This window comes from Chryseobacterium caseinilyticum, assembly GCF_014837145.1.
In the GTDB taxonomy this organism is placed as follows: domain Bacteria; phylum Bacteroidota; class Bacteroidia; order Flavobacteriales; family Weeksellaceae; genus Chryseobacterium; species Chryseobacterium caseinilyticum.
Genome location: NZ_JACYFS010000009.1, coordinates 57,672 through 115,342 on the forward strand (window position 1 = coordinate 57,672; position 57,671 = coordinate 115,342).

At 36.4% G+C, this 57,671-nt stretch carries 53 protein-coding genes (2 of these 53 cut by a window edge); 28 read left to right on the top strand and 25 right to left on the bottom strand.

Features of this window, described 5'->3' with window-relative positions; translation table 11 throughout:
- On the bottom strand, positions 1 to 1,725 hold the 5' portion of the coding sequence (locus IC610_RS18625; protein ID WP_191738189.1) for a TonB-dependent receptor plug domain-containing protein. The gene continues 339 nt to the left of window position 1, outside the view; the window shows 1,725 of its 2,064 coding nt (coding positions 1–1,725); it begins with the start codon at positions 1,723 to 1,725; its stop codon lies off the left edge, out of view.
- Between the two features lie 770 nt (positions 1,726 to 2,495).
- On the opposite strand from IC610_RS18625, the gene IC610_RS18630 reads away from it, so the two are divergent.
- The 7 genes from IC610_RS18630 to IC610_RS18660 all read left to right on the top strand — a co-directional run bounded on the left by IC610_RS18630 (position 2,496) and on the right by IC610_RS18660 (position 9,985).
- Complete coding sequence (locus tag IC610_RS18630) at positions 2,496 to 3,683, top strand: homogentisate 1,2-dioxygenase (RefSeq protein ID WP_191738261.1); 1,188 nt, start codon at positions 2,496 to 2,498, stop codon at positions 3,681 to 3,683.
- 208 nt (positions 3,684 to 3,891) lie between these two features.
- Positions 3,892 to 5,166, top strand: coding sequence for an acetyl-CoA hydrolase/transferase family protein (locus tag IC610_RS18635; RefSeq protein WP_191738190.1), 1,275 nt, complete (start codon positions 3,892 to 3,894; stop codon positions 5,164 to 5,166).
- A gap of 309 nt (positions 5,167 to 5,475) precedes the next feature.
- Positions 5,476 to 6,606 (top strand): 4-hydroxyphenylpyruvate dioxygenase, encoded by a 1,131-nt coding sequence (hppD, locus tag IC610_RS18640; protein WP_191738191.1) that lies wholly within the window; start codon positions 5,476 to 5,478, stop codon positions 6,604 to 6,606.
- Between the two features lie 68 nt (positions 6,607 to 6,674).
- Positions 6,675 to 7,157, top strand: a complete 483-nt coding sequence (locus IC610_RS18645) for a hypothetical protein (protein WP_056084727.1) — start codon at positions 6,675 to 6,677, stop codon at positions 7,155 to 7,157.
- Positions 7,158 to 7,288: 131 nt separating this feature from the next.
- A complete protein-coding gene (gene fahA, locus IC610_RS18650; RefSeq protein ID WP_191738192.1) occupies positions 7,289 to 8,536 on the top strand; it encodes a fumarylacetoacetase in 1,248 nt (415 codons plus the stop codon).
- Positions 8,537 to 8,637: 101 nt separating this feature from the next.
- Positions 8,638 to 9,066 carry a GxxExxY protein gene (locus IC610_RS18655; RefSeq protein WP_228462965.1) on the top strand — a complete coding sequence of 143 codons (429 nt, stop codon included), beginning with the start codon at positions 8,638 to 8,640 and terminating at the stop codon, positions 9,064 to 9,066.
- Between the two features lie 97 nt (positions 9,067 to 9,163).
- The gene (locus IC610_RS18660; protein WP_191738193.1) at positions 9,164 to 9,985 is read left to right on the top strand and encodes a flavin reductase family protein; all 822 of its coding nucleotides are present in this window, start codon (positions 9,164 to 9,166) and stop codon (positions 9,983 to 9,985) included.
- Positions 9,986 to 10,249: 264 nt separating this feature from the next.
- Here the strand turns inward: IC610_RS18660 and IC610_RS18665 are convergent, their stop codons facing one another.
- From IC610_RS18665 to IC610_RS18690, 6 genes are all read right to left on the bottom strand, one after another.
- Positions 10,250 to 10,831 (bottom strand): LOG family protein, encoded by a 582-nt coding sequence (locus IC610_RS18665; RefSeq protein WP_191738194.1) that lies wholly within the window; start codon positions 10,829 to 10,831, stop codon positions 10,250 to 10,252.
- A gap of 4 nt (positions 10,832 to 10,835) precedes the next feature.
- Positions 10,836 to 11,345, bottom strand: coding sequence for a hypothetical protein (locus IC610_RS18670; RefSeq protein WP_191738195.1), 510 nt, complete (start codon positions 11,343 to 11,345; stop codon positions 10,836 to 10,838).
- Positions 11,346 to 11,414: 69 nt separating this feature from the next.
- Complete coding sequence (locus IC610_RS18675) at positions 11,415 to 12,860, bottom strand: aminoacyl-histidine dipeptidase (protein ID WP_191738196.1); 1,446 nt, start codon at positions 12,858 to 12,860, stop codon at positions 11,415 to 11,417.
- 112 nt (positions 12,861 to 12,972) lie between these two features.
- Positions 12,973 to 13,713 carry a DUF2625 domain-containing protein gene (locus tag IC610_RS18680; RefSeq protein ID WP_228462966.1) on the bottom strand — a complete coding sequence of 247 codons (741 nt, stop codon included), beginning with the start codon at positions 13,711 to 13,713 and terminating at the stop codon, positions 12,973 to 12,975.
- 21 nt (positions 13,714 to 13,734) lie between these two features.
- Complete coding sequence (locus IC610_RS18685) at positions 13,735 to 14,223, bottom strand: hypothetical protein (RefSeq protein ID WP_191738197.1); 489 nt, start codon at positions 14,221 to 14,223, stop codon at positions 13,735 to 13,737.
- 67 nt (positions 14,224 to 14,290) lie between these two features.
- Positions 14,291 to 14,896, bottom strand: a complete 606-nt coding sequence (locus tag IC610_RS18690) for an LURP-one-related/scramblase family protein (RefSeq protein WP_191738198.1) — start codon at positions 14,894 to 14,896, stop codon at positions 14,291 to 14,293.
- Between the two features lie 231 nt (positions 14,897 to 15,127).
- On the opposite strand from IC610_RS18690, the gene recR reads away from it, so the two are divergent.
- Together recR and IC610_RS18700 are read left to right on the top strand one after the other, a co-directional pair.
- The gene (gene recR / locus IC610_RS18695; protein WP_191738199.1) at positions 15,128 to 15,739 is read left to right on the top strand and encodes a recombination mediator RecR; all 612 of its coding nucleotides are present in this window, start codon (positions 15,128 to 15,130) and stop codon (positions 15,737 to 15,739) included.
- A 1-nt stretch (position 15,740) separates the two neighbouring features.
- Positions 15,741 to 16,580 (top strand): glycosyltransferase family 2 protein, encoded by an 840-nt coding sequence (locus IC610_RS18700; protein WP_191738200.1) that lies wholly within the window; start codon positions 15,741 to 15,743, stop codon positions 16,578 to 16,580.
- Positions 16,581 to 16,897: 317 nt separating this feature from the next.
- Here the strand turns inward: IC610_RS18700 and secG are convergent, their stop codons facing one another.
- From secG to IC610_RS18715, 3 genes are all read right to left on the bottom strand, one after another.
- Positions 16,898 to 17,266 carry a preprotein translocase subunit SecG gene (secG, locus tag IC610_RS18705; protein WP_191738201.1) on the bottom strand — a complete coding sequence of 123 codons (369 nt, stop codon included), beginning with the start codon at positions 17,264 to 17,266 and terminating at the stop codon, positions 16,898 to 16,900.
- Positions 17,267 to 17,389: 123 nt separating this feature from the next.
- A complete protein-coding gene (locus IC610_RS18710) occupies positions 17,390 to 19,435 on the bottom strand; it encodes a M16 family metallopeptidase (RefSeq protein WP_191738202.1) in 2,046 nt (681 codons plus the stop codon).
- A gap of 121 nt (positions 19,436 to 19,556) precedes the next feature.
- Positions 19,557 to 20,870 carry a M16 family metallopeptidase gene (locus tag IC610_RS18715; protein ID WP_191738203.1) on the bottom strand — a complete coding sequence of 438 codons (1,314 nt, stop codon included), beginning with the start codon at positions 20,868 to 20,870 and terminating at the stop codon, positions 19,557 to 19,559.
- Positions 20,871 to 21,076: 206 nt separating this feature from the next.
- On the opposite strand from IC610_RS18715, the gene IC610_RS18720 reads away from it, so the two are divergent.
- The 5 genes from IC610_RS18720 (at position 21,077) to IC610_RS18740 (ending at position 26,039) form a co-directional block, all read left to right on the top strand.
- Entirely contained in the window at positions 21,077 to 21,742 is a 666-nt protein-coding gene (locus IC610_RS18720) for a hypothetical protein (protein ID WP_191738204.1), read from the top strand.
- Between the two features lie 67 nt (positions 21,743 to 21,809).
- The gene (locus IC610_RS18725; RefSeq protein ID WP_056084689.1) at positions 21,810 to 24,146 is read left to right on the top strand and encodes an ATP-dependent helicase; all 2,337 of its coding nucleotides are present in this window, start codon (positions 21,810 to 21,812) and stop codon (positions 24,144 to 24,146) included.
- 12 nt (positions 24,147 to 24,158) lie between these two features.
- On the top strand, positions 24,159 to 24,662 hold the full coding sequence (locus tag IC610_RS18730) for a hypothetical protein (protein ID WP_191738205.1): 504 nt from the start codon (positions 24,159 to 24,161) through the stop codon (positions 24,660 to 24,662).
- A 166-nt stretch (positions 24,663 to 24,828) separates the two neighbouring features.
- Positions 24,829 to 25,656, top strand: coding sequence for an alpha/beta hydrolase (locus IC610_RS18735; protein WP_191738206.1), 828 nt, complete (start codon positions 24,829 to 24,831; stop codon positions 25,654 to 25,656).
- Positions 25,653 to 26,039 (top strand): hypothetical protein, encoded by a 387-nt coding sequence (locus IC610_RS18740; protein WP_191738207.1) that lies wholly within the window; start codon positions 25,653 to 25,655, stop codon positions 26,037 to 26,039. The genes IC610_RS18735 and IC610_RS18740 overlap by 4 nt, the downstream gene beginning before the upstream one ends.
- 67 nt (positions 26,040 to 26,106) lie before the next feature.
- Here the strand turns inward: IC610_RS18740 and IC610_RS18745 are convergent, their stop codons facing one another.
- The 4 genes from IC610_RS18745 to IC610_RS18760 form a co-directional block, all read right to left on the bottom strand.
- Complete coding sequence (locus tag IC610_RS18745; RefSeq protein ID WP_191738208.1) at positions 26,107 to 27,948, bottom strand: carbon starvation CstA family protein; 1,842 nt, start codon at positions 27,946 to 27,948, stop codon at positions 26,107 to 26,109.
- 241 nt (positions 27,949 to 28,189) lie between these two features.
- Positions 28,190 to 29,188: an alpha/beta hydrolase gene (locus tag IC610_RS18750; RefSeq protein WP_191738209.1), complete on the bottom strand. Its 999-nt coding sequence runs from the start codon at positions 29,186 to 29,188 to the stop codon at positions 28,190 to 28,192.
- Positions 29,189 to 29,210: 22 nt separating this feature from the next.
- Positions 29,211 to 29,594, bottom strand: coding sequence for a DUF3037 domain-containing protein (locus IC610_RS18755; RefSeq protein ID WP_191738210.1), 384 nt, complete (start codon positions 29,592 to 29,594; stop codon positions 29,211 to 29,213).
- Positions 29,581 to 30,354 (bottom strand): HipA family kinase, encoded by a 774-nt coding sequence (locus tag IC610_RS18760; RefSeq protein ID WP_191738211.1) that lies wholly within the window; start codon positions 30,352 to 30,354, stop codon positions 29,581 to 29,583. The genes IC610_RS18755 and IC610_RS18760 overlap by 14 nt, the downstream gene beginning before the upstream one ends.
- Positions 30,355 to 30,525: 171 nt before the next feature.
- Here IC610_RS18760 and IC610_RS18765 point away from each other — a divergent pair, with 171 nt between their 5' ends.
- Entirely contained in the window at positions 30,526 to 31,383 is an 858-nt protein-coding gene (locus IC610_RS18765; RefSeq protein ID WP_191738212.1) for an alpha/beta hydrolase family protein, read from the top strand.
- Between the two features lie 183 nt (positions 31,384 to 31,566).
- On the opposite strand, the gene IC610_RS18770 is transcribed toward IC610_RS18765, so the two are convergent.
- Complete coding sequence (locus IC610_RS18770; protein ID WP_191738213.1) at positions 31,567 to 31,896, bottom strand: 2Fe-2S iron-sulfur cluster-binding family protein; 330 nt, start codon at positions 31,894 to 31,896, stop codon at positions 31,567 to 31,569.
- A gap of 12 nt (positions 31,897 to 31,908) precedes the next feature.
- The gene (locus tag IC610_RS18775) at positions 31,909 to 32,964 is read right to left on the bottom strand and encodes an NAD(P)/FAD-dependent oxidoreductase (RefSeq protein ID WP_056084667.1); all 1,056 of its coding nucleotides are present in this window, start codon (positions 32,962 to 32,964) and stop codon (positions 31,909 to 31,911) included.
- Positions 32,965 to 33,115: 151 nt separating this feature from the next.
- On the opposite strand from IC610_RS18775, the gene IC610_RS18780 reads away from it, so the two are divergent.
- A complete protein-coding gene (locus IC610_RS18780; RefSeq protein WP_191738214.1) occupies positions 33,116 to 33,883 on the top strand; it encodes a DUF3108 domain-containing protein in 768 nt (255 codons plus the stop codon).
- Positions 33,884 to 34,642: 759 nt separating this feature from the next.
- On the opposite strand, the gene IC610_RS18785 is transcribed toward IC610_RS18780, so the two are convergent.
- From IC610_RS18785 to IC610_RS18800, 4 genes are all read right to left on the bottom strand, one after another.
- Positions 34,643 to 35,278, bottom strand: a complete 636-nt coding sequence (locus IC610_RS18785) for a response regulator (RefSeq protein WP_191738215.1) — start codon at positions 35,276 to 35,278, stop codon at positions 34,643 to 34,645.
- Positions 35,265 to 37,013: a sensor histidine kinase gene (locus IC610_RS18790; protein WP_191738216.1), complete on the bottom strand. Its 1,749-nt coding sequence runs from the start codon at positions 37,011 to 37,013 to the stop codon at positions 35,265 to 35,267. Before IC610_RS18790 ends, IC610_RS18785 begins: the two co-directional genes overlap by 14 nt.
- Positions 37,014 to 37,238: 225 nt before the next feature.
- Positions 37,239 to 38,249 (bottom strand): phenylalanine--tRNA ligase subunit alpha, encoded by a 1,011-nt coding sequence (pheS, locus tag IC610_RS18795; protein WP_191738217.1) that lies wholly within the window; start codon positions 38,247 to 38,249, stop codon positions 37,239 to 37,241.
- A 125-nt stretch (positions 38,250 to 38,374) separates the two neighbouring features.
- Positions 38,375 to 39,031: a YceI family protein gene (locus tag IC610_RS18800; protein ID WP_191738218.1), complete on the bottom strand. Its 657-nt coding sequence runs from the start codon at positions 39,029 to 39,031 to the stop codon at positions 38,375 to 38,377.
- A 147-nt stretch (positions 39,032 to 39,178) separates the two neighbouring features.
- On the opposite strand from IC610_RS18800, the gene IC610_RS18805 reads away from it, so the two are divergent.
- Positions 39,179 to 40,114, top strand: coding sequence for a sulfate/molybdate ABC transporter ATP-binding protein (locus IC610_RS18805; protein ID WP_191738219.1), 936 nt, complete (start codon positions 39,179 to 39,181; stop codon positions 40,112 to 40,114).
- Between the two features lie 165 nt (positions 40,115 to 40,279).
- On the opposite strand, the gene IC610_RS18810 is transcribed toward IC610_RS18805, so the two are convergent.
- Together IC610_RS18810 and IC610_RS18815 are read right to left on the bottom strand one after the other, a co-directional pair.
- Entirely contained in the window at positions 40,280 to 40,699 is a 420-nt protein-coding gene (locus tag IC610_RS18810) for a hypothetical protein (protein ID WP_191738220.1), read from the bottom strand.
- 23 nt (positions 40,700 to 40,722) lie between these two features.
- Positions 40,723 to 41,055 carry a zinc ribbon domain-containing protein YjdM gene (locus IC610_RS18815; protein WP_191738222.1) on the bottom strand — a complete coding sequence of 111 codons (333 nt, stop codon included), beginning with the start codon at positions 41,053 to 41,055 and terminating at the stop codon, positions 40,723 to 40,725.
- A 213-nt stretch (positions 41,056 to 41,268) separates the two neighbouring features.
- Here IC610_RS18815 and IC610_RS18820 point away from each other — a divergent pair, with 213 nt between their 5' ends.
- On the top strand, positions 41,269 to 42,474 hold the full coding sequence (locus IC610_RS18820; RefSeq protein ID WP_191738224.1) for an RsmB/NOP family class I SAM-dependent RNA methyltransferase: 1,206 nt from the start codon (positions 41,269 to 41,271) through the stop codon (positions 42,472 to 42,474).
- A gap of 136 nt (positions 42,475 to 42,610) precedes the next feature.
- Here IC610_RS18820 and IC610_RS18825 read toward each other — a convergent pair whose 3' ends face one another.
- Both IC610_RS18825 and IC610_RS18830 read right to left on the bottom strand, forming a co-directional pair.
- Positions 42,611 to 44,983 carry a TonB-dependent receptor domain-containing protein gene (locus IC610_RS18825; RefSeq protein ID WP_191738225.1) on the bottom strand — a complete coding sequence of 791 codons (2,373 nt, stop codon included), beginning with the start codon at positions 44,981 to 44,983 and terminating at the stop codon, positions 42,611 to 42,613.
- 67 nt (positions 44,984 to 45,050) lie between these two features.
- A complete protein-coding gene (locus tag IC610_RS18830) occupies positions 45,051 to 45,890 on the bottom strand; it encodes a hypothetical protein (RefSeq protein WP_191738227.1) in 840 nt (279 codons plus the stop codon).
- A gap of 218 nt (positions 45,891 to 46,108) precedes the next feature.
- Between IC610_RS18830 and IC610_RS18835 the strand changes: the two genes are divergently transcribed.
- The 9 genes from IC610_RS18835 (at position 46,109) to IC610_RS18875 (ending at position 56,746) form a co-directional block, all read left to right on the top strand.
- Positions 46,109 to 47,773: a GLPGLI family protein gene (locus IC610_RS18835; RefSeq protein WP_191738229.1), complete on the top strand. Its 1,665-nt coding sequence runs from the start codon at positions 46,109 to 46,111 to the stop codon at positions 47,771 to 47,773.
- Between the two features lie 323 nt (positions 47,774 to 48,096).
- Entirely contained in the window at positions 48,097 to 49,767 is a 1,671-nt protein-coding gene (gene asnB / locus IC610_RS18840) for an asparagine synthase B (RefSeq protein WP_191738231.1), read from the top strand.
- 96 nt (positions 49,768 to 49,863) lie between these two features.
- Positions 49,864 to 50,739 carry a carbon-nitrogen hydrolase gene (locus IC610_RS18845; RefSeq protein ID WP_191738233.1) on the top strand — a complete coding sequence of 292 codons (876 nt, stop codon included), beginning with the start codon at positions 49,864 to 49,866 and terminating at the stop codon, positions 50,737 to 50,739.
- Between the two features lie 21 nt (positions 50,740 to 50,760).
- Positions 50,761 to 51,777: a PDDEXK nuclease domain-containing protein gene (locus tag IC610_RS18850; RefSeq protein ID WP_191738235.1), complete on the top strand. Its 1,017-nt coding sequence runs from the start codon at positions 50,761 to 50,763 to the stop codon at positions 51,775 to 51,777.
- Positions 51,778 to 51,803: 26 nt separating this feature from the next.
- Positions 51,804 to 52,871 carry an agmatine deiminase family protein gene (locus tag IC610_RS18855; protein ID WP_191738237.1) on the top strand — a complete coding sequence of 356 codons (1,068 nt, stop codon included), beginning with the start codon at positions 51,804 to 51,806 and terminating at the stop codon, positions 52,869 to 52,871.
- A 163-nt stretch (positions 52,872 to 53,034) separates the two neighbouring features.
- Positions 53,035 to 53,850 carry a hypothetical protein gene (locus tag IC610_RS18860; protein ID WP_056084627.1) on the top strand — a complete coding sequence of 272 codons (816 nt, stop codon included), beginning with the start codon at positions 53,035 to 53,037 and terminating at the stop codon, positions 53,848 to 53,850.
- A gap of 88 nt (positions 53,851 to 53,938) precedes the next feature.
- Positions 53,939 to 55,342, top strand: a complete 1,404-nt coding sequence (locus IC610_RS18865) for an MFS transporter (protein WP_191738239.1) — start codon at positions 53,939 to 53,941, stop codon at positions 55,340 to 55,342.
- An 86-nt stretch (positions 55,343 to 55,428) separates the two neighbouring features.
- A complete protein-coding gene (locus IC610_RS18870; protein ID WP_191738241.1) occupies positions 55,429 to 55,746 on the top strand; it encodes a GNAT family N-acetyltransferase in 318 nt (105 codons plus the stop codon).
- A gap of 100 nt (positions 55,747 to 55,846) precedes the next feature.
- The gene (locus IC610_RS18875) at positions 55,847 to 56,746 is read left to right on the top strand and encodes a pirin family protein (protein WP_191738268.1); all 900 of its coding nucleotides are present in this window, start codon (positions 55,847 to 55,849) and stop codon (positions 56,744 to 56,746) included.
- Positions 56,747 to 56,804: 58 nt separating this feature from the next.
- Here the strand turns inward: IC610_RS18875 and IC610_RS18880 are convergent, their stop codons facing one another.
- Positions 56,805 to 57,218, bottom strand: a complete 414-nt coding sequence (locus tag IC610_RS18880; RefSeq protein ID WP_191738243.1) for a hypothetical protein — start codon at positions 57,216 to 57,218, stop codon at positions 56,805 to 56,807.
- Between the two features lie 305 nt (positions 57,219 to 57,523).
- On the opposite strand from IC610_RS18880, the gene IC610_RS18885 reads away from it, so the two are divergent.
- On the top strand, positions 57,524 to 57,671 hold the beginning of the coding sequence (locus IC610_RS18885; RefSeq protein ID WP_191738245.1) for an NADPH-dependent FMN reductase. Its footprint extends 383 nt past the window's final position; the window shows 148 of its 531 coding nt (coding positions 1–148); its start codon is at positions 57,524 to 57,526; the stop codon falls past the right edge of the window.

The following is a 57,671-nucleotide window of genomic DNA, read 5'->3' on the forward strand; positions in this document are numbered from 1 at the left end:
AAATTTATAGGTTAAATTATACGTTCCACTCCACTTCGGAGCATGAAGCTGCCGGGATTTTTCTCTTTCATCATCAAACTTCTGATAGACATCAAGATACGTAACTCCTAAATTTACACTCAACGGAAAACTGAAACTGAAATCAATATTCATCGAAGCACCTCTTGAAATTCCGTAACCGTTTAAATTATCATAAATAATTTTATCGGGTTGAGAATCAAAATCACCGACAATTTTATTACTGAAATAGGTGTAAAAAGCAGAAGCATCCACATTGATCAATCGGTCTCCGACAGGAATTTTCCAGACGTAATTTAAATTTCCATTGATGGATTTCTCAGGTTTTAAATTGGACTGAATGACCACCTCACGTGAACCTGTCAGTGCCGCATGATCTTCAGTAAATAAATTCACCACCCTGAAACCCGTTCCGAAATTAAATCTGAAAATGTGATAAGGATTCGGCGAAAATTTCCATGCAAAACGAGGAGAATGAACAGAATGGTGAATCTTATCGTAATCAAAACGGTAACCCAGCAAAACCGTATTTTTTTCATTAATCTCCCACTGATCCTGAATAAACGCTCCAAGAATCGGTGACTTCATCGGCTGATTGGTAACTTCATCCGAGCCCAAAGTTCCGGGAGTATTGTCATCATAAAATGTCTTTTTGAAAGTCAAGCCCAAAATAAAATCATGATTTCCCAGCTTTTTATCCCAGTACGTTTGCGCAAATGCCACTTTTTGCAAAGCTTCATAAGGCGTATTTCCGTAAAATGAATTCTGGTCGTGATAGTTGTAGGAAAACTGCGTGAAAATCTGCTCTTTCACCGGCAACTGATACATCCCAAACGCTTCTACCCTATTCGTATAAATACTTTCTCCATACACTTCATCGCCGCCACGATGCGATTTATTCCACTGCATTTCTCCGCCGAAACGGTCTTCGTACAGGTAACGCAGGGCAAAACTCGCCATTCGGTTTTCTTTTCTTTTAAAATTCCACTTATTAAAAACAGATATTCGGTTCTGGAGCGCAGCATCAGTGAAATTATCTTTGTTCTGATCTATTTTTTCATTAAAAGTGAAATAATTTAAACTGAATAAAGACGCTGCGTTTTTGCCGACATTAAATTTTGTTGAAAAATCCACATTATTTTCTGCCCACGTTGTGGTCATCAGATTTACACTCAATTTTGGAGCAGTCAGGGCATTTTTTGTAATAATATTAATTACGCCACCCATCGCTTCAGAACCGTACAGCGACGAAGCCGGACCTTTCACCACTTCAACTCTTTCAATCAGACTGTTGGGAATTCCACTTAAACCATAAACCGTAGAAAGCGAACTAACAATCGGCATTCCGTCAATTAAAATCATCGTGTACGGACCTTCCAAACCGTTGATGTGAATATCTCCAGTATTGCAAACCGAGCAGTTCAACTGTGGCTGAACACCGTTAACCATCGCAATCGCTTCAAAAACACTCGGTGTAGGATTTTTCTGAAAAAATTTTTGACTGTAAATTTCCACATTCACCGGACTTTTAGATTTACTTACAGGCTTTATCGTTCCCGTAATCACCACATCGTCAATATCACTTATTTTTTCCTTTTTTACCGGAATTTTTACTGAGTCAGTTTTTTTATTTAAATCTAAACTGTCTGCTTCCTGAGCGAAACAAAACCCTGAAATAAATACCGCAGAAAATAATATTCGTCGCATGAATTAAAATTGTTAGACAAAACTAACAATTAATTTTAGAACGACAAAACTATTTTTAAAATCAACCACAAATCGAAGATTCGACGAAGTCAAAAGCCACAAAAGCTTTCGTTGTATTTAAAGTTTTAAAACTTGAAAACAGAAGTTCAAAAAGTTGGATGTGAAATATTTTTTTTCAATGCTTATTTGATCTTATCAGCAGTATTTATTAAAACTTTATTTCAAGCAATCAATTTTTGTGACTTTTGTGGTGAAAACAACAATGGTAAACTCGATGTAATTATTTCCTAACCCTTTTTGAACTTTTCAGCAGCATTCATCAAAACTTAATTTCAGATACTATCTTTTGTGACTTTTGTGGTTAAAATAACACCTTTAAACTGATGTAATTATTTCCTAACCTTTTTTGAACTTATCACCAGCATTTATTAAAACTTAATTTCACGCAATCAACTTTTATGACTTTTGTGGTTAAAATAACACCGTTAAATTGGATGTAATTTTTTCCTAACCTTTTTTGAACTATCAGCAACATTCATCAAAACTTTATTTTAGATATTATCTTTTGTGACTTTTGTGGTTAAAATAGCACCATTAAACTGGATGTAATTATTTTCTAACCTTTTTTGAACTATTCAGCAGCATTTATTAAAACTTTATTTCAAGCAATCAACTTTTGTGACTTTTGTGGTTAAAAAATTTGCTGTGAAAAATGTTTCTAAACAATTCATTAAAAAATATTAAATTTGAGAGTCAACATACAAAGTACAATGAGATATCATCATTCGGGAAATATTCCCCCAAAAAGACATACGATTTTTAAATCACCGGAAGACAAGTTCTATTATGAGCAACTATTTGGTACAGAAGGATTTCACGGAATTTCTTCTTTACTGTATCATGTTCACCGCCCAACGCAGATCAAATCGATTGGCGAACCGAAAGACGTTTCTCCAAAAATTGCGGTTGATAAAAACGTGACGCCGAGAATGTTTAAAGGGATGAATGTGACGCCTGAAGATGACTTTTTGGACAGCCGAAAGTTTCTTTTGGTAAACAATGACCTTAAAATGGGATTGGCAAAACCGAGAAACTCGATGGATTATTTCTATAAAAATGCTGAATGTGACGAACTTCTTTTTGTACACGAAGGAAGCGGAACTTTAAAAACATTTGTAGGAAATCTTGAATTCTCAGTTGGCGATTATCTGATTATTCCGAGAGGCACAATTTATCAGGTGGAATTAAATTCTGATGACATCGTATTTTTTGTAGTGGAAAGTCATTCTCCGATTTATACGCCGAAGCGTTACAGAAACGAATTTGGGCAGCTTTTGGAACATTCTCCTTTTTGTGAAAGAGATATTATTGCGCCGACTTTTGTTGAACCAAAAGATGAAAAGGGAGAATTTTTGATTAAAGTAAAAAAAGAAAATCAGATCACCGATTTCATCTACGCAACGCATCCATTCGATGTTGTAGGCTGGGACGGTTATTTTTACCCTTATAAATTCAATATTAAAAACTTCGAACCGATTACGGGACGAATTCACCAACCGCCACCCATTCACCAGACTTTTGAGGCGCACAATTTTGTAGTTTGTTCGTTCTGTGCGAGAATGTACGACTATCATCCACTGGCCATTCCTGCTCCTTACAATCACTCGAATATCGATTCTGATGAAGTTTTATTCTACACAGAAGGCGATTTTATGAGCAGAAACCATATCGATTTAATGGATTTCACGCTTCACCCCGGCGGAATTGTTCACGGGCCTCATCCGGGAGCGATGGAAAGAAGCATCGGTAAAAAATTCACTGAGGAATATGCGGTAATGGTTGACCCCTTCCGTCCTTTGAAAATTACGGAAGAAGCAATGAAAGTAGAAGATCCGTCTTATAAAACTTCCTGGTTGGAAAGTGAGGATCATAGTTTAGAGGACAGATCGCAGGAATAGTCTGGCATTTGGCTTCTGGCTTCTGGCTTCTGGCTTTTAGCATAAAATTTTATGAAAGATATTGAGGATTGAATGTGAGCATTCAATCCTTTTCTTTTTTACAGATTGAGTAAAACATGACAAATATCTCCACCAAAACATCCAGATATTTAGACTGAATCTAAATAATAAAACTTACCTTTAAGATATTAAAGTAAAAAATTTCAATATGTATAATTACATCAGTGCAGAAGAAGCTATTTATACGATTAAAAGCGGGAACCGTGTGTTTTTTCACGGGAGTGCTTGTACTCCGAATCACCTGATTGATGAGCTGGCAAGGCAATCTCACCGTCTGGATAATGTTGAGATGGTTTCCATTACCCAGCAGGGAAATGTGGAAATTGCAAAACCTGAGTACAAGGATAAATTTTTCGTGAATTCTCTCTTTGTTTCAACGCCGGTGCGTGATGCTGTGAATTCTGACCGTGGGGATTTTGTTCCGGTTTTTTTAAGTGAAATTCCGATTTTGTTCAGAAAAAATATTTTGCCGCTGGATGTAGCTTTAATTACGGTTTCCCCTCCGGACAAACATGGTTTCTGTACTTTGGGAACCTCAGTTGACGTTGCGAGAGCTGCAGTTGATACTGCTAAAATAATTGTTGCTATTGTAAATCCTCTGATGCCGAGAACGCATGGCGACGGAATGCTTCACATCAGCAAAATTCACAAATTGGTTTGGCATGAAGAAGAACTTCCAACCGTAGATTACGGTGCAAAAGTAGGTCCGGATGAAATGCTGGTCGGGAAACATGTGGCGGAACTGATTGATGATAAATCGACTTTGCAGATGGGTATCGGAACTATTCCTGATGCGGTTTTAAAATGTCTGGGAAATCACAAAGACTTAGGTGTTCACACCGAAATGCTGAGCGACGGTGTGATCGACTTAATTCAAAATGATGTCATCAACAATAAATACAAAGGCTACAACGATAATAAAACCATTACGAGCTTCTGTTTCGGGACAAGAAAACTGTACGATTATGTAGATGACAACACTGTTTTTTCTTTTGATGACGTGAGCAACGTTAACTTCCCGATTAACATTATGAGAAACAAAAAAATGGTTGCGATCAACTCGGCTATCGAGATTGATCTTACAGGTCAGGTCTGCGCAGATTCCATCGGAACCATGCAGTACAGCGGTATCGGCGGACAGATGGATTTTATGCGTGGAGCCGCTTTAAGCGAAGATGGAAAACCCATTATTGCCATCACTTCCAGAACGAAAAGAGGAGTTTCCAGAATTGTCCCTTTCCTGAAACAGGGAGCGGGAGTTGTGACAACGAGGGGTCACATTCACTGGGTAGTTACCGAATACGGAAGCGTTTATTTATACGGAAAAAACCTCAGACAAAGAGCTCAGGAATTAATCAGTATTGCCCATCCTGATGACAGAGAAATGCTGGAGAGAGCAGCTTTTGAAAGGTTTAAACATTGAAAATATCTAAAATAGGTGTTAGGTCTTTGAAACATAAGTCACATTAGCTTTCAGTTTAAATTATTGAGGATATTTAGAGCACATGAGATTTAAAAATCAAAGATTTTTATGAGCAATAACTGAAAATCTTTGATTTTCTCTGATGTGGTCTGAAATATTTCCAAACCACTATGAAACTTGATGTGACTGATGTGTTCATCCGGATTTGTTTTTTATTAAAACTTTAACTAACAGCTGTTTGTTTCCATTTTAACATTATCGCAGAATTTTGTAATTTGCAACATCAATAAAAGTAAAAAAACAGAAAATATGTCAACACTAACATTTGCCGAAAAAATTGCTCAGGCAGAGAACTTTTTGCCGATCAACGGTACAGATTATATCGAGTTTTATGTTGGAAATGCAAAGCAGGCAGCGCATTATTATAAGACAGCATTCGGTTTTCAGTCGGTTGCTTACGCAGGCCCTGAAACAGGTGTGAGAGACCGTGCATCATACGTTCTTCAGCAGGGAAAAATCAGATTGATTCTGACGACAGGTTTAAAATCTGACTCTCCAATCAGTGAGCATGTAAAAAAACACGGTGATGGTGTTAAAATTCTGGCACTTTGGGTAGACGACGCTTATTCAGCGTTTGAAGAAACTACAAAAAGAGGCGGAAAACCATATTTGGAACCAACAACTTTAACTGACGAATTTGGTGAAGTGAAAATGTCCGGAATTTATACTTACGGAGAAACCGTTCACATGTTTATCGAAAGAAAAAATTATACAGGACCTTTCATGCCTGGCTACAGAAAATGGGAAAGCGATTACAATCCTGAAGAAGCTGGATTATTATACGTTGACCACTGTGTAGGAAACGTAGACTGGGACAGAATGATCCCAACTGTTGAGTGGTATGAGAAAGTAATGGGCTTTGTAAATATCCTTTCATTTGACGACAAGCAGATCAACACAGAATATTCTGCTTTGATGTCTAAAGTAATGTCAAACGGAAACGGTTTTGCTAAATTCCCAATCAATGAGCCTGCAGAAGGTAAAAAGAAATCTCAGGTAGAAGAATATCTTGATTTCTACGAAGGTGAAGGTGTACAGCACATCGCAGTTGCTACAAAAGACATCATTCACACTGTTACAGAATTGAAAAAAAGAGGTGTAGAATTCCTTTCTGCTCCACCTGAAGCATACTACGAACTGGTACCTGAAAGAGTAGGTCATATCGATGAAGATCTTAAAAAACTTCAGAGTTTAGGGATTTTAATTGACCATGATGAGGAAGGTTACTTACTTCAGATTTTCACAAAACCGGTAGAAGACCGCCCTACCCTGTTCTTCGAAATCATCGAAAGACATGGTGCTCAGAGTTTCGGTGCCGGAAATTTCAAAGCGTTATTCGAAGCGTTGGAAAGAGAGCAGGAAAAAAGAGGAAATCTTTAATTTTTTAACAATATACAGTTTTTGTCAGGACAATAAATCCTGACAAAACTTTTTATAAACACAGGATTATGAACAAAATTTTCAGCGGACTGATGCTTGTCGGAGCCAGTTTTTTTGCCCACGCGCAGTATGGAAGCATCAATGCAATTCTTACCAAACTGGAAGAGAGAAAAGGGGTAAATCAAAATTTAAGCGATGTCAACATTGATGACAAAAAATTTGTTTTGATCAAAGATTTCAAAGATCATACAGAAAGAAGTTTCATCATCATCAAAGGCAAAGATGCCACTTATGTCGAAATGTTTGACGACAAAGCAACGAATGAGAGCACATCAAATGTATTTTCAGGAGATATTGTGAGAAGCAGAAAAAATATCATCTCTCTGAGAGCCGATTTGCTTGAGAACAAAAAAGTTCCAATCCCTGTTACCAAAACACTTTTGCTGACGAAGCTGGATGATATTCTCTACCTCATCGATGTCAACAACAAAGACCGCTGGATTGATGAAGCATCATTTTCAAAAGCGAAAGCATCATCGAAGAAAAAATAAAGCTTCTGGCTTTTGGCATTTTATTCACTACTCAAATCAAAAATTTAAAAATCCGCACAGATTTTTTTTAAAATTATCACATTCAGATTTGTGAAATTCAAAAAATTTTGTGCAATAAAAATCAAAATCTTATGAAATCATTTGTAGAATATAATTCAGATTCAGACTTTTCTATCCACAACATTCCTTTCGGAGTGGCGGTATTCAACAAAGAATTTATCGCCTGCTGCACGAGAATCGGCGATCAGGTGATTGATCTTGCCACCTTGTATGACCTTTCCTACTTTGAAGAAATCGAAGGTCTTGATGACAATATTTTTGAAGCGTACACATTAAATGAGATGATCGAGCTTGGAAAACCTGTTACCAAAGCGATCCGTTTGAAAATTCAGGAGCTTTTACTGGAAGGTTCGATTTTGTCGAAAGATGAAAAGACCATCGAAGACGCATTCTACGATTTGGATCAGGTGAAAATGATGATGCCGGTTCACGTTCCGAATTATACAGATTTCTACAGCAGCATAGAGCATGCGACCAACGTCGGAAAAATGTTCAGAGATCCTGCCAACGCATTGCTTCCTAACTGGAAACATCTGCCTGTAGGTTATCACGGAAGAGCTTCATCCATCGTAGTTTCGGGGACTGAGATCAACAGACCAAACGGACAGACCAAACCTGCTGATGCAGACAAACCGGTTTTCGGACCATCAAAACAATTGGATTTTGAACTTGAAATGGCTTTTATTTTGGGTAAAAATACCGAAATGGGCGAATCAATTTCTACGAAAGATGCTGAAGACGCTATTTTCGGAATGGTGGTTTTCAATGATTGGTCAGCAAGAGATATTCAGGCCTGGGAATACGTTCCGCTGGGACCGTTTCTGGCTAAAAATTTCGGCTCATCAGTTTCTCCATGGGTGGTAACTCTGGAAGCTTTGGAACCATTCAAAACCACTTCTCCAACTCAGGATCCTGAAGTTTTGGATTATTTAAAATTTGAAGGAGACAAAAATTACGATATCAATCTGGAAGTCTATCTTCAACCTGAAAACGGCGAAGACAACCTGATTTCTGAAAGTAATTATAAGCACATGTACTGGAACATGACACAGCAACTCGCTCATCACACCGTAAACGGCTGTAACGTAGAGATTGGAGATATGTATGCCAGCGGAACTATTTCAGGAAGCGACCCAAAATCTTTCGGTTCTATGCTTGAACTGACGTGGAGAGGACAAAACCCTATCACTTTGAGCAACGGCGAAGAAAGAAAATTCATCAACGACAACGATACAGTAACGATGAAAGCCTGGGCTGAAAAAGAGGGCGTGAGAGTAGGTTTCGGGGAAGTTTCGGGAAAGATTATTCCTGCTAAATAAATTTTTAACTGCGAGATTTTAACACATTAGTCACAAAGGAGTTATATTTTTTGCGCACAGTCAGATCACATAAGATTGAAAATCAAAGATTTTCGGTGTGAATGTTAATAATTATTATGGAAGTAACGAAGAAATACATCAATGAGCTTACTTACAAAATTGTAGGTGCATGTATTGAAGTTCATAAAATTGTTGGTCCCGGTCTGTACGAAGATGTTTATCATAAGTGTCTGGAAAGAGAATTTGATTTGTTAGGATTAAAATATCGCAGTGAACTACAAATTCCTTTAGTATATAAAGAACTCAGTATTGACTGTAAATTGAAGTGTGATTTTTTAATCGAAGATCTGATTGTATTAGAAATCAAATCAGCAGATCAATTTCATAAAATCCACAAAGCGCAGACCATGAATTATATGAATTTATTAAAAATTCCCAAATCTATATTGGTCAATTTTAATGTTTACAATTTATACCATGAAGGAACTGAAACATTTGTAAGCAAAGATTTTGAAAAACTCCCATCCTGAAAATCTTTGATTTTCAAACTTATGTGCTCTAAAATATTTTCAAACATATAAACTAAAATCTAATGTGACTTATGTGTCAAATTAATTTTATCTAAAAATGAAAACAGTAATTCCATCAGAAATAACCTCCGTTCAGCTGCAGACCATAATGCAGACGGCCGTTTCGCCGCGTCCGATTGCCTTGGCTTCTACGGTTGACAAAGACGGCAACAGCAATTTATCTCCGTTCAGTTTTTTTAATATGTTCAGCACGGTTCCGCCAATTTTGATTTTTTCGCCTTCGAGAAGAGTCCGGGACAATACGACGAAACATACTTTGGAAAATGTGCTGGAAGTTCCTGAAGTTGTAATTGGGACGGTCAATTTCCCGATTGTACAGCAGATTTCTTTAGCCTCAACCGAATATGGCGACGGCGTAAACGAGTTTACAAAATCAGGATTAACGATGAAAGATGCTGATTTGGTTCAGCCTAAATTAATTGAAGAATGCCCTGTAAATTTTGAGTGTAAAGTTCTGGAAGTAAAATCTTTGGGAGATCAGGGTGGCGCAGGAAATCTAGTAATTTGTGAGGTGCAGAAAATACACATCAGAGAAGAATATCTGAATGAGGAAGGAAATCTGAATCAGTCAAAACTGGATATGGTAGCGCGTTTGGGTGGAAATTATTATTCACGAAATAATGCCGACAGCCTATTTGAAGTTCCGAAACCTTTGGTAACGAAAGGAATTGGTTTTGACCTTCTCCCCGACTCCATCAGACTCAGCAATGTCTTTACAGGAAACGATTTGGGAATGTTGGCAAATGTGGAAGTTTTACCCTCTGAAAACTGTCATGATGACGAGACTATTCATCTGGAAGCTCAGAAATTTTTGCTTGAGAGTAAAATTGATGAGGCCTGGAAAGTTTTGGTTCGATAAATATTTAGTGCGTGTTTAAAAGTCATTCAAATGATTTAATTATATTGATTTTTAATGGTTTAATGCGATATGGTCTTCGACAGGCTCAGACTGACAAATCTGAAACTAATCACTTAATTTAACGGTGTCACTCTGAGCCTGTAGAAGAGTTTTTGAACTGTAATTAGTTATTTGATAAAAATTAAACAAGTGCTTACAATAACAAAAACTCCTGAAGAAAATCTTCGGGAGTTTTGCTTTTCATAATATGTACTTAAGGAATTTTCAAACCTCCTCTTTAGAAATCCATTTTCCGACAGTGGGCGCCTCATAATTTCTCATTTTTTCCAAAAGTTCATCGATACTGTCGCTCACCAAAAGCATTTCCTGATTGATTTGTTTTAAAAATCCTTTATCGACCATGGTCTGAACCAGTTTAATCAGATCATCATAAAATCCGTCGATATTGAGAACAGCAATTGGTTTTTTGTGAAGTCCAAGTTGTGCCCATGTAATCATTTCGAAAAATTCTTCCAGAGTTCCATAACCACCGGGAAGTGCGATGACGCCGTCGCAGAGGTCATTCATCTTGGTTTTTCTTTCGTGCATACTTTCCACCAAAATCAGTTCGGTAATATTCGTATGCGCAATTTCTTTTGACTGTAAAAAGTGCGGAAGAACGCCAATTGCTTTTCCACCTTCAGATAAAACGCCGTCAGCGACTGCACCCATCAATCCGACATTGGCACCGCCATAGATCAGCTGAATATTTTGTTTTGCAAATGTCTGTCCGAGAAGAGTTGCATGCTCTTTATATTTTTCATCCGAACCGAAACTCGATCCGCAGAATACGGTTATGCTTCTCATAAATTTATTTCTTTTTTTCTACTTTCTTTCCTGCAAAATATTCAATTTCAGACTTGCTTCCATCTTCATTAATACAAAACCATGTTCCATGTTTTTTATTATTTTGAAACTCTTTGTAGATCGTCAATTTATTATTTTTGTAGAATCTATAACTCTTTTTATCCTCATTTTCATCAAATTCTGTTTCCGAATAATTCAATCCGTCTAAACTGTAACGGAGATGTTTCTTTTTTTTACCAGTTTGAGATTCATAAAAAAACCGATCACAAACCATTTGTTTTTCGTCAAGATTGTAATAAACTACGAACTCATTTTGTTTTCCATTGTCATAGGTTGTTTCAGATTTCACATGCCCGTTTTTCTTTTTTAATTGAAGAGTTCCGCTAAATTTTGAGCTGTTTGATTTCTGATAAGCAATTCCTTCTTTAAAATAAACAGCATCATCAGAAACAATATTCTGAGCATTTCCATTGTTAAAAATAAACAGTAGGATAAATAAAATTTGAAATTTCATTTTGGATTTTAATTTGATAACTGAAGAAAAAATATCCAAAACTTTTCAATTTTGGATATTTATTTATCATTATTTCAAAGGAATATTCGCTAAAATATCCTTAGTGAAACCCCAGAATTTTTGGGTGGAAGAAATATTGGCTTTTTCGTCCGGCGAGTGTGCTCCTCTGATGGTTGGGCCGTAACTTACCATTTCCATTTCAGGATAATTGGCACCGATTATTCCACATTCCAAACCTGCATGACAGGCGACAACGTGTGGTTTTTCTGAAAACTTTTCGGTGTAGATTTTCTCCATCATCTGAACGATTTCAGAACCCGGTTTTGGTTTCCATCCCGGATAAGAGCCGCTGAATTCAACATTCATTCCTGCCAGCTCTGAAACGGATTTCAACTGTTCAGCCACAGAGTCTTTAGATGAATCTACGGATGATCTTGAAAGGTTTAAAATTTTCAATCCACCCTCTTTCAATTCAACTCTTGCAACGTTGTTTGATGATTCTACCAAATCCTGAACATCCGGGCTCATTCTGTAAACGCCGTTGTGCAGAGATTTTAAAACCAAAATAATCTTTTTCGAATCTTTCTGAGACAAAGCTTTATCTGAACTCGTGGAATTTTCAATATTGATCTGAAGACCACTTTCAATGGAAGCAAATTCTTCTAAAATTTCTTTTTTAATTCCCTCAGTTACATTCTCAATAAACTCTCCTGAATTTCTCACGGAAATCAAAGCCACAGCCTCTCTCGGAATTGCATTTCTCAGACTTCCTCCATCGATGGAAATCAGCTGCGCGCTTTCGTTTTGCAAGGCTTTGTAGAGAATTCTGCCTAAGATAATATTTGCATTTCCAAAACCTTTGTGGATATCCATTCCGGAATGTCCGCCCTGTAGACCTTTTACCTCGATTCTTACCGTCTGTCCGTTTGCCGGCTCTGTAGGATAGTTCTGACTGATCGTTACGTCTATTCCTCCTGCACAACCGATGTCGATTTCGTCATCTTCTTCTGTATCTAAATTTAAAAGGATTTGCCCTGTTAACTGTCCAGGTTTTAAACCTAAAGCTCCGGTCATTCCTGTTTCTTCGTCGATCGTAAATAAAGCTTCCAGATCAGGATGCGGAATGTCTGAACTTTCAAGAACCGACATAATGGTTGCAACTCCCAAACCGTTGTCGGCGCCTAAAGTAGTACCTTTTGCTTTTACCCAGTCGCCATCCACTTCCATCTGAATTCCCTGTGTTTCAAAATCGAAATTCACATCGTTGTTTTTCTGGCAAACCATATCCAAATGCGACTGCATCACGATGGATTTACGGTTTTCCATTCCGGGAGTGGCCGGTTTTTTAATAATTACATTTCCTGTTTCATCAACCGTGGTTTCCAGGCCTAAATCCTCACCAAATTCTTTGATGAATGCAATTACTCTTTCTTCCTTTTTAGACGGTCTCGGCACAGCATTCAGTTTGGAAAAATTCTTCCAGATAATCTGCGGTTCTATGTTTGATAGTTCCATAAAATTTATTTTGATCAAAAATACGGATAAAAAAAATGCTCCCGAAATTCAGGAGCAGTAATTTTGTTTGTTGCTTGATCTGTTGTTATCAAAAAATATCATCATCGATATTTTATTTTGTAAGTCCCAGGTGTTTTCTAAAATCAATATTTAAATTATACTGTTCTTCAGCAGAAATTGCTTTCCTGGAGACCTTATTCATATCTTTACCTTCCTTTGTCCACAAGTTAGGAAAGAAATTATAAACCTGATCACCTTTTAATTTTGCAACATCATCTTTCCAATTTTTCCATCTGTAATCTTTATAAAATTTTTCAAGATTATTGTTGAAGCAAAAATTTAAAAACTCTGTATACGTTAAATCAAGCGGTTCAAATTCTAAAGTATCAGGTGCGAAATAATAAACCTTTCCCAAATCATCCCCAAGTCCGCCGCCATTCAGTAAGAAAAATCCACCAATTGCATCGTCTGCAATCAATAGAAAAGATGAATTCTTTCCAAAATCAGGTAAGGCTTTACCTTTATTCCAGACTGGCAGAGAGCGGTTTAATTTTTCACTGCCTGAGCCTAATATTCTCACCCATCCATTGTCAATTAAAAGCCCTCCTGTCATGTAAACAATTGCGCCCATTGGCGATCGGGTTGTAACCTGAGTTTTGTACAATGCATCTTCAGCATTTTTCGGATCAGCTGGCAAAACTTCAACTCTATTTTTGGCAGAGTCTATCCATTCTTTTACCATAGGCCACGCTGAATCTTCTTTATTTATAAGTTCTTCAACCTTCCGCATTTTTGTCTGTCCAAAAGTCATTAAGGAAATTAAAAATAATAAAATTGTTAATGATTTAGTCATACTAATTTAAACAACTACAGTCTAACAACCACACTCCCCGTAAATAGGAATAACTGTTCTCGTTCCGTCCGGTTTTTCGATGGTTAAAGTTCCGTCGAAAAGCATCGCTTCTTCTGTCGCCAGTTTTTTACCTTTTACAGAAATCTTGTAATTTTCATTTTCAATTTCTTTAGTTAAAACATCATCAACTTCCATGTCACTTGATGAAATGAGTTTCATCGCAAGACGCTTTCCGTCAATCTTCATGTACGCCAGAGTTCCAGCATTGTCGGCATAAATATAATTTTCGTTTTCAAAATCTTTTTTGCTGCGTGCAAAATAGCAGGAACACTCCTTGATTTCAGCAGGAAAAGGAAAAGCTTCCACCGAAATGGCAGCATTCGGTTTTTCAATGATTGAATCTTTCTTTAGAATCTCTGTGCTGTCTGAGCCTTTATCGGTATCAGTTTGAGTTTCTTTTTTGCAGGCTGTCAATAAAAGTGCAGTTGCTAAAACAAAAATATATTTCATTTGAAGTAGTAATTTAAAAAAACATAAAATGTAAGCTAAAGTCCAGTTGCTAATAGCTAACATTAGCTTATCCTCTTGCTCTTTCCAGTAAAATCATCATCAGTAAAGAAAGAATGACCAAACTTTCGTCTTCATCATCAATATCGATCATTCTGTCGAGCTGAAATCTTCTTCCGAACATCGAAGGCATTTTTTTCAGTTTAAAATAATCTTTACCATCAATTCCTCTTACAGTATAAGTAGGATTTAGAAAATATCCTGTGAACATCCCGATAATTGGAATTTCGCCCACCATACCGTCAAGAAACTTTACCCATGCTTTATCTTCAGTGATGGTAAACTTCGCTTTGTCATTGGTATCAAGTACATCGTAAGTTGATTTCCAGATAGAACGCATTCCTTTTCTGGCGAGTCTTCCGCAGCTATTTCCGGTTGCAATTTCAGTGAGGGAATAAGAAGCATTAAAATCAATCCACTGATTGGCTTTGATTCTGAAAAGTTCTTTTGTTTTGCTGTCATTTTCGAAAACGACTACATCTTCTTTCAGTTTGAACATTTTCTGACGCACGTAAGCTACGGCGTTTTCGTTTTTGTCGGTGATGTTGAAATCGCTTGCCAGCGTTGTCAGCTTGAATTTGAAATCCAGCGGATAATTGAGGTTGTTGAGTGCCATAATTTTTTTTCTGTTTATTGTTTGAAACTCAAAGATAAAGCTTTTTTACCGAAGAGAAAATGCAAATCATAGACAGTTTTAAACCATCCGAACTAAAAACAGTTCACTCCAAAATTTCTCAAACCTAAATTGTAATGATTCATTAAATAAAAAGTAAAAAACAGATTAATTTTCACTGTAAACCTTATCGAAATCATTAATTTTCTGAATCGAAAATCCTATTTTTGTGCAATGGATTATCCAAGTAAAGTATTGGCAAAAGCAGTTGAAGAGATTTCGGGATTACCCGGTATCGGAAAAAAAACAGCCTTGCGCCTTGCACTTCATTTACTCAAACAGCCCAACTCCAGAGCGACAGGTTTGGGAACATCAATCATCAGTCTGGTGAATGAGATACAGTATTGCCGGGAATGCCATAACTTTTCAGATTATGAGATTTGCGAAATCTGCAGCAATGAAAAACGCAGTGATGAACTGATCTGTATCGTTGAAGACGTACGCGATGTCATTGCCATTGAAAATACAGGGAAATACAGAGGAAAATACCTTATTCTCGGCGGAAAAATTTCTCCGATGGATGGCGTGGGACCTCATCAGCTCAATATTCCGAGTATTGAAAAAAAACTGCAGCAAGGTCTGGCGAAAGAATTTATTTTTGCCTTAAGTGCTACGATGGAAGGTGACACAACCGCATATTATATCTATAAAAAATTTAAAAATTCGGGAATACAGTTTTCAAGTATTGCCAGAGGGATTTCCGTGGGTGATGAACTGGAATATGCCGATGAAATTTCTTTGGGAAGATCGATAATCAACAGACTTCCATACAACGAAAAAGATTAAAATGGCTAAAAAACTATCCATCATCATCGTTCATTACAATGTGACGCAGCTTTTGAAAGCCTGTCTGCAGTCTGTTGAAAAATATGCAGCAGACATTGATTATGAAATCATAGTAGCCGACAACAAATCTACCGACAGCTCATGGGGCGATCTCATTCCGGAATTTCCAAAAGTACATTTTATCGCTTCCGAAGTGAATGAGGGTTTTGCAAAAGCCAATAATAAAGCGGTAAAAATTGCCACCGGAGAATACATTTTACTTTTAAATCCTGATACAGAACTCGAAGGTTTTTATTTAAATGAAATTTTAAATTTTGCTGATTCCAAAGCTGATTTCGGCTGTCTGGGTGTGAGAATGCACGATGCCAGAGGAAATTTTTTACCTGAAAGTAAGAGAGCAGTTCCGGATATGTTTAATTCATTTGAAAAACTATTTACAGGTTTTAAAAAGAACAATTCAAAATCGTATTACCGGAATGACATCAGTGAATTTGATGTGGCCGAAGTGGAAGTGATAACCGGAGCATTTTTCCTGTGTAAAAAAGAGGTTTACGAAAATTCGGGTGGTCTTGATGAAAGGTATTTTATGTACGGCGAAGATGTTGATCTGTGTTATACGCTTCTCCAAAAAGGTTTTAAAAATTATTATTACGGAAAAGTTTCCATCCTGCATCACAAAGGCGAAAGCACAATTAAAGATGAAATTTACCTTGAACGGTTTTATGGTGCAATGCAGATTTTTATTGATAAATATTACAGAGTTCAAAAGCCAATGCAATATTCATTTTTAAAAGCGGGTTTAAAATTAAGGCATAAAATAGAGCAGATTAAGCTTAAATAGTTTGAGCTAAATATAAACTTTGGTGAACATCTGAAACGCCATCATCGCAAGAGTTTGTTATTAAATTGAAAAAACTTTCCGTTAAAAGGTTGTTCTAATTAGAGCCTTTTTAAATTTCATCAAAATTAATTTCCCCCGACCCTAAAGGGAGTTAATTTTGATGAAATTTAAATGTATTTTTCCACTCATAAGGATTTTAGGTAAAGAAAAATGCATTTAAAATTTATAATAGAATCAATAATAAAAGATGCTCTAACTCACACAAAAAAAGCAACCTCTGATGAAGTTGCTTTTATTGTATTTAAAATTTTCTCTTATTATTTTGCCGGAGTTACCGGAGCAGTCTGTACCGGAGCAGCACCCTGTGTAGCAGGAGCCGATTGTGCCGGAGCTGATCCTTGAGACGCCGGAGCTTCTTTCGATGTTGGAAGAGCCGGAACTTTTGCAGTTGGTTTCCCTGTAATAACTACACTTACCAAAATCAGAACGATGATTACCGCACCTAAAGTCCAGGTTGCTTTTTCCATAAAATCATTGGTTCTCTGTACGCCAAACTGTGCAGATGAAGCACCTCCGAATGTACTTGAAAGGCCGCCTCCTTTAGGGTTCTGTGCCATAATAACGATTACCAATAAAACGCTGGCAATCATAATAAGAACCATCAATAGTATAAATATAGTTTCCATTAATTCTGATATCTTTTTGAATGGGCAAATTTAAACTTTTTTTGGCGAACGGCAAAATAAAGATTTCCCTTAAAAACAAAAAACGGCAACAAAAGTTGCCGTTCAGAGTATTTATGTTGATTATTATTTGAAATCAGCATCTTTTGCCTGGTTGATTTCGATAGATTTCACTTCCATCGTCATATCCATTCCCATTTGGCTTACGGTGATGGTGTAAGGCATTTTCACACCTGCAACATCTTTGTAATTGGAGTAAAGCGTCGGAATCGTTAATTCCTGACCGTTTGCTTTTACTGTTTTTGTTTCACCGGTTTTAAGACCAGATTTCACACTGTAGTAATAAGTGGTATCGCCACCTTTCACTACGTAAGAATCTTCTCCACCTACTTTTTCAATACCTGCAATTTTCAGATCTGCAGATTTTGCGAAACCAAGTTCTTCAAACAGTTCAGTATTTTTCATTCTGTCTGCAATCTCCTCTTTCGTCATCGGAACTTTTTGTCCCTGTTGCTCAGAATATCCTGCTTTACCGTCAAAAACCTGCTTTTGAAGCGTCATTGCTCCCATGCTAACCAAATTCAGTTCTTTACCACCCTGAGCTTTTACATTTTTGATGTCAATAGTTTGTCCCTGCATAGACATGCTTGCATTTACAGCGTAAGAATTCACTTTAGCAAGATTTGCTTTACCTCCAAGTGCAGCAATATATTTGTCGGCAACAGACGCTACGGTTACACTTGCATCAACTTTTTGAGCAGTTGGCTTTGCAACCGGATTGGCATTACTGTCATAATATTTTACCGGGTAGCCTAGTTTTTCAAGACCTTCAGAAATATCGGAAGCTTTACCTGCGATGAAAATTCTGCTCTGATTTGGATAAACCGTAGCTTTCACAGCATTGGAAACATCTGCAGCAGTTACTTTATCAATAGATTTTAAATAGTTTGTATAAAAATCCTCCGGAAGATCATTTACCTTTTGGCTTACTGCAAATCTTGCAATGGTTGCTGGCTGCTCAAGAGACATGATGAAACTTCCTTTCAGTTTTGCTTTTGCATTTGCCAGTTCGTCTGCTTTCACTGTAGAAATTCCGTTGATTTCGTTCATGAATTCCTTTACAGCTTTGTCTGTAACCTCATTTCTTACACTTGCATCTGCAGAAAATTCAGGAGAATATTTACTTGCAGTCATGTTTGAATAAGCACCGTAAGTGAAACCGTTTTTCTCACGAAGATTCATGAAAAGTCTTGCTTCACCTCCACCGCCAAGGATGTAGTTGGCAATTGTTGCAGGGAAATAATTGGCATCTTTCATCTTCAGATTATTGATATTTCCTACAGAAACTACAGACTGTACTGCAGTAGGAACGTCTACAACATTGATTTCTGTTTTGCCAACATTGGCTGCCGGCTCAAGAGAAGCGAAAGTAGTGTTTGCTTTTTTCCAGTTGGCGAAAGCTTTCTCTACCATTGGTTTTACTTTATCAAACTTCACATCACCTACAATTACAAGGTATGCATTGTCTGGAGCGTAGTATTTTTTGTACACATTCTGTACATCAGCCAACTGAATTTTGTTGATAGATTCGATGGTCTCAAACTCTCCTCTTGCTGTATTTTTTCCGTAAACCAAAGCATTTGAAACTCTAGAAGCGATAGATGAAGCATTTTTTTCTTCACTCTTGATACCTTCAATAGATCTTTCTTTTGATTTCTGAATTTCGTCAGCAGAAAATTTAGGGTTGATGATGGCATCAGCCATTAAATTCAAAACTTCTGGGAAATATTTAGATAGTGAATTGGATGACGCACCTCCTGAATTGAAACCCAGGTTTGCACCCAGAAAATCAACTTTTTTGTTGAATTCGTCTTTGCTTAAAGTCGTAGTTCCGTTACCCAACTGGTCTGCCATGATTTCGCTTACACCCACCACAGGTCCTTCAAAATAAGGCTGTCTGTCCATAGAAAGGCTCATGTTTACTCTTGGTAATTTATTGTTTTCAACTACCATTACTGTTAAACCGTTTTTCAACTGGAAAGTCTTTGGCTTCGCAATATTGATTGCAGGCGTTGGTCCTGCTTTCGGCATTGCGTTAAGGTCAATTTTTTGTGCAGAAAGCATTCCTGTGAATAAAAATGCTACGGCTATATAGGTTAATTGCTTTTTCATTTGTAAAAATTTAATTTTAATAATTCTTTATTTAAATTGATGATTAAATTGAAAACCGTCTAACTCCTTTTATAAAGTCTCTGATCCCGAATCTAAAATATCTCGAATCTATTTTTAAGAATTATTTTTTTTCAGGTACGTAGTTAATGATTACTCTTTGGTTAGAATTAAGATACTTCTTCGCAGCATTTTGCAAATCCTGTCTTGTAATAGATCTGTAAATGTCGATTTCTTTATTGATCAGATTGGTATCTCCCATCAATACGTGGTTTGTAGCCAATGAAGCTGCAATTCCCTGAATACTTGAATTTGAATTCACAAACTGATTTTCAAACTTATTCTGAAGTTTCTGGTAATCTTCCTGAGAGATCAGTGAATTCTGAAGTTTTTTGATTTCAGCATCAATGTCTGTCTGCAAAGTTTTTCTCTCTGTAGCTCCCATCGGAATTGCAAAGAAACCAAATACACCGTAATCTTCCATTCCAAGGTTGAAAGCCTGTACCTCCAAAGCTTTTTTCTCCTGATCTACCAGTTTTTTGTACAGGACAGAAGATTTTCCACTGCTTAAATAAGAAGAAAGCATATTTAAAATATAAGAATCTTTTTCTTTATTTGAAGGGCTTCTGTAAGCAAAAATATATGCAGGAAGCTGAATGTTTGGATCGGTAACTGTTTTTTCTGTCTCCTGGGTGATTGGAGATTCTTTAGGGAAATTTTTAGGAGTTACTGTTCCTTTTGGAATGCTTCCATAGTATTCCGAAATCCACTTTTTAGTCTGCTCAGGCTTGATGTCTCCGGCAACAACCAAAGTTGCGTTATTTGGAACATAGAACTTTTTATAAAAATCTCTGAATTCCTGTAATTTAGCCGCGTTAAGATCGTCGATTGATCCGATAACAGAACCGCTGTACGGGTGGTTGGTGAAAAGATTTTGCTGAATAGCATTCATCAGATTACCGTATGGCTGATTGTCCATTCTCAATCTTTTTTCTTCTTTTACAACCTCCCTCTGAGTGTCTACACCAATCTGGTTGATCTCAGCGTGACGAAGTCTTTCAGACTCCATCCAAAGACCCAACTGCTCGTTATTTGACGGGAACGTTTCATAGTAATACGTTCTGTCCATTGTTGTGTTGGCATTATTCTGTCCTCCGTTGGAAGACACAACTTTAAACCATTCACCTCTTTTGATATTTGGAGTTCCTTCAAACAAAAGGTGTTCGAAAAAATGTGCAAAACCAGTTCTTCCTTTCACCTCATCTTTCGCGCCTACGTGGTACATTACAGCTGTGGTAACTACCGGCGCAGAATTATCCTGATGAAGGATTACGTGCATACCGTTTGGTAAATCATACTCTTCGAATTTGATTTGTTGTGCATTCAGCATTACTCCAAAAAAAGCAGCCGCTGCGGCACTAAGAAGTCGTTTTTTCATAAATAGAAATTGTTTTGTCAATTGGTGGCAAATTTAACTGAAATGTTACAAAAGACGATTTATTTTAATGGAGAAAAAAGTATATTTATCTTTTATATTTAATTTAAAATTAAATCATGCGACTCTTTTTTATAATACTTTTTTCAGTATTCTCCTTCATTCATGTATTTTCTCAAAAATTGAGAGATCCGTATGAGTGTGAAAAAATGGAAAAAGAAGATTCTGCAACATACCGTCATCTCCTAAGGGAATCACGAGGGGTAAATTACGATAAGCTTGCAGAAAAGATCATCGCTGATTTAGATAAAAACGAGATTTCAAAACCTAATCTTGTTGTGTATATAGAAGATTATTACAAACTAAAACTGCCTGTAATAAATATGGAACCTTGTATGGGATGCTGTTTCTCCCGATTAGCAACCAATCCTGTTTTTAATGACTATCTATTCTGGACAACAAAAAATATTAAAAGAATCACCGAAAAATTTAAAGTAAATGTTATTCCCAAAAATGCAACTTTCGGATATTTCTTTAATGACAAAGCTTCTGAACATGAAAATTCCAAGCTGATAAAAATTTACAGAAAAACAAAAAGACAGAAATCAGGAATCTACTCAGATAATTCGCCAGACAACCAGCCTTTTTATTATTTTCCTTTTAATAATCAAGAAAATCTAACTCTTATAGATCAATATCCTGATATCAATTTTAATACGATTAAACTCTATTTCAGAAACGAGGTCAGAAATAAAGTTTTTGTAGAATATGAGTACGACGTAGACAATTCTTACAAGAGGCCAGTAAAAAGGGTTTATCAGTACATTAACCGTGAATGGACAGATATTACTGCCAAAGAATACGGAGAAAATTAATTTGATTTAAGCCTTTTGCATTCCCATCGCAAAAATCCTACCTTTGTAATCCTATTTTTTTTGCATTATGGAGGATTATCTGAAAGGACTGAATGAATCACAATTTGAAGCTGTTACTACACTCGATGGCCCGCTGATGGTGCTTGCCGGAGCAGGTTCAGGAAAGACGCGTGTTCTTACCATGCGCATCGCCCATTTAATTACCAATGGAGTTGATCCTTTTCATATTCTGTCTTTGACCTTTACCAATAAAGCTGCAAAGGAAATGAAAGAACGTATTGCAAAGGTTGTTGGACAAAGCAATGCGAGAAGCCTTTGGATGGGAACTTTCCACTCCGTTTTTGCAAGGATTCTGAGAAGTGAAGCACATTATCTGGGTTATCCTTCCAATTTTACGATCTACGATCAGCAGGATGCTCTGAATGTCATCAGAAAAGTACTGAAAGACATGAACATCGATGCAGATTTGTATAAACCAAAAAAAGTTCAGGCAAGAATATCCAATTACAAAAACAACCTTATCACCGTAAAAGCCTATTTCAACAATCCTGAACTGATGGAAGCTGATGAAAAGGCCAATATGAAACACATCGGACAGATTTACCAGCGATACGTGGAGCAATGTTACAAAAACGGCTCGATGGATTTTGATGATTTATTGCTGAAAACCAATGAACTTCTTACAAGATTTCCGGAAGTTCTGGCTAAATATCAGGATAGATTCAGATATATTCTGGTGGATGAGTACCAGGATACCAACCACTCTCAGTATTTAATTGTTAAAGCTTTAGCCTCAAAATTTGAAAACATTTGTGTGGTGGGAGACGATGCACAGTCGATTTACTCTTTCCGTGGTGCCAATATTTATAATATTTTAAATTTTAAAAAAGATTATCCCGAAGCCGTTACGGTTTCTCTGGAACAAAATTACCGTTCTACCCAAAACATCGTAAATGCTGCCAACGTTGTTATTTCTAAAAACCTTCAGCAGTTTAAGAAAAATGTTTTCAGTGAAAATGAAGAAGGCGAAAAAATAAAAATTTACCGTTCACTTTCCGATGCCGATGAAGCCAATTTCGTTGCCGGAAATATCTGGGAACTTCGCAACCGTGAGCAGAAAATGTTCAGCGATTTTGCAATTCTGTACAGAACCAACTCGCAGACCAGAGCTTTTGAAGATGCTTTAAGAAGAAAAAATATTCCATATAAAGTTTATGGCGGACTTTCATTCTACCAGAGAAAAGAAGTAAAAGATTTAATCGGATACCTGCGTTTGTTGGTGAATGAAAATGACTCTGAAGCGTTAATGAGAATCATCAATTATCCTGCAAGAGGTATTGGTGAAACTACTCAAAACAAACTGATTGTATTCGCAGACTCACAGAATATTCCGGTTTCTGCAGTTTTAGACAATTTGGGTATGTATTCTCCGCAACTGAAATTCAACAATGGTGTTCTAACGAAACTGAGCGATTTCTGGGCGATGATTAAAGCATTTCAGGTTCTACTTAAAACAGAAACAGCGTACAGCGTTGCCATGGAAGTGGCGAAGCGAAGCGGTTTGATTAAATTTTTAAAAGACGATCAGACTCCCGAGGGAATTTCGCGTGTAGAAAACGTGCAGGAATTGATGAACTCGATGCAGGGTTTCATCGAAGAACAGCAGCAGATCGAGGATGGAGATCCAAGCTTGCCGAATTTCTTAGAAAATATTGCACTTTCGGCAGATACTCAAAAGAAAGACAATGATGAAGATGACATGGTTTCATTGATGACGATTCACTTATCAAAAGGTCTGGAATTCCCTGTAGTACATTTGGTCGGTCTGGAAGAAAATCTTTTCCCGAGTTTTATGAGTTCGGCCACCAGAGAAGATCTGGAAGAAGAAAGACGTTTATTCTACGTTGCCCTTACAAGAGCCGAAAAGCAGGCGTTTTTCTCTTACGCGATCTCCAGATTTCAGTGGGGAAAAATTACCGATGCAGAACCTTCAAGATTTTTGAGTGAAATTGACGGTACTTATCTGGAATATCTTAATCCGGCTATTGAGAAAAGGTTTATCAACAATTCCGGAGTGACTTCCAATATTTTTGATGAGCATCCTTCGGAAATAAGAAGCTTTAAAAAAATCGAAAAGAAAAGCATTTCAAAGTCTGAAAACGATAAACCAATTGCAGAACCTAAAAAATTAAAGCCTGTAGCCACGGCAAAAATCATCAATCCAAGCGGCGCTTCTTCGCAGGATATCGAAGTGGGCGACAAAGTGAGACACGACCGTTTCGGAATTGGAGAAGTGAAATTTTTAGATGGAACCGATCCGCAAAATATAAAAGCAAAAGTGGTTTTCCTGCATGAAGGTGAGAAGAATTTGATTTTGAAATATGCTAAGCTGACGAAGATCTAAGTGATAAAATTTATGAAAGATCAATTATTCATACTATCAATTTTTTTATTACTAATTAGCTGTAAAAAGAAACAGTATGACGAATTTGATTTTTCTTACGGAAATACTTTTGAAACAGATTTTTCTATAAAATTTACAGATAATGACTCTGTTTTTATTCGTGAACATTGGTCACCAAATGATTTTAAAAAACCTGTCAGTCAAACAAATTATTTTTCTCAACTTAATAAATTACAGAAAAAAGAATTAGATAGTTTCATTCAAAATATTAATTTTAAAAGTTTCGATACTTTGTATTTTGAAAATTATAAGGATGGAAATCATTCAAGTTTTTTTATCAATAAAGATGGTTTGGTTAAAAAAATAATCGTTCATAGTGATAATGCACCAAAATCACTTACTGATTTTGCTACTTGGATTTACAATACTAAGAAGTCTCTAAAACTTGTAGAAACTCATAGAAAACTTGACTTCAAAAGTAAGAGTAAAGAGTTAGAACCGCCAAAAGCTCCGTAAAAATGACTGATTTTACATTTCAAAGCCACAAAGTGGCGACATACACTAGTATAAGGTGAAGCCCTGTGAAAAAATATGAAGAAAAGTCAGCAACCTTGGAATCTTTAGTTACAATCCTAAATGGTAAAAATCACAATTCGTATATTTAAGGTTCAAAATTTTAAAAATGAAAAAAATACTTATTCTGATCTTCGTAATTTTCAATTCCATATTATTATTTTCTCAGGAATATCAAACCATTTCAAACGTTCATTACTACGACGAAAAAACAAATCAATCCGATGTATACATTAACGAAAGATGTGTTTTAGATGTTTATGTTCCGAAAAATGTAAAGAATTTTTCAACAATAATCTGGTTTCACGGTGGCGGAATTACGGGTGGCGAAAAACATCTTCCCGAAGAACTTAAAAATAAAGGAGTAGCCATCATGTCTGTCAATTACAGACTTTCGCCAAAAGTAAAAGCCCCGAAATATATTGAAGACGCTGCAGCCGCAACGGCATGGGTGTTCAACAACATTAAAAAATATGGCGGAAGTGAAGATTTAATTTTCATTACCGGTCATTCTGCGGGCGGATATCTCGCTTCAATGGTAGGCTTGGATAAATCTTATTTAAATAAATATAAAATTGATGCAAACAGGCTTGCCGGAATTATACCGTTCAGCGGACAGATGATTTCCCATTTTACGACAAGAAAGGAAAAAGGAATTGATGAACTTGATGCCAGAATCGATGAAATGGCACCGCTTCATTTTATCCGTGCTGATGCGCCACCATTACTTTTAATTACCGGTGACCGCGAAAAGGAACTGATGGGAAGATATGAGGAAAACGCTTATATGTGGAGAATGATGAAGCTGAAAGGTCATAAAGAAACCGTTTTATATGAACTTGATGGATTTGATCACGGTGGAATGGCTGTCCCCGCTTTTCCTTTGCTTTTGAATGAAATTAAAAGGATAGAAAAAATTAAAAATATCAAAAGATGAAAAGGGGGTTAATTTTAATTTTAATCTCGCTGCTGTCCTGTCAGAGTAATGACAACATGACTATTATCGGCAGTTGGCAACTCAACGGATCCAGATATGGAACCGGAGCAGAGATAATTTCACATGAAATTGATTCGGAAATTGTAATTAAGTTTGAGAAAAACGGAAATTACAGAGAGTATACAAATGGGAAGCAGATTTCTGATCGATATTTTATTAACAATAAAGATTTTCTGGTTTTGCTTAATTCTAAAACGAAAGACAGTATCTTTTACTCTTATCAAATTAAAGGAAATAAATTAATTCTGGATGAGGTGGATAAAAATGGCAGTTTTATGTGTGACGAAGGCTGCTCATCATTCTATAAAAGACTCGAAGAATAAAAACGACTAAAATAAAAGAGACGCAGTAAAAACCACGCCTCCCATTTATATAGTTTAAAGAAGAAACTTATCTCTCAACCAATTCTTTCACATTCTCACCATAAAAATCGGTGTGCGAAGTCTTCACCTGAAGCAGTTGATACCATTTTCTGAATGCACCCACGAAAACCACAAGCATTAAAACCATTGCAACAATCGCTAATGTTGCCAGTAAATATTGCTGTTTTGGAATGTAAATATCCATCACCTGAATGTAACCGGCCCAAAATGTAATAATTGCCATAAAAACTCCCGGAATTGCGGAGCAGAGCGCATATTTTCCACGGTTTAACCTGATGAGCATTGTTGTGCAGACAATCAATCCGCAAGCGGCAAGCAATTGATTACTGATTCCGAAGAGTGGCCAGATGCTGCTTACGTTTCCGGTGAAAACCAGATAACCCCAGGCAAAAGTGAACAGTAAACTGCTGATGATAATTCCCGGAGTCCAGTTTTTATCATTGAATTTTGGAATGACTGAACCCAGCATTTCCTGCAAAAAGAATCTTCCCACTCTCGTACCGGCATCGATTGCGGTTAAAATAAACACTGCTTCAAACATAATCGCGAAGTTGTACCAGTATGCCATCAGCTGATCCATGTATGGGATTTTGTTAAAAATGTGCGCCATTCCCACGGCCAGAGAAACCGCACCACCAGTTCTTCCATGCAGATCAATCCCTATCCTTTCTGAGAAATAATCGATATCAACGCCATGCAAAGCTGGATTTGCAGCTAAAAATGCATCATACGTTTCTTTTGGAGTGTTGATTGCAAAATAATCTCCCGGCATCAATGTACATGCGGCGATTAATGCCATCAATGCTACAAAACCTTCCACAAGCATTGCTCCGTAACCTACAAACAGAATTTCTTTCTCTCTGTTCAGCATTTTTGGAGTTGTTCCTGTGGCAATCACTGCATGAAATCCTGAAATCGCTCCACATGCGATTACAATAAAAATAAAAGGTAAAACCGGACCACCGATAACGGGACCGCCACCATTGATAAACTGACTGAGAGCCGGCATTTGAATCGTTGGATGAATCACAATGACACCGATCGCCAACATGATGATCGTTCCGATTTTAAGGTATGTCGAAAGGTAATCTCTCGGAACCAAAAGCAACCAAACCGGAAGTACTGAAGCTAAAAATCCATATAGAGGAATGGCAATTGAAATCGTTGTAATGTCCCACGTAAACATATTGTTCATGGTTTCATTCTGCATCAGACTGTGTCCGCCAATGATTCCTGCGATCAACAAAACTCCACCCAAAATACTTGCGAAAGTCACAGAGTTTTTTCTGTAGCGCATAATCAATCCCATGATAATTGCAATCGGCATCGTAATAACCACTGTGAACAGTGACCATGAAGCTTCGTGCATCGCATTGATGCAGGCTAATGATAATCCTGCCAGTGTCAAAATCAAGATAAATAGAATCGCAAATCCGGCAACAGTTCCGGTCGTTTTACCAATTTCTTTGGATGCGATGGTTGCCAAACTCTGTCCTTTGTGTCTAACTGAGGCAAAAAGCACCACCATATCGTGAACTCCGCCTCCCAGAACACAGCCGATCAAAATCCAGATCGCACCGGGAAGATAACCAAATTGTGCTGCCAACACCGGCCCAACCAAAGGTCCAGCCGCTGCAATTGCTGCAAAGTGATGTCCGAAGAGTACATTTTTATTGGTGGCAACGTAATCTTTTCCGTCAGCAAATTCTACTGCCGGCGTCGTGTTTTTGTCATTTAAACGAAGAACTTTGTTCGCCAGGAAAATTCCGTAGAAACGGTAGGCTATTGCAAAAATGAGCAGTGATGTGAACACCAGAGTCAGTGCATTAATTCCATTTAGAAATTCCATATCATTTCGATTTTATGTGAATAAATAGTTAGGGTTTCTGCTTATTTATTAATGATAATGTAAGCATTTGGCCAAGGTACTTATTTTCTATATAAAACGAATCAATATGTATAGCAATTTAGCAAAGTTATATATTAAATTGAGCGATGTTTATATTAAATTAATGATTTACAGATATTTAAATTATTGCTTCTTTTTGAAAAATACAGTTTCATAATCCTGAAATCACTGATGTGTAATTTTACTTTTTTTGAGATACCATAAAATCCACCATCACAGTATTAAGCTCTTCCTGATAAGCTTTGTCGGTATCTTTAAAACCGTGATTTCCTTTTTTCACCACAATCAATTGATGCATTGTATCAGTTTTATTCAACATTTTATTTAACCGCTTTGAATGTCTGATGGGTGCAATCTTGTCTTTATCACCGTGAAGTATTAAGGTAGGAACGGTATTTTGAGTGTAATTTATTGGTGAAATGGTTTTACAGAACTCAATCACTTTTCTTCTTTCGGTATTAACGTCATAACCCGTCATTCCTTTTGCAATTTTTGTTCTGATGTCAATGATTTTTTTTGAAATTAAACCAACGATAAATAATAAAGGTTTGGGAGCTCTGGTGTGCAGAAGTCGGTTCATATCAGTCGGTCCGAAATTGTCAACCACATAGTTTACTCTGCCCGAATATTTCGAAAGCTCCTGATCTCCCACAAATTCACTGTCAGGCGTGTACGCTGAAAGAAGCGAAAGGTGTGCTCCCGCAGAAACGCCCCAATAGCCAATATTTTCTCCGTCAAAACCATACTGATCTGCATTTTTTCTTACCCATCTCACAGCATCTTTAGAATCTTCAATCGGTCCAGGAAAATGCACATCATCACTCACCAAACGGTAATTGACACTTAAAACGGCAAAGTTTTTTTCTGTCAGTTTTAAAATCGTCTGCTCGACATAATTATCCGGAGCGATAACTTTATCACCCATTGCCCAAGCGCCGCCATGCAGAAAAATAACAACCGGTAGTTTTTCCTCTGCGGAGTTTTTCGGTCTGTACATATCCAGTTTCAGATCTTTCCCCTGACCGTCTTTTTTGTAAGTGATATTTTCGGAGACGGCAGTTTTTTCCTGAAGTAAAGGACTCTTTTTGGTCTGTGAAAAAAGGGATGCTGAAAAAAAGAAAATAAAAAACAGGTTTATAAAAAACCTGCTGATATTTGTATTGCTGATGGATGAATTCATAAAGTACATTTGATGAGGTGTGTTATTTTACCAACTCGTCAAAAAGTTTACCAAAAGTCTTTTCCAAATCCTTAGATTTTCCCGGATGAGGTCTTGAAGTCTGCACTACAGCACTTCTCACGGCAGTCAGCCATCTGAATCTGTCTGGAATTTCCAAAAGGGCAATCGGGCCACCATCTTTTTTTCCTTCCGCAATATTTTTAAAACTTTCCAGATTGTTGATGATGTCGTCGTAATCCAGTTTGCTTTTAATCAGTTTGAATTTATCGGGACACAAATAAAAATCCACTTTAATAAATTTTTCTCTTTTCGAAAACATCACCAGTCCGATGTTGAAAAATTCTTCTCTCTCAACCTTGGGCACCAGGCGTATAACGGCGTATTCGTATATTTTATCCTCTTGCATTTTTGGCTTCGTTTACAAAGATTTGTGAATTTTCAAGACGGGTTTTCAGGAAGTTAAAATACACTTCACGTATTTCATCCGGACTTTCTTCAGCATCATTCCAGTGCAGCCAGTCTTGAGGAATTAAATTGACAATCTCTCTGAAAAGATGCTCATTTAAAACTTCATGCGCAAACTTATCAGCCTCATCCAATTGTGTTGCTTGTGGAAGCAGAACGTGATCTTTCACATATTTAAACGGCGTTTTTGCCGCAGTATCAAAATTCTGCCAGGAATGATGAAAGTAAAATGAGGCTCCGTTGTCGATGATCCACAATTCTTTATGCCACATCAGAAGATTGGTATTCTTAAAAGTACGGTCAATATTGGTGATAAAAGCATCGAGCCAGACAATTTTTGAAGCCAAAAGAGGATCAACTTTTATACTTGAATCAAACGCAATCGACTCTGATAAATAATGTAAACCCAAATTCAAACCTTCAGAATTCTTCAGTAAATCCTGAATTTCTTCATCAGCTTCTGTTCTTCCGAAATCGACATCGAGGTTGGCAAAAACCAGTTCAGGGATTTTTAAACCTAAAGCTTCCGTAATCTTTCCACCGAGGAGTTCAGAAATCAACATTTTCACACCGTGACCGGCACCACGGAATTTCAAAACATATTTAAAATCATCATCAGCCTCTGCCAAAGCAGGAAGCGAACCACCTTCCCGAAGCGGAAGAATGTAACGCTGCACGGTAACCGTTCTTAAATCCAACATAACGCAAAAATAAGGTTTTCCTTTGTGTTTAATTCTATTTGTGCTATTTTTAGGTTTAAAATTTGTTTAATTTAAAATCTTTTACACAAAGAATCAATTGATTCGGCAGTCTTAAATTAGTTTAAAAAACGGTGTGATCAGCTGAATCTGACGAAATTAAAATTAAAAAAAATGAAAGTTACAGTACAGAAAAATACAGTCATTTCAAATCCTGAAACCAGAAATTTTCTTGCAGACGCTTATTATCCGGAAACAGAAAACAAACTTCCTCTTGTGATTTTCGTGCACGGTTACAAAGGCTACAAAGACTGGGGCGCATGGAATCTGATGGCGGAAAGGTTTGCACAGGCCGGATTTTATTTCGTTAAATTCAATTTTTCCCACAATGGAACAACCGTAGAAAACCCGCATGATTTCGACGATTTGGAAGCTTTTGGAAACAATAATTATTCAAAAGAACTTTCAGATCTTAATGTTGTAATCAATCATTTTTCAAACGAACCTCAGGTAGACAAAAATAAAATTGTTCTCATCGGTCACAGCCGTGGTGGCGGAATTTCAATTATTAAAACCGCTGAAGACATCAGAATTCATGGTCTAATAACATTGGCAAGTATAGATTCCCTGGAAAGATTCCCGAAGAATAACGCATTTGAAAACTGGAAAAAAGAAGGTGTATATTTCATAGAAAACGGCAGAACCAAACAGCAAATGCCGCATTATTACCAGTTCTTCGAAGATTTTGAAAACAACTTTCACCGTTTTGATGTTGAGAGATGTATGGAAATGGCCAAAGCACATGTTCTGGTTGTTCATGGCACCGACGACGAATCTGTATCTTCAAAAAATTCAGACCATCTTCATCTTTTAAACCCCAATTCTGAACTTTTTCTGGTTGAAAACGCAAACCATACTTTTTGCGCAAAAGAACCATGGAAAGAAGATTTTATGCCGTACGAACTTTCACTGGTCACAGAAAAATGTATTGATTTTTTGAATGAAAAAATTGTGAATGAAGATTTTGAATAAATTACTTCAGTGCCTGTTTTAAATTAATGGCAAATCAGGAGTTATTCGTTTGAAAACTGGATGATTATTATTTAGCTATGAAATTTTCATTTTTTTAACGTCCATGCATTCAATTAAATAAAGACAAAACAAAACTCCCAAAGAAAAAATCTTCGGGAGTTTTTATATGATTTAAATAAAATTTTAAGGATAAGGCGCAATTGCCACTTCAAGACCTTCCATTTCCATAGACATGTGCAATTGGCAACCCAATCTGCTGTTGCTCTCAACGTGATAGGCTTCCCCCAACATCGCATCTTCTTCATCACCCATTGGTTCCAGCCCCGGATCGTTGATTACGTAAACCTGACAGGAAGCACACATTGCCATTCCGCCGCAAACACCTATGGTTCCTTCCTCCGCCAATTCATACGAACGGATAATTTCCATCAGGTTCATCGACATATCTGTGGGTGCAACAATCTCGTGTGTAAAACCTTCCCTATCGGTAATTTTAATATTAATATCTGACATAATTCCGCAAAATTAGTCAATTTTTTTCACAACCGCTTTTTCTGCTTCTTTTCTTGAACCGTCGAAACCGTCCACTCCGCTTACAGTTGTATATTTTAAAACGAATTTCTTACCCGGATTCAGTCTGTTGTAGACACTCTGACACATTAAAGTTGCTTCGTGGAAACCACAAAGAATCAACTTCAGTTTCCCAGGATAAGTATTGATATCTCCGATCGCATAAATTCCTTCGATGTTGGTCTGATAGTCTAATGCGTTATTTACGACAATTGCGTTTTTCTCAATATTTAAACCCCACTGAGCAATTTCGCCCAGTTTCGGCGTTAAACCGAATAAAGGAATAAAATAATCTGTTTCGATATCAAAAGGTTCCTGTCCGTCAACAGCAACCGTGATGGCTTCAACTTTTCCATCACCTTTGATTGCGGTAACTTCAGCTGGAGTAATCAATTTAATTTTACCCTGATTCTTCAAATCCTGAACTTTCTCTACAGAATCCAAAGCTCCACGGAATTCATTTCTTCTGTGAATCAAAGTTACTTCACTTGCAACATTGGATAAGAAAACGCTCCAGTCAAGTGCAGAATCTCCTCCTCCGGCAATTACTACTTTTTTGTTTCTGAAATGCTCAGGTTCTTTTACGAAATATTCAAGACCTTTTTCTTCATAATCTGCAACATTATCCATCGTAGGTTTTCTGGGCTCAAAAGTTCCCAATCCACCGGCAATGGCAATTGCTTTACATCTGTGAACAGTTCCTTTGTTGGTAATTACTTCAAACCATTCGTCATCAACTTTCGTATATGAAATTGCTGTTTCACCCAAAGTAAAACCCGGCTGAAACTGCTTGATCTGCTCCATTAAATTATCAACCAGTTCACCTGCATTTACAGATGGATAACCCGGAATATCGAAAATAGGTTTTTTAGGATAAAGCTCTGCCAACTGACCGCCCGGCTGAGGAAGTGCATCGATGATGTGACATTTCATTTTTAGCAAACCAGCTTCAAAAACGGCAAAAAGTCCTGTTGGACCTGCTCCTATGATCAATATATCTGTAGTTATCATACGTAATAATTTTAAAGAAAATAATTAGATGCAAAAATACAAATTTTAATGCGAAGCATATTTAATTAAGTCTAAATAAAAAACTGAGATTTATCAAACACATAGATACAAAGACCTTATCTTTGGCAATATTTTTGAACCTATAAAGTTTATGAAAAAATTACTAAGCATTATTTCAATTTTTTTACTGAGTTTAACACAGGCTCAGCTCTCTAATATCGCTGATGGTGAATCTATTACACTCAGAATTCATTACGGATTTTTAACTGCCGGAAATGCCAATCTTACTACAAAAAAAGGCAATTTCCGTGGCGAACCTCACCTTTATGTGAGAGGAACAGGTTCTACCACAGGCGCTGTAAAAGCGTTTTTCAAAGTTGAAGATTTATATGAAAGTTATATCAATCTGAAAACTGAATTACCCACTTTTTATGTCAGAAATGTGAAAGAAGGCAGCTACAGACAGCATTTTGAAACCAATTTTAATCATTCTAACAATACATTGCTTTTAACAGATAAGAAAACTCCGGCCAACGGAACGAAAACAATAAAATCTGTAAAAGGGGTTCAGGATATGCTTTCATGTTTTTATTACCTGAGAAGCAGAACGCCGAATGAACTTCGGACAGGAGCGGTCATTAATATGAACGTATGGATTGATGACGAGATGTTTCCATTTCAGCTTAAAGTAATGGGTTCTGAAAATCTGAGTACAAAATTCGGTAAAATCAACTGTCTGAAAATTATTCCGTCTGTGAAAAGCGGCAGGGTATTTAAAGAGAAAGAAGGTGTGACGATGTGGGTGACCAATGACGCCAATCACATTCCTGTCCTTCTAAAAGCCGAGCTAGCTGTAGGATCTTTAAAAGCGAGTCTGGACAGTTATAAAAATGTAAAATATCCATTAAAGTTTAATTAAACTTCAGGTCAATAAAGCACAAAAGCCTTCAGAAAATTTCTGAGGGCTTTTGATTTATAAAAACTAAACTAAACTGTCGCGGTAAGAAACTGAAACTATTCATGAAACTTTTAAATTCTTAACCTTCAAAAGCACCTGCCTGCAGGATAAAACCTGCAAACAGACTACTTTGATTGGTTAATCAATTGTGTTTTTTTATATAGTTTGTGTTTTTTTCTAAAAAAATTAAGTATCAAAACGCAGAGCCTTACGGCTCTGCTGGTATGATACTAGGTGTTTCATCATTTGTGTCTATTCACACCAAATCAAAAATTAATATATGAAATAATTTTCTCTACGCCCTGTACTCACCGATAAGATGTGTTTTGTAATTTAAAATATGCAAATCACTTAATCTTATCAGGAAACCTTATGTTTACCTAGTTTGTATGAGCACTTTTCTTATGACAAAGATAGGGTGGATTGAAGGTATGAATCAAAAAAAACTTGTAGATATTTATCGCAATGCTTGTAGATTTTTTTCTACAAACCGCCCAGTGATTTCACGGTATTTTTATGATAAGGTAATTTTGGAATTAATTTAAGAAAGAAATCGTGATCTGATTCAACCGTGAAAACACCGACGTAATTTAGAATACTTCAACAATAATAGAATCGACAGAGAAATACCTGTTTCTGAAATCAAGGCAAAATTAATGATAAGAAAACGACATTTTCAGATCAAAAGACAAATCGATATCAAAACAAAGTGAATAAATGTCAATATTTTTTCAGAAGAGCGGCGAGTTCCACAAGGCTGTCTATGCCTAGTTTTTCGAAGACTCTTTTTTTCATGGTGCTAACGCTGTTTTGCTTTAAACCAAGTGCATTGGCAATCTCCAGATTGCCCATTCCATCCGCGTACATCTGTACCACTTCGAGTTCTCTTTTTGTAAGTTTTTCCAAAGGATTCTGATGACTGCTATTCTGCAGAGAATTCAGAAGCAACCCCTGGGTAACCGATGAAATATACCGTCCCTCCACAATCACTTTCATCAAGGCATTTTTTATATCCTCCTCTTCGCTTACCTTGGTGAGAAAACCGTTGACTCCAGCGTTGAGAAATCTCAAAGCATAATCACTCTCTTCAAGACCGGAAAAAACCAGTATTTTCAGTTCAGGATATTTCGTTTTCAGGTCGGGAATAATTTCCAGACTGTTGCCATCCGGAAATGCGGCATCGATCACAAGCACATCGATATTATTTTCTGCTGTGCAAGCCAAAACCTTCTGTAACGTAGAAGCGTGTAAGATATCTCCTTCAAAACCCAGATCTTCAATAAGAATTTCGACACCCTGCCTTATCAGACTGTGATCGTCTGCCAAAAGAAAGGTAATATTTTTATATTCTGTCATTTTTCAATTCTAAATTTAGAGAAAATTCTACTCTGGTTCCTACATTTTTTTCACTTTCCACTTTAATATCGCCGGAATACAGCTGCACAAGTTCCCTGCAGAGACTTAAGCCCAGACCTGCACCGAGATTTTCCACCTTATCTGAAATCACCCCCTGATAGTACGGCTCAAATATTTTTTCAAGGTCAGATGAAGAAATTCCAACGCCCGTGTCTGTGATTACAGTGTTTAAAGTGACCGTATTTTCATCTTTTCTGCAAGCTTTTGTCACCACTTTTATTTCTCCATTTTCTGTGAACTTGTTGGCATTCCCCAAAATATTCATGAAAATCTGATTGATTTTATTATTATCTGAATAGACCTGCAGACCGGCCTCAATATCCTGCTCAACGACAAAACGGTTATCGCGGGTTTCGATATAAGGCTGAACGGAATTTAAAATTGCATCAATCTCATTCTTTAAATTAAACTCCACAGGAATCAATTTATTTTCCGCCTGCTGATTTTTTGTATAATCTAAAATCTGATTGGCCTGAATCAGCAAGGTATTATTGGTAAAACTTATCGACTTCAAATACTCCTGAATACTTTCATCAGTGGTTTTCTTTTTAATTCTTCTGATGAAAATATCCATAATTTTAAGGGGCGAGCGCAATTCGTGGCTCAGCATTCCTAAAATTCTGTTTCTGAAATTAAGATTTTCAGTAATCTGAAGATTGGCTTTATTTAATTTATTCTCGTACACAAAGGCAATTCTCGTAAGTATCATAATTAAAACAGATACGATAAACATTAAAATCATAGATCCGAACACAAGATATTTTCTGATCTCATTGTTTTTAGCCTTCTGATTTTCATATTCTTTCTCCAAATCAGATTTTGAAGATTTTACCGCCGTTTCATACACATTCATCAGACCGTTGCTGTACACAAAAAGATCATTAAATACATTGTAAAAACTGTCGTTTCCAACCTGATTGTCTTTTACCCTGATCTTGATTCTGTTATTTTCTACAGTATAGTGATTGTTTACTTCTCTGATGATGCGGTCGAAATCTGCTTTGATGCTTTTCGCACTTGGCATTACACCTTCCTTAACGGTAATGACCACACTGTCTTTTTCGCGCTGCCCTTTCCCTGAAATTGCTTCGCCAAGCCTTCCAAACAGACCTTTTTTCTTAATTGTATCGCTGTAAACCTTAGTATCAAGCACCACATTGAATTTCTCAAAATCGTAATTGAGATTGTATTTTTTAAAATCTGGTAAGGCATTCAGCTGACTGCGATCCATTTCAGAAGTGTACTTCTGAGTAGAATCGATCATTTTTTTTAAAACCTTCTCTGTGGTAACACTTGCTTTGGGAGTCTTTGTCAACTCTTTTATTTTCGGAAATTTATTTTCGTAACGGTTGATATTGGCTAAATTACTGTCCAAAGATTTTAGTGAAGCAAAATAAGATTCCAGAAAATTTTCGTCTTTGGTAGACATAAATTTCTGAAGAAAACCCTGTGCATTCAGAATCTCCTTTCTGGACTGGTCTGTGAGGTTTTCAAGCGTATGAATTTCCTCAAGTTGTTTTTGAACGAAGGTAAGTTTTTTGTCCTTTACAAATTCATTATAAAAAAATGCAGCAATAATAAGCTGGATAAAAAGAATGCAAAAAATCAAAGAGTAGTGTACGAGCTTTCTGTATCGGAAACCATAAGGTTCTGAAATAATTTTATCATTTTTCATACTCAGTCGTTAGCGTTTAGTTTATGTGTTTTTAGTGAAAAATAAAAATAAAAGACCGCAAATTTACACTTATTTGTAAAACATTACTATGCTTTAACCCTAATTGGCGAAGTTTATTCGAAATCTAAATAGAACGGAATTTTATTATATATTCACTTTTGCAAAAGTAATTTACAAAAAAATCCTGTGAAAAATCACAGGATTCAATATTTATTTATGTTAAAATTACAAAGTCTTAAACTGTTCCAGAGTTCTGATGTCGTTTTCGAAGAACATTCTGATGTCACTCATTTGGTAAAGAAGCATCACAATTCTCTCAATTCCCATACCGAAAGCATAACCAGAATACTTCTCAGAATCGATGTTAACATTTTTAAGAACAGCAGGATCTACCATACCACAACCCATGATTTCAAGCCATCCGGTACCTTTTGTAATTCGGTAATCTGTTTCAGAATTTAAACCCCAATATACATCAATTTCCGCACTCGGTTCAGTGAAAGGGAAGTATGAAGGTCTCAGTCTTATTTTGGATTTTCCGAAAAGTTCAGTAGTAAAGAATTGAATTGTCTGTTTTAAATCTGCAAAACTTACATTTTCATCAATATATAAGCCTTCAATCTGATGGAAAATACAGTGTGAACGTGAAGAAACCGCTTCATTTCTGAACACTCTTCCCGGGGAAAGAATTCTGATCGGTGGCTGATTTTCTTCCATGTACCTGATCTGAACTGAGGAAGTATGTGTTCTCAAAAGAATATCAGGATTCTGCTCAATAAAAAAAGTATCCTGCATATCTCTCGCCGGATGGTATTCCGGAAGATTAAGAGCAGTGAAATTATGCCAGTCGTCTTCAATTTCAGGGCCGTCTGCCACAGCAAAACCAATCGATTTAAAGATTTCGATAATTCTGTGTTTTACTAAATTAATAGGATGTCTTGAACCCAAATCCAGAGGGAAGGCAGGCTTCGTTAAATCATCTTTCTCAAGGATAAGTGAAGTTGCAGAAGCATTTTTAAGATCTTCCAGCTTAACAGCTACAGCCTGTTTCAGTGTATTGATTTTCTGTCCGAATTCTTTTTTCTGATCATTGGGAACCTCCTTGAACTTTTCAAAAAAATCATTCAAAATACCTTTTTTCCCACTGTATCTGATACGGAAGTTTTCGATCTCCTCCTTCGAAGTAGAACTGAAACCGTTTACTTCCACCAAAAGCTCTTCTATCTTTTCTATCATTATATTACCCTTTCAAAAAATGTTTCTGCAAAAATACGGTTTTCAGTTTAAAAAACGTTTTCAATTTATCATAAAAAAATCTGCTTCCGAAGAAACAGATCAGTAGACTTTATATAATTAAAAATTTATTTCTGCTCCATGCCTTTCACGCGAATCTGCAGCGTAACTTCATTTTTAATCACCCCATTGGCTGCAGGCGACTGAAATTTCACACCAAATTCTTCTCTCATAATATCCTTTGGTTCTGTAGCAATATTGACTTCACTTCCGTTTACAGAAACGTTGGCTTTAAACTGAACCGGTTTTGAAATTCCTTTTATGACCAAATTCCCGTCGAGTACAGTATTGTAATCCCCGTCAGCTGTAGGCGTTACTTTTGTAATTTCGTAAGAAGAAGTGGGGAATTTTTCAATTTCAAAAAAATCTGCACTTTTAAGATGCCCGTTCAGTTTCTGCTGATCTTCTTTTTTGTCTTTTAAATCTTCAGAACTCAGTGAAGACATGTCTGCAACGAATTTTCCGCTTTCCAGTTTACCATCTTTTATGGTCACGTCTCCGCTTTCAAATTTGATATTCCCGAAATGACTTGTACTTTCTGATTTGAAAATCTTATAACCCTTCCACTCTACTCTGCTGTTCAGGGTATCCAAAACGAATTTTGCGCCGTCTTTTGTGGTGATTACTTCATTGGATTCGCTGTTCAGCGGCTTCTCTTTACCGCATGAAACTGCCAATCCGCCGACGGTGAGGGAAATTATTAAAGGTAAAAGTATTTTTCTCATCTGTTTAAATATTTAATATAAAGTAAGATCCAACATTAAAAAACGACATTCTGATGGTATGAATAATTGATATTGATCTTTTTAAATTTCGCAACGCTAAATTACTAAAAAAACGCAATTTTTTGGCAAAAACCTTACATTTGTGTTATGCTTTTGGAAATTAACAATCTCTACTTTTCATATTCTGAAGACCAGCCGCTTTTTCAGAATTTGAATCTGAAATTTGATGCAGGAAAAATAATTGCGCTTGCAGGCGAGAGTGGCTGCGGAAAATCTACGCTTTTAAGCCTGATTTATGGACTTCATAACTGGCAAAGCGGCGAAATTATCTTCGACGGCAAAAAAACTTACGGACCGAAAGCCAATCTCGTTCCCGGTGAACCGGAAATGAAATATGTTGCCCAGAATTTCGATTTAATGCCTTATGCAACGGTTGCTGAGAATGTCGGTAAGTTTCTTTCAAACATTAATCTTGCAAAGAAAAAAGAAACAGTCACCGAACTTCTGGAAGTTGTCGGATTGACAGAATTTGCCAATATTTTACCTAAATATCTGAGTGGCGGACAACAGCAAAGAGTCGCGATTGCGAGAGCACTTTCGGTTTTACCTAAACTTCTGGTACTCGACGAACCTTTTTCCAATCTTGATTTTTCGAGGAAAATTGAGTTGAGAGAAAGACTTTTTAAATATGTAAAACAAAACAATATTTCACTTATTATTTCCACCCATGAAATTCAGGATGTATTGCCATGGTTGGATCAGATGGTTGTTTTGCAGAAAGGAAGGTTGATTCAGAATGACAGTCCGGAGGAAATTTTCAAAAATCCTTTTAATGAATATGTTGCGAAACTTTTCGGAGAGGTGAATATTTTTGATGAAAAAGAACGTGAAGAATTTAAACTTCAAAAATTTTCTTACGACCCGCGGGCAATAAAAATTTCTGAGGAAGGTTTTGAAGCGGAAGTCCTTGAAAGCCGTTTTGCAGGAAGCTATTACTGGAACAAAGTCATTTCAAAAAACAAGGAAATTATTGTTTACACGGAAGAAAAAATCGAGGGATCTGTTAACATCAATTTCATTTAAACCTCAGCAAAGCAATCACTTATTGTTAATATGTGGATAAATAAAAAATGATGCGTGATTGTAATTCTGTTATCTTAGCAGTCCACAACTTAAGGAAATTCTTGGTTAATTCTCTTTCTGCCTTCCAGACCAAAGTTAGCAATCAGCAATCAGGTCTTTGAAAGATTACACTGTCCAATTCTTTCCTTTTTTTATTTGTCGTAAATTTTGATATTTAAACCCTACAATTTGAGCAGAAATAAAAACGATTAACAGACAAACTATTTCTAAAGAAAATGCCCTATCCAAAACAGAATAGACAAGCATCATCAGAACAATCAATGTAGAATTTGTGATTAGAACCGGTAAAAAACCTTTTCTTTTCATAAGGAAAAAAAGAACGTTTTCTAAAACTGCTGTGTAAAAAAACAAGCCTGCAAAAATCATAAAGATTCCAAAACCAGCCAACAATATTTCCTCTCTTGTTTCAGCGTAAAAGGAACTGAACATAATCCAGCAAAATACAAATCCGGCTCCTGAAGCCATTATATTCCTTAGAATATTATTTAAATAAATTTTATTTGAGAGCGTATTTGTTTTTTCCATATCTACGAGTGCAACTTCAAAAATTACGCCTTCTTTACAAATTCAGATTTTAAAGCCATTGAACCAAAACCATCAATTTTACAGTCTATATTATGGTCGCTGTCGGGTCTTAAACGAATATTTTTAACTTTAGTTCCAGCTTTCACAGGTTTCGGAGCGCCTTTTACAGGTAAATCTTTTATTACGACTACAGAATCGCCATCTTTCAGTTCATTGCCGTTGGCATCAAGAATTTTATCTAAATCATCAGTTTCTGCAGGATTCCACTCGTTAAAACATTGGGAACAAACCATTAAATCGTCCTGTTCGTAAGTAAATTCAGACTGACATTTCGGGCATACAACCGCGTCGCTCATTTTTTTTAATTTTTGCAAAGGTAAGGTTTTGGGTTGGATGACGGAACTGAAAGTTGGATGTGGGATGTCGAATGATGGATGATGTAAAAAAATATTTTTTCGGCAAATGAAAATTTCAAATCTCAAACATCAAATTTCAAATTCAGAAACTGAATTAAGAATCTCAAATTTAAAAGTTGTATTTTTGCAGATTCAAACAGCTTACAGCAATTTATGGAATTAATTCACAGAAACCTGGCGATCGGTATTCACGATGCTTTGCAGGAAACTTTTTTCGAAAAAAACAAATACGCAGATAAAGTAATAGAAAGACTTCTGAAATCCCACAGACAGTGGGGAAGTCAGGATAGAGCCGTAGTTTCTGAGATTTTCTATAATATCATCCGCTGGAAAAAGCGCCTTGAATATTACATGGGCGAAGGGGTAAAACCTAATAATATCTACAAATTAATCATCGCATATCTTCTCTGGAGCAAAACCAATTACAAGAGATTTGAAGAATTTGAAGGCATCAAAATCGCTGACATTACTACAAAACTTAAAAAAGGTACTGTTCCTACCAAAGCCATCGAACATTCAATTCCTGAATGGCTTGTTGAAACTCTGGAAAGAGAATTAGGTGAAAAATGGGAAAAAGAAATGATCGCCTTAAATGAAAAAGCACCTACCGTTTTGCGTGCCAATTCTTTGAGAACGACACCGAGAGAACTTATTTCTGATCTTTCCGATGAAAATGTGGTTGCTTACCCAATCAGAAATTATCCTGATGCTGTGCAGCTTGAGGAGAAAAAAAATGTGTTCCTGACAACCGCTTTTAAAGAAGGTTTATTTGAGGTTCAGGATGCTTCTTCACAAAAAATCGGTTATTTTCTTGATGTAAAAGAAGGTCAGAGAGTAGTTGATGCCTGCGCCGGAGCTGGTGGAAAAACACTTCACTTAGCTGCTTTGATGGCAAATAAAGGACAGATTATCGCACTGGATATTTTCGAGTGGAAACTTGCTGAATTGAAGCGCCGTGCAAAAAGAGCCGGAGCCCACAACATCGAAACGAGAGTAATTAGCGATACAAAAGTAATCAAACGTCTTCACGATAAGGTTGACAGACTTTTGATCGATGCGCCATGTTCAGGTTTAGGCGTTTTAAAAAGAAATCCCGACAGCAAATGGAAGATCGATAAGGATTTTATCGACAGAATCAAGAAAGAGCAACAGCAGATTATGCAGGATTACTCTAAAATGCTTAAGAAAGGCGGAAAAATGGTTTACGCAACCTGCTCTATCTTACCTTCTGAAAACAATTTACAGGTGGATGAATTTATAAGCAACAATCCTAATTTCAAATTAATTAAAGACGAAAAAGTAATGCCAAGCGAAGGCTATGACGGATTTTATATGGCTTTGATTGAAAGAGTTTCTTAAAAGAATATATTTAAAAATAAAAAAGTCCGCTTCAAATTAGTTTTGAAGCGGACTTTTTTATAAAGTGTCACTCAATCCGATTCTTCTCATTTAAATCATCTGCTTAATGAGCAAGATCGGCGAGAAACATTTTCAATTACTTTGCCCTGTTCTGCTCATCAAACTGAAGCTGCTTCGTCGCTCCTTTCACATCGTTATTTCCAAACTTGTAGTTTACGGACAAACTTAAATTCCTGCTGATTCCTTTAAAATAATATTGTGTGCTGAAATCCTGATAAAATTCCGTTCCTTTTTCTCTTTCGTTATTCAGAATGTCATTCATCAGAAGATTTAAGGTTAATTTTTTCTCCATTAAATTTAATTTTAGACCTGAATAAACCGATGCAACACCTTTGAAAGAAGTATTCCCCTCTTTGTAAGGTATATTTCCCCAGGCACCAAGCATGAACGAAACCGTTTTTGATTTATTCAGGAAAAAAGTATTGTCAAAATTAAAATCAGAACCATAGCTTCCCGGCATCTGAACGGCATCGTCCACGAATGTTTTGGAGGTGACATAATAGGCATTCAGAAAAACGTTTGACTCCAGCCAACGTAGTTTTGTGTAATTGTAACTCAGGCTGATTCCGGTTTGGTTTTGATTGTAAAAATTGAAGATAATGGTGTACTTCATTCCGTTATCAATTCTCTGCAGTCTGTCCCAGTCGTTTTTGCTGTAGTTATGAAAAGCTGTAAGCGTAAAATTATTCTTTAAAACATAACTGAATTCCACATTATCTGTAAATGACGGCCTTAAAAGAGGGTTTCCACTTGAATACTCAAAAGCCGAACTGATGTACCTGAACGGATTTAACTCTCTGAATGAAGGGCGGTTAATTCTCTTTGAATAATTGATCGAAAAAGCATTATTCTCATTTGGTTTATAGCTGATGTAAGCCGTCGGGAAAAATTTTCCGTAGTGACTTTTTGTAGTTAAATTTTCGTTGGGTGAAATGCCTGTAAGCTCAGTAAACTCATATCTCAAACCGGCCTTGGCACTCCATTTTTCTGATATTTCATAATTTCCTGAAGCGTAAGCTGCATAATTATTTTCATCATAAAAGAAATTGTTGCTTTGGTTTAAGTTCTTGGTTGGAATGCCGTTATTCAAATCATAATAATTAAAATAAGAATCATTTTTAATTTTGGTGAACTTCAGACCGGATTCAGTTTTCAGCTTTTTAAAATTCTTTTCCAAATCTGCCTGTCCGGAATAAATTCTATACTGATTAATTGGGTTGATATAGGTTGAAATCAATTGATCCGCTTGTGTATTATAGTAATCATCGGCATTGGCATTATTCGAAATCAGATTTCCGGAGAGGCTCAGTTTACTTCCCGAACTGTCAATTTTCACGTCATAAAACAATGTCGCATAATGATTGTTTCTGTGGTTTAGTGCATACGCATCAGATGTAAATTCTCTTTCGCCCGCTTCATCTTTTATGCCTGATTTGTTTTTCACCGTCTCTATCGGATTGGCAAAAAAGTAGTTGTAACTCCCCCCTACCGTGCTTTTGTCCGTTATTTTATATTCGAGTTTTACATTTATACTTTTGTTTCGGAGATTATTAAAAAAATAGCTGTCCGTATTCCAATAGCTGTTATTTCCTGTGCTGTACTCATATCCTTTCATTCGCCAGTAGAAATTTCCATCAGTAAAACCTGCAGACGCAGAAAGTTTTTTGCCTTGATAATTTACGGTTGCTCCATACCTTTGGGAGACTGTAGGAACATTCCAGTACACATTTTTCATACTTGCCTGCAGAGAAACATTCCAGCCGAGGCTTGTATTTTTTTTGAGAACAATATTGATGAGACCGCTTTTTCCCTGAGCTTCATACCTTGCGGGTGGCGTGGTAATCACTTCAATTTTCTGAATATCATCCGAACGCAAATTTTTTAAATAATTCACAAGTTCTTCACCCGAAATATTCAGTAATCTTTCATTAATCATCACGGCTACTCCACTTTTTCCTGCGATACTGATGCTTTTATCGGTAGTCCGTAGCATTGGAGTTTTTGCTAAAGCTTCCACCGCGTCCAGTCCTTGTGAGGCTATAGAATTCTCCACATTAAAGACCAATCGGTCAACTCTTCGTTCAATAATTTTCTTTTTCGCCGTTACTACAACGCCTTCGATTTTCTGCTCAGAAATTTTAGATTTTTGTGAATCAGCATTAGCAATTTCTAAATTTTTAATTACATCGCCATCAACATTGATTTTATCAGAAAGAATTAGTTCGCCATCATTAAAAACCTCTAACAAATAATCTCCTTTTTCTCTAAGCTGAACCTGAAAATGACCCTTTTCATCAGAAATAGCTGAAAATTTTGACTGGTTTTTTTTAAGAATAATTTCGGCGTAGGAAACCGGTTTGTTGTCTTTTAGAATAACAGTACCTTCAACAGTTTGTGAAAACATCAACGATGCGCAAAGCATCATCAACAGTACAAAAAATCTTTGCATTAAATTTGAGTTTGAAAGTAAGACAAGCCGGTTGGCGATTTTATTACATGATTTGATAATCTTTATTCTATTTTTTGAAGTGTCTTTTATAAACGTTGTAAATGAAATAATTTCCGTCATCATAAATCACTAATTTACCATATATTATCTCTTTTGCCGTTATGTAGGGATAAAAACTACTCCCCTTTTCAATAACCATTTTTGTGGCAGTGCGTCCTTCATTACCGTCGAAATAACTGAATGTATTTTTGTCAGAAAACACAAGAAAATAATTATAAATTTCATTTCTGACGTAATAGTAAAAATCCTGCAACTTCAATTCGCCATGACTTATATGTGCGTAAAGATGAGCAGGTTGATATCTATCCAAATTTTCCTTAAAGATAAACTCATCGTCTTGCCATGTAATGATTTTACTGTTGTCTTTATATAATACAAATTCTTTCTGCATCAAAGAGTCTACTAAGACAGAATTATTCGAAACTATATCAGAAATAGATTTCTCCGAATTGGCTAAAATTTGAATTTTGTCTCCTTCAAAAAGGAAATAATCAGTTTTTACTAAGTTCTTATTTAAAGTTTTCCAATTAACGACAGCATACTCCACCATTTTCAAAACATCTAAAACATTTACTTTTGCACTTTGAATTCTTACTGCAATTCCGCTTCCGCCCATTTTTTTCACAGAACCTTCACCCAGCAGTAATAATTTGTAATTAGAATTATTCTTCTCAATGATATAGAGATCTTTCTGATTATGGTTCAAATAAGTTTTTCTTTCGATAACAATTGTATCTTTGAACCCCAACCTTTCAACCAACTCTGTAGAAAGCTGACCCAAAATTTCCATTTTTAACTCCTCTGCTAAGATGATATTTTGATTGACATTAAATTCTGATATATACATTGTTTTTACATTACTAAAGTCCTTGATTTTTATTTTAGGTTTATTAGCAGAGAAAAAGTTCGAGTAAATCAAAAGAAAAATTAATGTCAAAAATGATTTCATGTTTTAGTTTTAGTTGAGAACGGCTTTTAATAGTTTATATTTTAAAAAGTAAATCTACTGAAGTGAATTGAAATATTATACTTAAAAATTATCTTTGTAAAAACCATTAATACATCATGCACAAATCAATTTTCTCAGTTTGCTTTTTATTTTTATCATTTTTAAATCATGCTCAGATTTATGAGATCGAATATGAAAGTTCCTACAACGGAAAAGTACAGTCCGATCAGCCTAAAACAGTAGCTTGGGTAAGTGAAAACGAAAATTATATTCTCAATACAAATATTAAAAATCAGAAAACAGAGTATCCTTTTGAAATCAGTAAAATCGAAAAGCCAGCCAATACTATTGTTTCCTACGGATTTTTGAATCAGAATAAAATTGTATCCACTTCAGATTCTGAATCCATCGCTAAACAGGAATTTGAAATCACTTCAGAAACCAAAAAAATTCTTGGTTACAACTGTAAAAAAGCAGTGACAAAAATCAATTCAAACACCATTGAAGTCTGGTACACCAACGATTTAAAACTTAAAGGAGGTCCATCAAGTCTCGGACAGAATTTAGGATTAGTTCTTCTGGTTGAAAGAAACGGAAACTCTGCAACAACCGCAGTTTCCATCAAAAAAATCAAAAAAACAGGCATTGAAAAGATTATTAATAAACAACCTTCAAAAACCGACCTATTAAGCTACAGAGATTTGCTCTGGAGAAGTAAATTTACCACGATAAAAGTTTTTGAAAATGAAACAATCAATTTTTCTGAAGAATCGAAATCCAACGACAGCATAAAAAGATTTGCCAACGGAACAATCATTTTGAAGAAAGTAAAATTCCCTAAAATATCCGCAGGCGAAAATATTTTCGTTGAAGTAAAACAGCAATCCAACGGCGATGCTTACGACAGAACCGGAACCGTTTTTTATATCCCTGAAGACAAAAAACAAAGCTTTTTCGATGGACTTCAAAACGGAGTTAAAACCCTTCCACTTTTCGAAAACGGCAACGGCAAACAATATTATGGAGTTACCGCAACAGAAAATTATCTTCCGGCTGTAGAAATGATGCGTTTTTTCACGTCCTTCGGCATTAATAAATTCAATCACATTCAGTTAAAAGATAAAAACTGGCAGACCATTAGCCCATTCCGTCAGGATATTACCGAACTGAAACCGGCACTTTCAGAAAAAGAGATCTGGGTGGGAACATTCATTGGGAATTACGACAAAGGCGGTCATAAAGTGAGTTTAGACATTACCATTCATAAAAGTTCGCAGCAGGTTCACAAAAACAATATGGTGATTCCGGTATTCAGTACCATCAATATCATGGAAATGGCAGGTCAGGATTATGCTACCATGTTCAGCAGTGAAAAAGGCCTGGAGATGGAATTCACTCTTGATAGAGAAATTAAAAATATTACCATGCGGTACATAACAACCGGACACGGAGGATGGGAAAACGGTGATGAATTTATACCAAAAACGAATACAATTCTGGTGGATGGAAAACAGATTTTTTCATTCATTCCCTGGAGGTCAGAATGTGGATCTTACAGACTTTTCAATCCTGCATCCGGAAATTTTGCAGACGGACTTTCGTCATCTGATCTCAGCAGATCCAACTGGTGTCCCGGCACTGTAACGAATCCTCAATTCATTGAACTAAGAAATTTAAAAGCCGGTAGACACCGCATTCAGGTTAAGATTCCTCAAGGTGCTTCAGAAGGAAGCAGTTTCAGTGCCTGGAATATTTCGGCAGTACTTTTGGGTGAGGGCTAAAAAAACAAAACCTCCTTGCAATTGACTTGCAAGAAGGTAAAAACACAAATGATGAAAAAAAATTATTTCGGTTCAAAGTACGTGATTTTTTTTCATACCACCAATACCCAATTACCATTATTTTTAAAAAAATTAAAATTTTTATTCATTTTAAAGCTTTCAATGTTTCTTAATGAAAAATTTTAACCAAATGATTAAAAAACAATTGATAATATTAATTTAATTAACTTAAACAAATCTTTTAATTAAAAATATTAATCAATTCACAATTTAACTTTATGAAATTTAATTATAATGATACATTTGTTTTAAATAAATAAAATATGTGCGGAATTGTATGCCTGTTTGATGCTAAACAAAACACGGAAATCCTCAGACCACAGGTTCTGGAAATGTCAAAAAAGATTCGCCACCGCGGTCCAGACTGGAGCGGAGTGTTTCAAAGTGAAAAAGTTGTTTTCTCTCACGAAAGATTGGCAATTGTTGATCCTACTTCAGGAAAACAACCCCTGTTTTCGAAAGACGGAAATATAGTATTGGCAGTAAACGGAGAAATTTACAATCACAGAGAACTGAAAACCGAATTCCCTGATTACGAGTTCCAAACCGAGTCAGATTGTGAAGTCATCATCGCTCTTTATGAAAAATACGGTAAAGATTTTATTGAAAAACTCAACGGGATTTTTGCCTTTTCCTTATATGATATTAAAAATGACGTCTATCTTATTGCAAGAGATCACATGGGAATTTGCCCGCTCTATCAGGGCTGGGACAAAAACGGAAACTATTATGTAGCTTCTGAACTCAAAGCTTTGGAAGGTGTTTGCAAAACCATAGAAACTTTTTTACCGGGTCATTATGTTTTCAGCCTTGAAGGCAGCGAACTTCAGCAGTGGTATCAAAGAGACTGGGTAGATTTTGATGCAGTGAAAGATAATACAACCGATATTGCAGCAATCAGAAAAAGCCTTGAGGAAGCCGTTCACAGACAGCTGATGAGCGACGTACCATATGGTGTTTTACTTTCCGGAGGCTTAGATTCATCCATTATTTCTGCAGTTACCGCAAAATATGCCAGACAGAGAGTTGAAAGCGACGATACTCAGGAAGCCTGGTATCCGAGACTGCACAGTTTCGCAGTAGGACTGGTTGGCTCACCTGATTTGGAAGCTGCCAGAAAAGCTGCAGACCATATTGGAAGTGTGCATCACGAAGTTCATTTTACCGTTCAGGAAGGAATTGATGCGGTACGTGATGTAATTTATCATCTGGAAACGTATGATGTGACAACCATCAGAGCTTCTACTCCAATGTATTTACTTGCAAGAGTAATTAAATCCATGGGAATAAAAATGGTTTTATCGGGTGAGGGTTCAGATGAACTTTTTGGTGGGTATTTGTATTTCCACAAAGCACCAAACGCAAAAGAATTCCACGATGAAACCGTGAGAAAATTAGGAAAACTTCATTTATATGATTGTTTGAGAGCCAATAAAGCGCTGATGAGCTGGGGAATTGAAGGAAGAGTTCCGTTTCTGGATAAAGAATTTATGGATGTTGCCATGAACGTAAACCCTGAAGACAAAATGATCAGAAAATCTGAAGGAAAAATTGAAAAATGGGTTCTCAGAAAAGCTTTCGAAGATCTTTTACCAGAATCTATCGCATGGAGACAAAAAGAACAGTTCTCAGATGGCGTTGGCTATTCCTGGATTGACAACCTGAAAGAAATTGCCGAAAAATATGTGTCAGATGAAATGATGACCAATGCGAAATTCAGATTTCCTCTGAACACTCCGCAAAATAAGGAAGAATACCGCTACAGGACTATTTTTGAAGAACATTTCCCAAGCGAAACTGCAGCAGCAACCGTTCCTTCTGTTCCTTCTGTTGCTTGCTCTACTCCTATCGCGTTGGAATGGGACGAGGCTTTCAAGAAAATGAACGACCCAAGCGGAAGAGCTGTGATTTCAGTACACGATGATTCCTATTAAATCTAAAACTTTTAAATGACTGATATCCCGCTAATTTTATTTGCGGGATTTTTTATTCTCTATTTTAAATCTTAATTTTGTAAAAAAAAGATACCAATGTCTAAAGTAAAAATAGGAACCGTTCAGATGTCTTGTGTTGCAGACAAACAGACCAATCTGAATAACGCAATAGAAAAAGTAAGGGAAGCCGCTGCCAAAGGTGCTCAAATCGTTTGCCTTCAGGAATTATTTACCTCACTATACTTCTGCGACGTGGAAGATTACGATAATTTTGATCTTGCGGAAGCTATTCCAGGGCCTTCTACTGATGCACTTTCACCTGTTGCAAAAGAATTGGGCGTAGTAATTATCGCTTCTCTTTTTGAAAAACGTACTCAGGGATTGTATCACAACACAACTGCTGTAATCGATGCAGACGGAACTTACCTTGGTAAATACCGAAAAATGCATATTCCGGATGATCCGGCCTACTATGAGAAATTTTATTTCACGCCTGGAGATTTAGGGTACAAAGTTTTCCAGACCAAATTTGCAAAAATCGGTATTCTGATTTGCTGGGATCAGTGGTATCCGGAAGCTTCAAGAATTACTGCATTGATGGGAGCTGAGATCATGTTTTATCCTACCGCAATCGGTTGGGCAACAGACCAGGATTACGAAACGAACGCAGACCAGTACAATTCCTGGCAGACCATTCAGCGTTCTCACTCTGTAGCCAATGGTCTTCCTGTGGTTTCTGTAAACAGAGTTGGTTTTGAGCAGGATGGTGCAATGAAATTCTGGGGCGGAAGTTTTGTTACCAACGCACAGGGAAAACTTCTGTATTTAGGATCTCACGACAAAGAAGAGGTTGAAGTGACGGAACTTGATCTTTCACAAACCGATTACATCCGCAAACACTGGCCTTTCCTGAGAGACAGAAGAATCGACAGTTATCAGCCGATTACCAAAAGATTTATTGACGAAGATTAATATAATTTTCATTAAATTTAAATGAAAGACAGCATTTATCCACATTTACTCACAGAAATTAAGCAGAGAATCCTAAGTTCTCAGCTAAAAGCTGCCTTGTCGGTAAATGCTGAAATGATTACACTTTACTGGAATATTGGTAACGACATCGCCCAAAAACAAAACGAGCAGGGCTGGTCTTCTGGCGTAATTCCTCAGTTGGCAAAAGATTTAAAGTCAGAATTTCCTAATTTAAAAGGTTTTTCTGAAAGAAATCTTGGCCGAATGCTTGCGTTTTATCGAGAATATTCAGACAATCCAATTTTGCCACAGCTGGTGGCAAAATTACCATGGGGTCACAACATTCTTTTAATTGAAAAAATAAAAGATCAGAATTTAAGATTTTGGTATGCCGAGAAATGTGTTGAAAACAACTGGAGCCGTGATGTTCTGGACGTTCAGATTAGAACAAAATTAATTGAAAGACAGGGAAAATCTGTTAATAATTTTGAAAATACTTTACCCAAACCTCTATCCGATTTAGCAAACCAAACTTTAAAAGATCCTTATATTTTCAGCTTTTTGAGTTTCGACCAAAATATCAAAGAAAGAGACATTGAAAACCAACTAATACAACATATTGCCAAATTTTTACTGGAGTTGGGAAAAGGTTTTGCATTTATTGGTTCGCAATATCATCTGGAAGTTTCAAAAAAAGACTATTATCTTGATCTTCTTTTTTATCATACAAAATTAAAATGCTACATCGTTATCGAGTTGAAAAACACAGCATTTAAGCCCGAATTTACAGGAAAACTAAATTTCTATCTTTCAGCTGTAGACAGTTTGGTTAAAGAGGCTGAAGACAACCCCACTATTGGCATTCTACTGTGCAAAGACAAAGAGAACATTGAAGCTGAATTTGCCTTGAGAGGAATTACAAATCCTATTGGCATCAGTGAAATCAGTTTTGTGAAAAAATTACCTGATGCGTTAAAAAACAGCCTGCCAACAATCGAAGAGATAGAAAACGAACTGAAAAATTTCAGTAAAATCTAATCTCGCTTTTTTTTAAATAAATTAAAATGAATATCGAAAAAAATAGTAATAAAAATACCCCAAAGCAACTTGGCTACAGATTCCCTGCAGAATGGGAGCCGCATGAAGCAACATGGCTGAGCTGGCCTCACAAAGAAGAATCGTGGCCGGGAAAACTGGACGAAATCTATCCTAAATATTCTGAATTCATCAAGATACTTTCTCAGGACGAGTTTGTAAGAATCAACGTGAAAGATGATGAAATGCAGAAGTTTGCGATGGATTGCGTAATGCAGGCCGGTGCAAACATTGAGAACATTGAATTTTACCAGAACGAGACCAACGATGCATGGTGCAGAGATCATGGTCCTGCTTTTTTGGTGAATCCCAACGCGGAAGAGCAAAAAGTGATAGTTGACTGGGGTTATAATGCGTGGGGAAACAAATATCCGCCATTTGATCTCGACGATGTAATTCCAACAAAAATTGGGGAAGAATTTGAAATTCCTGTTTTTCATCCCGGAATTATTATGGAAGGTGGAAGCGTGGAATTTAACGGAAAAGGAACCATTTTGACCTCAAAATCATGTCTTTTAAATAAAAACCGAAACCCACATCTTTCTCAGGAAGAAATTGAAGATTATCTGAAAAACTATTACGGACAGGAACAAATTCTCTGGGTTGAAGACGGAATTGTAGGAGACGATACCGACGGTCACATCGATGACACCATCAGATTCGTAAATGAAAATACTGTACTCACCGTTGTGGAAGACAATCCTGAAGATGATAATTATGAGATTCTTCAGACCAACCTCCGTCAGTTAAAAGAAATGAAGCTTTTGGATGGAACTCCATTAAATATTATTGAACTTCCAATGCCAGATCCTGTAATTTGGGAAGACCAGAGATTGCCTGCATCGTATGCGAATTTTTATATTTCAAATCATCACGTTATTGTTCCAACCTACCGTTGCGACAAAGATCCTGTAGCTTTGGAGATTATTCAGAAATGCTTTCCAGAGAGAAAAGTGGTGGGAATAGATTCTACTGAGATTATCTGGGGACTGGGAAGTTTTCACTGCCTGAGCCAACAGGAGCCTGCAGTTTCTTAAAATATAATTTGTTTAAAAATATTCAGTTTGCATTTATTAGCAATCTTTTTTTGAAAGAAATGAATAATATTCTGATAATTTAACTAATAATTAAACTTATTATCTAATAAATAATTATATTTGAAAAGTTAAAAAATATTTATATCTATAATCTGTGTTTGTAATGAAAAGAAAAGTAAGTGTTTTGTTTGCTTTGCTGGCTGTGGGTATGGCTTTCGGACAGGGTAAATTTGGAAAATTTCTGAACTCTAAGAAGCTCGCTCTCCAGTATAAAACCGTAAAAGATAAGGAAAAAGAAGACTATTATCAGCAATATTACTGGCTGGTAAAAGCAGAACAGCTTAAAACTTATCCTCACCTAAAAGACGTAAAACCAGTGGTTTTATATGAATTTGTAAAAAAGGTAAACCCTCAGAACCCTACCAAGAAAATCGGTGATCAGGGTAAAGAAATCAGAGATAAGGCAGAACTTTCTTTGGATCAGTATTTCAAAAACAAAAACTTTGCAAACAACCAGGTTTTGCTTCACAACTTAGAAAGTTATGTAGACCCTTCAAAAGGAGAATACTGGACTAAAGTGGACCCGGAAAAAATCAAGGAACTTGTTCCTAAAGAATTCTTCGGATTTACGTCTATGAACAGAATGACTGGAGAAGAAAAAAACTACTATCTGTGGATCGACAAGAAGAAAGATGATTTCAAGATTGTAGATATTATTCCGAGTGAAAAAGGTAACAAAGCTTTTTACGGTTCTGTAAAACAGTATCTTCCAAAGTATAAATTTGAGACCAAATATATGCCGACAATGAAGAAAGGAAGCAAGGCTGATAAAACAGATAAAGATTTCTATTACATTATGCCGTTTGAGCAAAACAAAGATAACATTGAATACAAAACCGACGACTTCGAAAACTACACACTAAGCCAGGTGAAAAGAGAAGGAGAAGATTGGATCGGCGTTGAAAAAGTTAGAAAATAAAATTTAAAAGTCCTGTGAGAATTCGCAGGACTTTTTTAATTAAATAAATTGATGGTTTTAAAATTGCTTTTATAATCATTTCTCAAATATGCCGATTACAACTTCTCCACGCCAAACCGTAAAAAAAGTTCTTCCTTTAATTTTAGCAACTGCTATTTTTATGCAGATGCTGGATTCTACAATTTTAAATACTTCTCTACCCTCAATTGCAAGAGATCTTAATGAATCTCCGCTGAATATGCAGAACGCCATAATCAGTTATGTCCTGACGTTGGCCGTTTTTATGCCGGCAAGCGGATTTTTGGCAGACCGTTTTGGAACGAGAAGAGTTTTTATTTTTGCTTTGGTTCTTTTCAGTTTAGGCTCGGTGTTTTGTGCCCTTTCTCAAAATCTCACGCATTTGGTGATTTCAAGAGTCGTTCAGGGAGTTGGCGGAAGTTTAATGACTCCTGTTGGGAAATTAGCTTTAATTAAAACTTTTAACCGAAACGAATTGCTAAAAGCTATGAACTTCGCCATTGTTCCTGCTTTGATTGGTCCTGTTTTAGGTCCGTTGGTGGGAGGGTACATGGTCGATTATCTTTCGTGGCACTGGATTTTTCTAATTAATATTCCAATTGGAATTTTAGGAATTGTTTTGGGTTTAAAGTATATGCCGAATTACAATTCGCGAGACACCGATTTTGATTTGAAAGGTTTTATGATCTTTGCGGCAGCCTCTTTACTGCTTTCCGTTTCATTGGAACTTTTTGGCGATATGCAGAATATTACACCCGTTTTACTCGTTTTCATCCTGGGATTTTTGTTTCTGTATTATTATTACAGGCATGCGAAAAGAGGCAACAACCCAATTTTTCCACTAAATCTATTTCAGGTTCGCACATTTAGAGTTGGAATCGTAGGAAATCTTGCAACAAGATTAGGAATAAGTTCCGTTCCGCTTCTGCTTCCCTTAATGATTCAGATTGCTTACGGTCAATCGGCAGTAATGTCGGGTTGGATAATTGCACCGATGGCCTTAACTGCAATGTTTGGCAAATCATCGGTAATCCGGATCTTAAATAAATACGGTTACAAAAAAACGTTGATGGTCAACACTTTTGTGATCGGAACTTTAATCTGCTGTTTAGCAATTCCCAATATCAATGATTCTATTTTCTGGTTCGTTCCGGTAATCGCTATTTTAGGATTTTTCAACTCGATTCAGTTCACATCTATGAACACGATTTCAATTGCAGACTTAAGAAATTTCCAGACCAGCAGCGGGAATTCCCTTATTTCAGTGAACCAGCAATTGGCGATCGGTTTCGGGATTGCATTTGGTCTAATTGTTTTAAAAATTTACGAAAACAGTCCGGAACTCATTCTTCATGAAACTCACAACGCTTTCCGCTATACTTTTCTGACTGTAGGAGCTTTAACAATTCTCTCAAGTTTGGTTTTCAGAAGACTTCATGTGTCAGACGGCAGAAATATGAATTCAAAAGAATAAAATTTCTTTAAAATTCAAAACTTATCACACATCAATGTCGGATTTATATTCAATTGTTAGCTTTGTTTCAATCAAAAAATAAAATTATGAAAGCAGAATTTGAAAACATTGACTTAGTAAAAAATGAAGATAAGAAAAGATTCGAAATCGAATTAAACGGTCACTTCGCATTTATTGATTATAAAGAAACAAGTCAGCAAATCGCCTTAATTCACACAGAAGCCGAACCCGAACTGGCCGGAACCGGAGCTGCCGCTGCCGTCGTTGAAAAAACATTAATTTATATTGAAGAAAGCGGTAAAAAACTACTTCCTTTCTGTCCTTACGTTTTTGCATTCATCAAAAAAAATAAAGACTGGAAACGTATTGTGGATGAAAGATTTGAGAGCTACGACAGACTGTAACTCATCATTCCGACAAAATATGTTTTATGATTTTTGCTGAAAAACAACTATATTTATTTTCAAAACTTTAATTCAATTTAAACTAAACTCAAATATTATGATGTCAAATATAGGCCTGATCGTCGAAGAGAAAGCTGCAGATATAGGCAATTTTTTAGTCGGCAGACTTTTGCCGTTCCGTGAAAAAAGAGCAGTTGGACCGTTTGTTTTTATCGATCACATGGGACCCGCTGAGCTTAAAGATTATCAAAACCTTGATGTTCCGCCACATCCGCACATCGGGCTTTCAACTCTGACTTATCTTTTCGAAGGTTCTATTTTTCACCGAGACAGTCTGGGTTCTGCGGCAGAAATAAAGCCTGGAGCCGTAAACTGGATGACTTCAGGAAAAGGCGTTGTACATTCCGAAAGAACTCCCGAATATCTTAGAAATTCACCACAGTTTCTTCATGGTTTCCAGATCTGGATTGGATTGCCAAAAGAAATGGAAAACACCGAACCCTCATTTTTCCATATTGAAGCAGATGAAATACCGACCTGGACGGAAGGTGATACAAGTTACAAACTGATTGCGGGCGAAGCTTTCGGAAAAAAATCTGCAGTTCCCGTTCACAGTCCGCTCTACTTTGTCGAAATTAAAAGCAAGACAAAACAAAAACTCAATATCGGACAACACCTTTTCGGCGAAGTGGGAATGTATGTTTTGGAAGGAACTGTAAATATTGAAGGGCAGGAATACGGAACCAAACAGTTGTTAATCGCTAAAAATGCTTCGCTTTGTGAATTTGAAATTAATGAAAACACAACAATTTATCTTTTTGGAGGCGAGCCATTCCCTGAAGAAAGACATATTTTCTGGAATTTCGTGCATTCAGACAGGGAAAAAATTGAGGAGGCAAAAGTAAACTGGCAGGATCAGAACTACGCTGCATTTCCTCTAGTTCCGGGAGATGATAAAGAATTTGTTCCGTTGCCGAAATCTATTTTAAACAGAAAATAAGTAAAAGAAAAGCCACTTTTCTGTAAAGTGGCTTATAACTTCTTTTTGAAATCAAAAATTATTTCGGCATTTGAGCCTGAGAAATTTTCATTGCAAAATCAGACCAAAGTTTAGCGTCTTCCGGAGTCATTTTTGAAGCCATTTCTGCCTGCTTTGTAGCCCACTCCTGAGTTTTCTTGCTGAATTCCTGCATTTTTGCAGCATCGCCAGATTTACTAACTTCAGATGCTTCTGCCATAAATGCAGCATATTCATCCGCAAACTTCTGAGCTTCAGGGTTGCTGAATCTAGGAACTTCTACTCCCATCACACTTTTCGGAGCTTTTGTAGACGAGCTTTCATTTGTAGTTGTGCTGTTAGTTGAAGCTGTATTTTCAGTCGGTGTAGTGTCCGTTTTTACTGCTTCTTTTTTTTCACAAGATGTCATACTGATTAGTGCGACTGCACCTAATGATAAAATAATTTTCTTCATAATATTGTAATATTTAAAATCGCTACAAATATATATTTATTTGTGAATAATTTAACAATAAGGTATTAAAATATGTTAAATAATCAATATTTATACTTAATTTAAATAAAAATGATAATTTAAAAATCTTTCATATTTATATATTACTGCCTCATTTTCAATATAATTTATTTATAATTGATTTAAATTTAAAAATAACTAATTATGAAAATTGAAATTAAAAGTATGAAGTTTGATGAAGATGTTTTAAAATCAATTTTTCTATATTTACCTAACTCAAACAAAAAATCCAAATAAAATAACAGATGAAAATATTAGCATTTGCAGGAAGTACATCTTCCACGTCGATTAACAGAGAACTTGTAAAATTTGTTCTTAAAAGTTTTCCTGAAGATCAAATTAATTTAATAGATCTCAATGATTTCGACATGCCCGTTTTCTCGATTGACCGTG

Bases quoted from the DNA above. Each gene is read 5' to 3' on its own strand.
- IC610_RS18715 (WP_191738203.1), bottom strand. From the start codon at position 20,870: ATGAAAAAACGACTTCTTAGTGCCGCAGCGGCTGCTTTTTTTGGAGTA.
- IC610_RS18725 (WP_056084689.1), top strand. From the start codon at position 21,810: ATGGAGGATTATCTGAAAGGACTGAATGAATCACAATTTGAAGCTGTT.
- IC610_RS18825 (WP_191738225.1), bottom strand. From the start codon at position 44,983: ATGCAAAGATTTTTTGTACTGTTGATGATGCTTTGCGCATCGTTGATG.
- IC610_RS18735 (WP_191738206.1), top strand. From the start codon at position 24,829: ATGAAAAAAATACTTATTCTGATCTTCGTAATTTTCAATTCCATATTA.
- IC610_RS18820 (WP_191738224.1), top strand. From the start codon at position 41,269: ATGGAATTAATTCACAGAAACCTGGCGATCGGTATTCACGATGCTTTG.
- IC610_RS18760 (WP_191738211.1), bottom strand. From the start codon at position 30,354: ATGTTGGATTTAAGAACGGTTACCGTGCAGCGTTACATTCTTCCGCTT.
- IC610_RS18790 (WP_191738216.1), bottom strand. From the start codon at position 37,013: ATGAAAAATGATAAAATTATTTCAGAACCTTATGGTTTCCGATACAGA.
- IC610_RS18880 (WP_191738243.1), bottom strand. From the start codon at position 57,218: ATGAAGAAAATTATTTTATCATTAGGTGCAGTCGCACTAATCAGTATG.
- IC610_RS18660 (WP_191738193.1), top strand. From the start codon at position 9,164: ATGAAAACAGTAATTCCATCAGAAATAACCTCCGTTCAGCTGCAGACC.
- IC610_RS18635 (WP_191738190.1), top strand. From the start codon at position 3,892: ATGTATAATTACATCAGTGCAGAAGAAGCTATTTATACGATTAAAAGC.
- IC610_RS18675 (WP_191738196.1), bottom strand. From the start codon at position 12,860: ATGGAACTATCAAACATAGAACCGCAGATTATCTGGAAGAATTTTTCC.
- IC610_RS18785 (WP_191738215.1), bottom strand. From the start codon at position 35,278: ATGACAGAATATAAAAATATTACCTTTCTTTTGGCAGACGATCACAGT.
- IC610_RS18855 (WP_191738237.1), top strand. From the start codon at position 51,804: ATGAATATCGAAAAAAATAGTAATAAAAATACCCCAAAGCAACTTGGC.
- IC610_RS18845 (WP_191738233.1), top strand. From the start codon at position 49,864: ATGTCTAAAGTAAAAATAGGAACCGTTCAGATGTCTTGTGTTGCAGAC.
- IC610_RS18875 (WP_191738268.1), top strand. From the start codon at position 55,847: ATGTCAAATATAGGCCTGATCGTCGAAGAGAAAGCTGCAGATATAGGC.
- IC610_RS18670 (WP_191738195.1), bottom strand. From the start codon at position 11,345: ATGAAATTTCAAATTTTATTTATCCTACTGTTTATTTTTAACAATGGA.
- IC610_RS18700 (WP_191738200.1), top strand. From the start codon at position 15,741: ATGGCTAAAAAACTATCCATCATCATCGTTCATTACAATGTGACGCAG.
- IC610_RS18655 (WP_228462965.1), top strand. From the start codon at position 8,638: ATGTTAATAATTATTATGGAAGTAACGAAGAAATACATCAATGAGCTT.
- IC610_RS18730 (WP_191738205.1), top strand. From the start codon at position 24,159: ATGAAAGATCAATTATTCATACTATCAATTTTTTTATTACTAATTAGC.
- fahA (WP_191738192.1), top strand. From the start codon at position 7,289: ATGAAATCATTTGTAGAATATAATTCAGATTCAGACTTTTCTATCCAC.
- IC610_RS18690 (WP_191738198.1), bottom strand. From the start codon at position 14,896: ATGGCACTCAACAACCTCAATTATCCGCTGGATTTCAAATTCAAGCTG.
- IC610_RS18860 (WP_056084627.1), top strand. From the start codon at position 53,035: ATGAAAAGAAAAGTAAGTGTTTTGTTTGCTTTGCTGGCTGTGGGTATG.
- IC610_RS18720 (WP_191738204.1), top strand. From the start codon at position 21,077: ATGGAAAAAGAAGATTCTGCAACATACCGTCATCTCCTAAGGGAATCA.
- IC610_RS18665 (WP_191738194.1), bottom strand. From the start codon at position 10,831: ATGAGAAGCATAACCGTATTCTGCGGATCGAGTTTCGGTTCGGATGAA.
- IC610_RS18765 (WP_191738212.1), top strand. From the start codon at position 30,526: ATGAAAGTTACAGTACAGAAAAATACAGTCATTTCAAATCCTGAAACC.
- pheS (WP_191738217.1), bottom strand. From the start codon at position 38,249: ATGATAGAAAAGATAGAAGAGCTTTTGGTGGAAGTAAACGGTTTCAGT.
- IC610_RS18865 (WP_191738239.1), top strand. From the start codon at position 53,939: ATGCCGATTACAACTTCTCCACGCCAAACCGTAAAAAAAGTTCTTCCT.
- IC610_RS18630 (WP_191738261.1), top strand. From the start codon at position 2,496: ATGAGATATCATCATTCGGGAAATATTCCCCCAAAAAGACATACGATT.
- IC610_RS18830 (WP_191738227.1), bottom strand. From the start codon at position 45,890: ATGTATATATCAGAATTTAATGTCAATCAAAATATCATCTTAGCAGAG.
- IC610_RS18710 (WP_191738202.1), bottom strand. From the start codon at position 19,435: ATGAAAAAGCAATTAACCTATATAGCCGTAGCATTTTTATTCACAGGA.
- IC610_RS18870 (WP_191738241.1), top strand. From the start codon at position 55,429: ATGAAAGCAGAATTTGAAAACATTGACTTAGTAAAAAATGAAGATAAG.
- hppD (WP_191738191.1), top strand. From the start codon at position 5,476: ATGTCAACACTAACATTTGCCGAAAAAATTGCTCAGGCAGAGAACTTT.
- IC610_RS18770 (WP_191738213.1), bottom strand. From the start codon at position 31,896: ATGTCAGATATTAATATTAAAATTACCGATAGGGAAGGTTTTACACAC.
- IC610_RS18835 (WP_191738229.1), top strand. From the start codon at position 46,109: ATGCACAAATCAATTTTCTCAGTTTGCTTTTTATTTTTATCATTTTTA.
- recR (WP_191738199.1), top strand. From the start codon at position 15,128: ATGGATTATCCAAGTAAAGTATTGGCAAAAGCAGTTGAAGAGATTTCG.
- IC610_RS18780 (WP_191738214.1), top strand. From the start codon at position 33,116: ATGAAAAAATTACTAAGCATTATTTCAATTTTTTTACTGAGTTTAACA.
- IC610_RS18680 (WP_228462966.1), bottom strand. From the start codon at position 13,713: ATGACTAAATCATTAACAATTTTATTATTTTTAATTTCCTTAATGACT.
- IC610_RS18755 (WP_191738210.1), bottom strand. From the start codon at position 29,594: ATGCAAGAGGATAAAATATACGAATACGCCGTTATACGCCTGGTGCCC.
- IC610_RS18775 (WP_056084667.1), bottom strand. From the start codon at position 32,964: ATGATAACTACAGATATATTGATCATAGGAGCAGGTCCAACAGGACTT.
- IC610_RS18810 (WP_191738220.1), bottom strand. From the start codon at position 40,699: ATGGAAAAAACAAATACGCTCTCAAATAAAATTTATTTAAATAATATT.
- IC610_RS18805 (WP_191738219.1), top strand. From the start codon at position 39,179: ATGCTTTTGGAAATTAACAATCTCTACTTTTCATATTCTGAAGACCAG.
- IC610_RS18750 (WP_191738209.1), bottom strand. From the start codon at position 29,188: ATGAATTCATCCATCAGCAATACAAATATCAGCAGGTTTTTTATAAAC.
- IC610_RS18740 (WP_191738207.1), top strand. From the start codon at position 25,653: ATGAAAAGGGGGTTAATTTTAATTTTAATCTCGCTGCTGTCCTGTCAG.
- IC610_RS18815 (WP_191738222.1), bottom strand. From the start codon at position 41,055: ATGAGCGACGCGGTTGTATGCCCGAAATGTCAGTCTGAATTTACTTAC.
- IC610_RS18685 (WP_191738197.1), bottom strand. From the start codon at position 14,223: ATGAAATATATTTTTGTTTTAGCAACTGCACTTTTATTGACAGCCTGC.
- asnB (WP_191738231.1), top strand. From the start codon at position 48,097: ATGTGCGGAATTGTATGCCTGTTTGATGCTAAACAAAACACGGAAATC.
- IC610_RS18745 (WP_191738208.1), bottom strand. From the start codon at position 27,948: ATGGAATTTCTAAATGGAATTAATGCACTGACTCTGGTGTTCACATCA.
- secG (WP_191738201.1), bottom strand. From the start codon at position 17,266: ATGGAAACTATATTTATACTATTGATGGTTCTTATTATGATTGCCAGC.
- IC610_RS18645 (WP_056084727.1), top strand. From the start codon at position 6,675: ATGAACAAAATTTTCAGCGGACTGATGCTTGTCGGAGCCAGTTTTTTT.
- IC610_RS18850 (WP_191738235.1), top strand. From the start codon at position 50,761: ATGAAAGACAGCATTTATCCACATTTACTCACAGAAATTAAGCAGAGA.
- IC610_RS18800 (WP_191738218.1), bottom strand. From the start codon at position 39,031: ATGAGAAAAATACTTTTACCTTTAATAATTTCCCTCACCGTCGGCGGA.